The following is a 55,908-nucleotide window of genomic DNA, read 5'->3' as shown; positions in this document are numbered from 1 at the left end:
ATGGTTCACACCTCTGATGCTTTCTCGCTGTGGAGTGGCCTGAATGGCCGCTTTCCTGTCATGTCAGACGCTATTACGGCTCCCTGACATTTTTTGAAGCCGACGTGGGCTATGTGGATAACCACGCCCTCCGATTGCCTGTGGAATGCGTCCTTCAGGAACAATTTTCCTCTCACAGGAGCATATCCCCATCCGAACAGATATTCGAACAATGCATGCGGGCGTGTCACCACCATGGAGCCTGGAAGTCCCTCGGCAAACGTGGCTGGACTTTAGTTGGCCGCAGGCTTGATATCCCTGCCGAGCCTCCGCTCCGGCGGGACATCCTGGACTTCGCACATTGCCAGCCAGACGTCCCGGGGCTGGTAGCCGGCAGCCAGGGCCTCCACGGCGGTCCGCCCTCCCACGCCGGCCAGCACCAGGGAATTGGCCAGGACGCGGGAATAGCCTGCCCCAAATTCATCGTCCATTAAACGCCAGAAGTCACTTGCCCTCACGGATAGAGTCTCTCACGACGCCGGACTCTAGAATGGTTGCCATGAGCAATCCTCTCCAGAGCACGCCCCCCGAGGCCGTGCCAGGTGACACCACAGACGACGCCCTTCAGCAGGTGGAACACCAGCTGAGCCTGCTCTGGCGCCGTGCCCGTTCCATCTCGCATCAGTTATCCCGCCAGGTCCACCCCGACATGGAGCCTGCCGCGTACGGCCTGCTGACGATCATTCGCCGCGAAGGCCCCATCCGCCTGACGGACCTTGCCTCGTGCATCGGAGTGGGCAAGCCTTCAGTGAGCCGCCAGATCGCATTTCTGGAAAGTATTGGCCTGGTCTACAAGGAGGCAGATCCGCAGGACGGACGGGCTCAGTCCATCCGCCTGACGGAAAAAGGCGAGGAGAAGATGCATCAAGTCCAGGACGCGCGCCGCCAGGTGTTCCGTGAGCGACTCGGTGAGTGGCCGCTGGAAGACGTCCAAACCTTGGCCGACTACATGGGCCGGCTCAACGCCGTCTATGGCGAAAGCATCATCAAGGACACCACCCTGAAGGACACCGAGTCCGGGGAGACTGCCAATCCCACGCAGGACTGACAGCAGCACCAATGCGAAAGGTCCCCAGCCAGAGGCTGGGGACCTTTCGTGATAATTCCTGGTCTGACCGTTACCGGGCTCCGGAGAGCATCCCCTGCGGGAAGTCGTCGGTAAGGTCAAGATCGCGACCGTAGCGCTGGGAGAATTCCTGCGGAACGGTGTCCGGAACAGCTACGCCCTCCGCAACGGCCACGCGGTCGCTGACTTCGCGGAGCATGCTGGACAACGGAACGTCCAGGGCGGTGCAGATAGAGGACAGGAGCTCGGAAGAAGCCTCCTTTTGGCCGCGTTCAACCTCACTCAGGTATCCGAGTGAGACGCGGGCGCTGTGCGAGACCTCGCGGAGGGTTCGGCCCTGACGCTGGCGGACATCGCGCAATACATCACCGATTTCGTGGCGTAGTACAACCATCTTGCGCTCCTTCTGTTCGCTCTGTGCCTGCTTAGCCAAGCCCACATCCTTCCAGCGGACAACGCCGTTTACGGATACGGGCTGCTTTACCATCTGTATCGCCTTGCTCCCTCGTTCATCCGGTTCGCTGGCTGGCGGACCGGTATGGTTTTTTACATCCTAGGCGCCCCGGCTGTTCCGAAGCGACACAATGACACAACTATTGGCAATGAGTTTTTGTTCCCGGCTACTTTACGAACGGTAACCAACCCCTTCCAGTGCATCAATCAGATGCGCCAGCGCAGCTTCGCAGGCCTTTTCCCTGATACTTTGCCTGTCCCCCGAAAAGCTGAATTCAAACGAACCAGTGCCAGTACTGGTGGCGACCCCAACGAAGACTGTTCCCACGGCTTTGCCGTCGTGGGCCTCCGGACCGGCCACACCAGTAGTGGATATTCCGACGTCGGCCGTACAGGCGCGCCTGGCACCTTCGGCCATGGCCGCCGCTACTCCGCCATCCACTGAACCAACGGCAGAAATCAGCTCCGTCGAAACACCGAGGATTGAGACCTTCACGGAGTTCTGATAAGCAATCACGCCGCCCTGCAACATTCCGGACGCACCGGGTGTGTTGGCCAGGCTGGCCGCCACCATTCCTGCTGTCAGCGACTCGGCGGTGGCAACGGTAAGGCTCTTTCCCAATGCCAAGGCAACTGCCGCCGTCGCTAGTTCCGAGGCTTTGGCGGCGTCCACGGGGTTGCTCATGCGCGGCGGCCCGCAGCCCGAAGGCGGAGCGCCTGGACGACGTACTCCGCTCCGGTCCATAGCGTGATGGCAAGGGCGGCCATCATGACCCAGAAGGCCACAATGACCAGCCACGGCGCGATGGCCTCAAGCGGCAGGATGTACAGGAAGATGGCCACTGTCTGGATGACGGTCTTGAGCTTTCCGCCGCGGGAAGCCGGCATAACGCCGTATCGGATCACAAAGAACCTCAGTGCCGTGATGCCCCACTCGCGGACCAGGATGAGGATAGTCACCCACCAGGGCAGTTCCCCGAGGATGGACAAGAGCACCAGCGCTGAGCCGATCAGCAGTTTGTCGGCAATGGGGTCCGCAATCTTGCCGAAGTTGGTGATGAGGCCACGGGCACGGGCGATATCGCCGTCGAGCTTGTCCGTGTAGATCGCTACGGCGAAGGCCACGACAGCAGCCCACCGCCAAATACCTTGGTGGTTGTCATCCGCCACCAGGAACCAGACGAAAAACGGAACCAGGACGATGCGGAGCATCGTGAGGATATTGGGAAGGTTCCAGACGTCGGAGCTGGTGGAAGAGGCGTTGTCACCCTCGGCTGTAGTCACCCCTCTAGGCTACCGTCCGGTGAGCGACCAGGCGTCCTCGCCGCCTTCGTCCTCGTCATCGGGACCGTCGGCGCCGTCGAAATACTCAACAGCTTGGGTCCGGTTGTCCAGATCTGCTGCCACGAGGTCCTCGGCATAACCGCCGACGGCGATGTTGGAGTTCGCGTTATCGCTCAGGGCGGCGGTGTGGGCGTCAGGCGCAGCCGGGGATTCCTGTCCCTTCATGGCCGCAAGCACGGCAGCGAGGTCATCCGGCTTGACCAGGACATCCCGGGCCTTGGAGCCTTCGGAGGGACCCACGACACCACGGGACTCAAGGAGGTCCATGAGGCGCCCGGCCTTGGCGAAGCCGACACGAAGCTTGCGCTGCAACATCGAGGTGGAACCGAACTGGGTGGTGACCACCAATTCGGTGGCCTGCAGCAGCACCTCGAGGTCGTCTCCGATGTCGTCGTCGATCTGTTTCTTGGGGGCCTCAGCAGCGACGTCGTCGCGGTACACGGCCTGCAACTGGCCTTTGACGTGTTCCACAACCTTGTGGATTTCGGATTCCGTCACCCAGGCACCCTGCACACGCATGGCCTTGGAAGCACCCATCGGCAGGAAGAGCGCGTCACCCTGGCCAATGAGTTTTTCGGCGCCCGGCTGGTCCAGCACCACGCGGGAGTCTGTGACGGACGAGGTAGCGAACGCCATGCGGGAGGGCACGTTGGCTTTGATGAGGCCCGTGACGACATCCACCGAAGGTCGCTGCGTAGCCAACACCAAGTGAATGCCCGCGGCACGCGCCAGCTGGGTGATCCGGACGATCGAATCTTCGACGTCGCGTGGCGCCACCATCATGAGGTCCGCGAGCTCGTCCACGATGACCAACAGATACGGGTAGGGCTTCATGACACGCTTGGAGTCAACCGGCGGGGTCACCTTGCCTGCCCTGACCGCCTTGTTGAAGTCGTCGATGTGCTTGTAACCGTAGTTGGCGAGATCGTCATACCTGGCGTCCATCTCGCGAACCACCCACTGCAGGGCTTCGGCGGCCTTCTTGGGATTGGTGATGATGGGCGTGATCAGGTGTGGAACGCCCTCATACGCAGTCAGTTCCACACGCTTTGGGTCCACCATGACCATGCGGACTTCGTCAGGCGTTGCGCGCATCAGGATCGAGGTGATCATGGAGTTCACGAAGCTTGATTTACCAGCACCCGTAGCGCCGGCCACCAGGAGGTGGGGCATCTTGGCAAGGTTGGCGACGACATACCCACCTTCGACGTCCTTGCCGACACCCATGACCATGGGGTGATCGGTCCGGCGTGCGTTCTGGCTCCGCAGCACATCGCCCAGGGAGACCGTTTCGCGGTCCGTGTTGGGAATCTCGATGCCGATTGCGGACTTGCCGGGAATCGGGCTCAGAATACGTACATCGCTGGATGCCACCGCGTAGGAGATGTTCTTGGACAGCGCCGTTACGCGCTCCACCTTGGTGCCGGGAGACAGTTCGATTTCATAGCGTGTCACTGTGGGGCCGCGACTGAAGCCGGTTACGGCGGCATCGACGTTGAACTGCGTCAGCGTGTCCGTCAGGGCGGCCACGACGGCGTCATTCGCTTCGGTGCGCTCCTTCGGAATGGAGCCGGGTGTCAGGAAGTCCGAGGCAGGCAGGGTGTACGTGACATCCCCGGCCAGGGACAGTTGCTCTGTGCGCTGCGGAATCGGCGTGGGCGGCGGAGGCGGCGTTGCCGGCCTGGCCGGAACCTGCGCCGTTGTGGGTGCTGTCATCTCCGGAGTGAGGACAGGAATGGCCTCTGTGGGGTTGTCGATGCCGGGAGCAGCGCCCAAGCCCTGGGCAGCCTTGATCTTACCCACCGCTATCTCGGCCTGGGTGGGGCGGCGTACGCCCGGCGGAACGCGCGGGGCAGACGTTTGGGGAGTTTCGTCGTCGTCGACTATTGCATGCTCAAAAGCTTCGTCACCGACGTAGCCTTCCAAACCGGCGTCGGTATCCTCATCCTTGCCGAAGAAGCGCATCCGCTTCTTCTTCTTGGGCTTTGCAACCGCCCCGTTTTCATAGAGGTAGCTGCGATCATGGGCATCCTTGCCGGACTCGGCATCCATGAGGTCCACGCCCATGAGGTGCTCGTAGGCGGAGCGGATCCTGGAGGGGATCGCCCCGAACGGCGTGGCCGTAACGATCAGCACTGACACGAAGGCCAACAGGCTGTAGAGGATCACCGGGACGGCGGCATGAATTGCAGCAAGTGGCGACGCTGCAAGGAAGCCCAGCATTCCGCCCGCCCTGCGCAGCCCATCGAAGCCATCGGCCACGGTGGGCTGGCCGCCGATGATGTGGGCCAAGCCGGAACCGGCAAAAGTCATGATCATGAAGCCGATGCCAACGCGGTTGTTGCCGCGGCCATCCTGCGGTTTGCGGAAGAGGCGGAAAGCACAGATGAAAAGCATGAAAGGCAAAACAAGCGACATCCAGCCGAAAGTGCCATTGACCACGCTGTAGACGGCGTCAGGCAGCCATCCGGTCAGGCCCCACCAAGCGAAGGTGGCAATGCCGATTCCCAGCACGAGGTTGAACAGGGCTGCACCGTCGCGGCGATCGGCGGGATCGAGATCGCTGACGTCGTATCCGATCCGGCGGACTCCTGCGCCAACTACGTGCCCAATGCCCTGCCAGACGCCCGCCAGCATGCGCACGGGCAGCGGCGCATGGGGCTCGACGGCGGCCGGCTGCTTTGTGCGGGAGCTGCTGCCCCGACCGTTCCTGGGCGTGGCTGCGGTGCTTTTGGATGCAGCTGCGCCCCGGCCTGTGCCGCCGGATTTACTACTGGAGCTGCCTCGTGGCGTGGAGGAAGTACGGGTCGCCATGCTTGCCACGCTACCCCAAGGGGGCCCGAAATCCGCGGATTTCAGACCCCCTGGGATGCATGTTGCCGGTGGACTACGCCTCCAGGACCACCGGAATGATCATGGGACGGCGACGAAGCTTCCGGTTCACCCATGTTCCGATGATCCTGCGCACTACCTGCTGCAGCTGGTGGTTGGTGTGGTCTGCGTGGTTGAGCACAGCTTCTTCCAACGCGGCGTTGATCTTGGGAATGATTTCGTCGAAGACGGCGTCATCCTCCGCCACTCCGCGCGCATGGATTTCCGGTCCGGAGACGATCTTGCCGGTGGTCCGGTTAATAACCGTGATGATGGAGATGAAGCCTTCGTCGCCGAGGATACGCCGGTCCTTCAGATCCGCATCGGTGATTTCACCCACGCTGGAACCGTCCACATAAACAAAGCCGACCTCTACCTGGCCAACGATGTTGGCCTTGTGGTCCTTCAGGTCAATAACCGTGCCATTATCGCTAAGGATGATGCCGTCGGAGGGCACCCCGGATTCTTCGGCGATATTTCCATTGGCAATCAAGTGACGCGTTTCACCGTGGACAGGCATCGCATTGAGGGGCTCAAGGATGTTGTAGCAGTACAGCAATTCGCCGGCAGCTGCGTGTCCGGACACGTGAACCTTGGCCGTTCCCTTGTGAATCACATCGGCACCGAGCTTCAGCAAGCCGTTGATGATGCGGAAGACTGCGTTCTCGTTGCCTGGGATGAGGCTGGAGGCCAGGATTACGGTGTCGCCCTGGCCGACAACCACTCGGTGGTCGCCGTTGGCCATGCGAGATAGTGCCGCCATGGGCTCGCCCTGGGAGCCGGTGGACATGAGGACCACCCGGTTATCGGGGAGGTTGTCAATGTTCTTGATGTCCACCAGGATCCCGTTGGGCACGTCAAGGTAGCCCAGTTTGGCCGCGATGGCCATGTTCCGAACCATGGAACGGCCCACGAAGGCAACGTTGCGGCCGTGCTTGGCTGCGGCGTCGAGAACCTGCTGGACGCGATGAACGTGGGAAGAGAAAGAAGCCACGATGATGCGCTTCTTCGCCTGCCCGAACAATCGATCAAGCGTGGGGCCGATTTCCTTCTCGGCGGTAGTGAACCCGGGAACGTCGGCGTTCGTGGAGTCTGCCATGAAGAGGTCCACTCCTTCTTCGCCCAGGCGGGCGAAGTGACGGAGGTCGGTAATGCGGCCGTCCAAGGGCAGTTGGTCCATCTTGAAGTCGCCCGTATGCAGGACAGTGCCGCCCTCGGTGCGGATGAAGACTGCCAAGGCGTCCGGGATCGAGTGGTTCACTGCGATGAATTCGCATTCGAACGGGCCGAACTGCTCCACTTGGCCCTCGGTAACGGTCAGCGTGTAGGGCTTGATCCGATGTTCCTGGAGCTTCGCCTCCACCAAGGCTAGCGTCAACTGGGAGCCGATCAGGGGGATGTCGGCTTTGAGGCGCAGCAGATAGGGAACAGCACCGATGTGGTCTTCGTGGCCGTGCGTGAGCACCACACCGACAACATCCTGCAGCCGGTCCTCGATGTAAGAGAAGTCGGGAAGGATCAAATCAACGCCGGGCTGCGTTTCCTCGGGAAAAAGTACGCCGCAGTCAACGATCAGCAACTTGCCGTCGATTTCGAAGACCGCCATGTTGCGGCCTATCTCCCCCAGTCCACCCAGCGGAACAATCCGCAGTGTGCCTTGCGGCAGTTTCGGCGGAGTAACCAGTCCAGGAAGGGCTGTTTGGGTCATATTGTGCTTCTTTCCGGCGGAACCGTCCTAGACGTTGAAGTCCATTCCGGCTTCCGCCAAATCCCCGCGGATGGTTTGGATCTCGGCCTCGTCCGGCTCCACGAGGGGCAAACGGACAACCGAGTTGGGCAGGACTCCCTGCCACTTGAGAATCTGCTTGGCGGCTACAGCGCCTTGGACCCGCGTCATGGTTGCACGCACCACGGGTTCCAGTTCAAAGTTGATGGCCCGCGCCTTGGCGAGGTCATTGGCATTGACAGCGTCAATGAGTTCGCGGAAACGTCGGGTGGCCACGTGCGTGGTTACGCCCACGAGGCCTACCGCGCCGAGCGCCATCCACTGCAGTGTGAGGCCGTCGTCGCCGGAGTAAAAGACCAAATCAGTCTCGGCCATGACGCGGGTGGCTGCGGCGAAGTCCGCCTTCGCGTCCTTCACGGCCACGATGTTCGGGTGCTTCGCAAGCCCAATCATGGTCTCGGGAGCGATGGCAATGGAAGAGCGTCCGGGGATGTCGTAGAGCATGACCGGCAGGTCCGTAGAGGACGCAATCGTCTCAAAGTGGGCCCGAACGCCGGCCTGGCTGGGCTTGTTGTAGTAAGGAGTGACGATCAGAAGGCCGTCGATGCCAATCTGTGCCGCACGCTGGGACAGGTGCACCGAGTGCGCGGTGTCGTTGGTGCCGGTTCCGGCAATGATGGCAGCTTTGCCCCCCACGGCTTCCTTGACTGCACGGAACATGCCGAGGTTTTCTTCGTCAGTAAGGGTTGAGGTCTCTCCAGTGGTACCGGTGACCACGAGTCCGTCGCAACCGTCCTGGACCAGCTTCTCCGCCAATGCTGCAGCTTGGTCGTAGTCGACCTTGCCATCCTCGGTGAACGGGGTGACCATGGCGGTCAACAGGGTACCAAGTGCGGGAATGTGGGCGCGGGAGTCAGACATAAGAAAAACGTTACCTTGTCACGGCCATGTTCCGGGAATGGGTTCCGCGTGATGGTCGTCATCGGCACTGCTGACTATGCCGGCTTGGGCGTCTTCAGCGTCCCTTCCGGACGCGCCGTCCCCTCCGAGCAATACTGCGCCACCGCTTTTTCCTTCAGCTGTTCCGCCCACGCAACCAGGCGTTGGGAAGCGCGGACGTAGTCGAAGAGTTCCCTTGGTGTGAGGGCTTCAAGGTCTGTTTCAGCCAGGCGACGTGCAAGCTCAGCACCCGGCGGCTGCTCGATCAGGACCGTGCCCTCGCTGCGCCACTGGACGTCCTCTGGCGGCTCGCCTGCCACGAGTTGCCTGAAGAGGAAGTCGACCACACCCGGACTCATCGCCTTCATGGGTCCGTGGAGGCCTTGCCGAGGATTTTGAGGCCGAGGATTTGGAGGCAGAGGACTTGGAGCATCGTTCATGCAGCCATATTATTCGAACATATATTCGAAGACAAGGCCCTTGAGTCGGAGCCGCGCGCAATTCCGCTATGAGACGTCTGTCCCCGGAGATGCTTCCAGCCCGCTTCACAGCGGGGCCATAGTCGCTTGTGAGACGATCGCAGCATGACTTCGCAAGAGACGGCGCCAGCCCGGAAGGTGCCCAGGGGACGCAAAGTCTCCACCCGCCTCACGGGCATTGACGCCGCCCGCGGCCTGGCCCTGCTGGGAATGATGGCCACGCATCTGATGCCGACCTTCGGCCCCTCCCCCCAGTGGGAACCCACCTGGGTGGGACTGGTTTTCTCGGGCAGGTCCGCTGCGCTGTTCGCAGTCCTCGCCGGAATCGGGTTGGCACTAACTACCGGGAAACAAGAGCCGCGCCAAGGCATGGACCTCTGGGCAGCGAGAAGCGGTGTTGCAATGCGCGCCTTGGTGATTGCCGTCGTCGGGCTGACTCTTGGGGGTCTGGACGTCAACATCGCGATCATCCTGGTGCACTATGCCGTCCTGTTCCTGTGCGTCCTGCCGTTTCTGGGATTGCGACTGAAAGCGCTCTTCTTGTGGGCGCTCGGCTGGGTCCTGGTGTCACCCCTGATCGCCTACCTCGTCCGCCCGTGGCTTCTCGACGCCACCCCTCCCCTGCAGTTGGGCCACAATCCAAACAGCGAGGACCTGGAGACGCCGGGACGCCTTGTCGCGGACCTGTTCTTCACTGGCTACTACCCCGTGTTCCAGTGGATCGCTTATTTGCTGATCGGACTGGCGATCGGACGTTTGGCGCTCACGACGGCGAACGTCCAGTTGCTGCTCTTCACCTGCGGATTCGCCGTGGCCGCTTTGGCGAAAATCGCAGGAACCCTGGCCATGGAGGTATGGGGCGGTCGTGCCGCCCTGGAAGCACTTCCCGGAACACGCGGATACCCGCTGGAGAGCATGCTCCAGGTGAACCTGACCGGATTGCAACAGGTAGATTCCTGGTGGTGGCTGGCAAGCGCGGCACCACATGCTGGCACCGCCCTGGACCTGCTTCATACCGGCGGGGTGGCTGCCGCCGTCGTCGGGTTCTTCCTGATGCTCGGCACGCTGGCCGAACGCATCAAGGTCAACTTCCTCATACTCCTCAGCGGTCCGGGTGCCATGACCCTCACGCTGTATTCACTCCACGTGTGGGTGGTCTCCGGTTTCCACAACAAGCCACTTCCAGCGGGGTGGACCGACGAGGGAATGTATTGGACACAGGCGCTGGCCGCCGTAAGCATCGGCGTGTGCTTTGCCCTCTTCCGACGCCGGGGACCTCTGGAGTGGCTGGCACACCAGGCCTCGCGTTTGGGCAGTTACCGCCCGGCTGCCGTGGGCTGAGAACGGAACAGTTTCACGGCGTCGCGCATTGAAGCGCGGGCACGTTTGCGATCTCCAGAGGCATCGTAGGCACAGCTCAACCGGAACCAGGAACGCCAATCCCCCGGCGCTGCCTCGGCCTCCTCACGGTACTTTTCGAACTCGGCGTCCGCGGCAGCACGGACAATGCGGCCACCGGGCGTGCGCGGCAGGGTATCCACAGGCAGTCCGCCCTCGGCTTCCAAAACCTTGGCCATCTGTTCGGTTCTCGCGCCAAACAACAGCTCACGAATGAGCGCCCAAGCGCCAATCATGGGCAAAACGAGGTAAGCAGCGCCGATGCCCTTTGCCACCAGATTGGGATCACCAAGCAACAGGATGGACCGCTGGAGGGAAACCACCAGATACAGCACCAATAGCAAGGTGATGGCACCAACCCAGATTTTGGTGCGGTTCTTCTTCACAGACTCCCAAAGAGTTCCCATGGTCCTAGAGCCCCAGGTCCAGGTAGCCATCCAGGCCCACGGTCAAGCCTGGGTGGTCCGCAACTTTGCGAAGCCCGAGCAGGACACCAGGCATGAACGAGGCACGGTCGAAGGAATCGTGGCGCAAAGTCAGCTGTTCACCAGGCCCGCCGAAGAGCACCTCCTGGTGCGCCACCAGCCCGCGGAGCCGCACGCTGTGGACGCGTACACCCTCCACGTCGCAGCCCCGGGCGCCGTCCAGGGACGTTTCCGTAGCGTCAGGACTTGCTGGCACACCGGCTTCCTGCCTGGCCTGGGCAATCAGCTGTGCCGTACGCACGGCCGTACCTGAAGGAGCGTCTACCTTGTTCGGGTGATGCAGTTCAATGATCTCCACGGACTCGAAGTACTGCGAAGCCTTCGCCGCAAACGCCGAAGCCAGCACAGAACCCAAAGCAAAATTCGGGGCGATCAGAACGCCTGTTTCCGGCTTCTGTTCCAAGAGGGTGCGCAGCGATCCAAGACGCTGCCCATCCCAACCCGTGGTCCCAACCACTGCATGAATGCCATGTTCAACCGCGAAGCGCACGTTGGCCTCGGTAGTGTCAGGAACAGTCAGGTCCACAACGTACTTGGCACCTGTGTCGAGCAGTGTCTGCAGGGAATCGCCGCGACCGAGAGCTGCTACCAGCTTCATATCATCGGCTGCTTCAACAGCCTTCACGGCTTCAATTCCCATGCGCCCGTGGGCGCCCAGCACTGCAACGGCAAGTTGTTCGGTCATGCCTTTAACCCTACCGCCGGGCCGGGGTACGGCAGGAACCGTGACTCCGCGCTTACTCTCCTGGACCGTTCCCGCTCCCCCGGGCCGTTCCCGCCTACTCCCCGGGCCGTTCCCGCTTATTCCCCGGCCCCGACCCATTCCACGGTGCCGTCGCTGAAGAACTGTTCCTTCCAAATGGGCACCTGCGCTTTGACCCGGTCCACGAGTTCCGCACAAACGGCAAACGCCTGGCCCCGGTGGGCGGCCGCAACGGCACACACCAGCGCGGGATCACCGATCTCCAGCATCCCAATCCTGTGCGCGGCCCAAATCCTGACCGGTTGCTCTGCTTCGCCGGAGTGCTCCGCGACCAGCTGCGCGACGACGTCGGGCATGATCCGGTGCGCTGTGGGATGGGCGCTGTAGCTCAGGCGGTCCACGGGCTTACCGGAATCGTGGTTGCGCACCACGCCGCTGAAGCTGACTACTGCCCCGGCGGTGTCAGACTCCACCGCGGCAATTGCCTGGTCAACGGAGATAGGCTCGGCGCTCAGGACCGCGCTAACAACTTCAAAGTCTGTTTCAGTGCCCATGGCTTCCTTCCAATTGATCGCAAAGGTGCCCGATCACCGGATCCAGGACAGTCAATCCATCCATGACGCCCTTCGGGGAGCCGGGCAAGTTAATGATGAATGTCTTTCCCGCTGCTCCTGCGTGCCCACGGCTCAGCATTGCCATGGGCGTCTTTGCAGTGCCCGCCCGCCGAATGCCTTCCATAATGCCCGGAATCTCGCGATCCAGCAGCGGCAACGTCACTTCCGGCGTCTGGTCGTCCGGGCTCAGGCCTGTTCCACCACTGGTGATGACGACAGCGGGCTGCTGCGTCAGGAGCGCCCTCAAAGCCGCGCCAACGGGCTCACCATCCGGCACCACCATGGTGGGGAAGGCATCAAAGCCATGCTCCTTGAGCCAGTCCATGATGACGGGGCCGGTTTCGTCGGCGTAGATTCCCGCTGCCGCACGGGTGGAGGCGATAACGACGCCGGCCTTCCGCGGCCCGTGGGCGTTTGGTTCGCACGCACTCATGCTTGGGCTCCTTCAGGGGCGGATTGCTGGGCGGATTCCGGGGCCGCGCTGCCCCGGTCCCAGTCACCGTGTTTCCAATCCCCACTTTTGCCACCGCTTTTTGCCAGCACCTGGATGTCTGTCAGGACTGCATGCTTATCCACGGCCTTGATCATGTCGTAGACGCTCAGCGCTGCTACGGAAGCAGCGGTGAGCGCTTCCATTTCGACGCCGGTGACACCGCGGGTCTTCACGGTAGCCAGTACTTCGATCGAGTCAACTCCCAACTCAAAATCGATGGTGACTTTGGAAATCGGCAAGGGGTGGCACAGCGGGATCAGTTCCGGTGTCTTCTTAGCGGCCATAATCCCTGCCACGCGCGCCACTGCGAGCGCGTCGCCCTTGGGGAGTTCGCCAGCGCCGAGAAGCGCCAGGACTTCGGCAGTGCTGCGCACCGTGGCCGTGGCAGTTGCCTCACGGGTGGTAACTGCTTTCTCTGAGACATCCACCATCTGGGCAGTACCGTCTTGCCGGAGATGGGTCAGGCCGCCGCTGTTGCCGGACGTGTTCGTGGGAATTTCATTCACAGCATCCATACTTCCACTTCGCTTCCCTCCGCGAGTTCCATGACGTCGCTGGGGATCTGCACCAGGGCGTTCGATCGCGCCAAGGCGTGCATCAGGTGGCTTCCCGCGCCACCTTCCATTCGAACGGAGCCGTCAGGCAGCACTGTTCCGCGGCGCACTTGATGCTTGCCCTCGGGTGAGCGCAGGGGTTCTGCCAAGCGTGCCCGCTGTACTGGCCGCGGTGCCGGGACACCATGGATCAGCGACAAGGCAGGGCGCAGGAACATTTCGTAGGAGACAAGGCAGCTGACAGGGTTGCCGGGAAACCCGAGGAACGGAACACCTTCAAAGCGGCCGATTCCTTGTGGTCCCCCGGGCTGCATCGCCACCGGCAGGAACTCCACGTGCTGGGCGGCCATGGCCTGGCGGACAACCTCGTACGCCCCCTTGCTGACGCCACCGGTGGTCACGATCAGGTCCACCGGGTGCTTGCCGTCTTCGCTTCCGACGTGGTTGCGAAGTACTGCGAGCAATCGTGCGGGATCGTCATCGGAGATTCCGCTTCGTACCACGTCAAGACCCGCTTGGCGCATGGATGCTTCCAAGAGGATTCCGTTGGAGTCGTAGATCTTGCCGGGCGTGAGGTTCCGGCCCGGTTCCAGGACTTCATCGCCCGTGGTGACCAGCAGGACCCGCAATGGCTTGCGGACTTCGACGGCGGTCAGCCCCAGTGCGGCCAACAAGCCGAGCTGCGCTGGTCCTAAACAGGTCCCCGCGGGGAGGGCCAACTCCCCTTCCTGGATGTCGCTGCCGGCGTTTCGAACATAGGTGCCCGGAGCAGTGGCGGGCAAATCAACCTCAACGTCCCTGGCCTCAGGATTCGGGAACGTGCTGGGACGCGCCCGCTCAATGGGAACCACGGCGTCGGCACCCTCGGGAATCATGGCGCCGGTCATGATGGGCACGGCATAGCCTGGCTTCAAGGCCTCCGGAGCCGCCCCCGCTGGAACCGGTGCCGCCACGCGTAGCTTCGCGCCGCCGTCGGGAATGTCGGCAGAGTTGACGGCAAAGCCGTCCATTTGGGAGTTGGCAAATGGCGGCAGGGAAAGTTGCGCCTGGAGGTCGACGGCGAGCGCCTTGCCCAGGGCTTCCAGTAGCGGCAGCTGTTCAGTTGACGTGGTCGCGGCTTGACCGCTCAGTAGTTCCACCACGGCGTCGCGATGGGCAGCAACGGATCTGGGCAAGGACATCCTCCTGTGTGGTCACGCTGTGTGGTCACGCTCGGGGCCGGAGATTATCCGGACGTACCCAGAGTAGGGCCTTAAGTGACCTTCACGTTGATGGTGTGGTACCCGGTGGCGCCGTCGGGAGCTACCGGGGTCCGGTCTTCGGTCTGTGGTTTGCCCGTGGAGTCAGTGGCACGCACCTGGACTTCATAGTTGCCGGGCGTGAGATCAAGTCCCAGCTGCCACTGGTACCAGGTATCCGTGGATATCCCCGGTGCAAGCATCGTCTGGCGCCAAGGACCACGGTTGACGCGGAGCTCCACATGGTCAACACCGCGGTGCTGGGCCCAAGCGACACCACCAAACTGCACTTTGCCTGCTTTGACCGTGCGGCCACTGCGCGGTACGTCGATCCGGGACTGCGTCTTGATGGGGCCGTGATCACTCCAGCCGCGGGGAGTCCAGTAAGCGGTATCGTCCGCGAATCGGGTGACCTTGAGTTCGGTGAGCCATTTGGTTGCTGAGACGAAGCCGTAGAGTCCGGGCACGATCATCCGCACTGGGAATCCATGTTCCAGGGGCAGCGGCTCGCCATTCATGCCAACGGCCAGGAGGGCATCGCGGTCATCCGTGAGCGCTTCCAGCGGCGTACTTGCTGTAAAGCCATCGTTGCTTGTGGACAGCACCATGTCCGCTCCTGGTTTGGGACCCGCCATGGCCAGGAGCTCCCGCACAGGCCAGCCGAGCCACAGGGCATTGCCGATGAGATCGCCGCCCACTTCATTGGACACGCACGCGATAGTGATATGGCGTTCCGTCATGGGCTTGGTGAGGAGCGTCGCGAAGTCGAGTTCAATCTCTCGATCCACCATTCCGGTTACTTTCAATTTCCACTGTGGAGGGTCGATGGCCGGAACGGTCAATGCAGTGTCGATACGGTAAAAGTCAGGGTTCGGTGTCACCAAGGGGCTGATCCCTTCCAGCGGCAGTGAAGCCCCGTTAGGGATCGCCTGCTGGGTTGTCGCTGGCGCTGGCAGCGTCAAGGAGCCCCTGAAACCGGAAGCCACGGCTGTCGCGCGCGTGAGGACACTGGTGACAACGCCGCCAACAGCTGCCGCAATCGATGTGACCGCCAGTGCGTTCAGGAAGCTCCGCCTTGCCAGAGGGGCAGGCTCCGGCGAGGGTGCGGCAGTGGCTGTTGACCCTTCAGCAGATGGCACCACGCCGGATGACGCTTCACGCGGCGGCACCCAGGTGCCCAGCCGGCGAATCAGCATGCGGAGCAGCAGCATGGTGACGACGGCGGCCACGATGGGCGCGATGGCGGCTTGCGGTGTTGTTTGGGCACGGGTCAGGACTGCGCTTAGGCCCGCCGCACCTGCCAAGGCCGCCAGAACAAGTCCGAGTCCGGTTCGACGGCGCTCCAGAATCCCGGCCAGGGCAGCCAGAACAACGGCCACGATCAGGATGGAAGCGACCAGCACGACCTTGTCCGCCGTCCCGAAGAGCTGCACGGCGAGGTCCTTCACCCCTGGAGGTACGGAATCGATGACGGCACCGCCCAGGGCTGTCACCGGCGAAACGAGGGGGCTGAGGAAGCCGGCGCTCAACTCGCCTGCAGCAATGCCTGCTGCCCCGGCAGCCACCCCGGCAACCGCTGCCCAGAATCCAGGCTTTCTCATGCTGCGCCTCCTTGGCGATCCACGGCAGATCCTGCCGCAAGGGAGCCCTCCGGAAGGGAGCCGGCCGGAAGCGACAGCGCAAACCGACAACCGCCGTCGACGTTTTCCACGTTCACAGCTCCCCCGTGCGCTTTCACGATGCCAGCCACCATGCTCAATCCGATTCCTGCTCCGCTGTAGCTTCCCTGCGCTCCCGACGGGCTCCCCCGAGAAGGGTCCTTTTGCCAGCCGGTTTCGAACAGGTGGGGAAGGTCCTCCTCCGGGATGCCCCCGCAGTGGTCTTCCACGGCGACCACAGCGTTTCCGTTGTCACGCCCAACGCTGATGTGTACCTCGGTGTCCGGCCTGCTGTAAATAATCGCGTTGAGCAGCACGTTCCGGACAGCCCGGGCCATGCTCGGCCCGTCGGCTACGGCCATGCATTCGCGGTCTCCGCCGCCGGTGAGCGTAATGCCGCGTTGGGCGGCCAGCGGCGCCAGATCGGACAACGCATCGCTGACAAGGTCATAGAGGTCCAGCGATTCGGCGCGCAAGCGAAGGCTTCCGGCCTGGATCTTGGACAACTCCAGGAGGTCGTTGACCATGGCGGTCATTTGTTCGGTCTGCCCGATGATCTTCCGGTAATACTCCGGGACGTCGGCGGCCATGCCGTCCTCGAGGGCTTCGGTCATGGCGCGCATGCTGGCAAGTGGGGTGCGGAGGTCGTGCGAAATCCACGAGACGAGTTCGCGCCGCGCGGTTTCGATGGCGGCTTCCCTTGCCCGCGATTCCGCCAGGTTTCGGCTGCTGGCCTCCAGTTCCTGGGCCAGTTCAGCGAGTTCTGAGGTCATGGCAGGCTCGGCCCGCTTTCCATCCATACTGTTGTGGTCCAGGGTTTCGCCCCGGCCGAGTCTCCTGGCCACGGCTACAAGGCGCGCCGCATTCCGGGATACCCCGGCTCCCAATACGAGCGATAGCGCCACTGCAACTGCTGAAGCCATGGCCAGGATGTACCACATGACCTCAAGATCCCGGGCAGAAATGAACATGGCGTTGAAAGCACTGACCATGCCTGCCACAAGGACAGCCACTGTAGCCACCACAACCAGGCAAATCTGGGCCAGCACCGAGGCACGCCGGAGGACGCGTAACAGCACCAGCGTGATGGCACCGATAACCACTGCCCACAGGAGCACCCAGGCAAGGATGGTGGCAAGCTCAGTACCCTCCATGGCCATCCTCCTTGGCGTCGAATCTGTAGCCAACGCCCCAAACCGTCTTGAGGAGCTCAGGTTTGGTGGGGTTGTCCTCGATCTTCTCGCGGAGGCGCCGTACATGGACGGTCACGGTGGAAAGATCGCCAAAGTCCCAGCCCCAGACTGCCTTGATGAGTTCTTCCCGGCTGAAAACCTGGTTGGGCCTGCGCAGCATGAAGGCCAGGAGATCGAATTCACGCACTGTCAACGTTAGCGGCGTTCCACGGTGAGTGACGGTCCGGGATGCGGGATCCAGTTCAAAGCCTGCCAGTTCGACAGGTGGTTCGGGAGAGAATTCCTTGACGCTGCGGCGAAGCACAGACTTAACGCGAAGGACCAGCTCCCGCGGCGAGAACGGCTTGGTGACATAATCGTCCGCGCCCATCTCCAACCCCAGGATGCGGTCATCTTCGGTTCCCAGCGCCGTCACCATAATGACCGGCACGCTCATGCTTTGGCGGAGCCGGCGACACACTTCCACACCGTCCAGTCCTGGCAACATACGGTCCAGGATGACCAGATCCGGCTGGCGCGTCGCGGCGAGCCTAAGTGCCGTGAACCCGTCCCCGGCCATGTCCACTTGGAATCCGGCCTGCAGGAGATAGTCGCGGACAACATCGGCAATGGTCTGCTCGTCTTCGACGAGGAGGATGCGGCGATTGCCAGGCTCTGCCGCTGATGGTGCCGATTGCATGCTCACGCTTTCAGCATAGGTACGCCGGCGCTGCCCGGCACCGGATACGTGCCACTTCCGGGCGAATGTCCGTATTCCGTAAGAACTGCCTACCGCACGGACATGTCCCGGGGCACCTGAACGAAGCGTCCGATGAGTGAAACGGAATGTAGCCGGTATCACTCTTCACGCCATGGTGGCGTAGCCTGAATTTATGAGTGTTCAGCTAGGCATGCCTGTGCCTCCTTCGGGCAGCGCTGCAGGGGGCCCGGTTCCGCCGCCGCGTCCGGCTGGGACGCCCACGGGCTTGTGGGACCGCTACGGCCGCCGGGCGACCGATATGCGCCTGTCCCTGACGGACAAGTGCAACCTCCGCTGTACGTACTGCATGCCTGCGGAAGGGTTGGAATGGCTCTCCAAGCAGGCGGTGATGACCAAAGACGAAATCATTCGGATTGTGCGTGTAGGCGTTAACGCCCTGGGCGTGCGGGAACTGCGCCTCACTGGCGGTGAGCCGTTGGTCCGGGCGGACCTGGTGGACGTCATAGCAGGCATCCGGCACGAGCACCCCGAACTTCCCATTTCGATGACCACCAACGGCGTGGGCCTGGACAAGAAGGCCGCTGCCCTCAAGGCCGCGGGTCTCACCCGGATCAACGTCTCCCTTGATTCGCTTCACGAAGAAACCTTCACCAAGCTCACGCGCCGGCCTTTCCTGGACCGTGTCCTCGCCGGCGTGGACGCCGCCTGGGCTGCCGGTCTTGGTCCGGTCAAGTTGAATGCCGTGCTGATGAGGGGCATCAACGATGCCGAATCTCCGGACCTCCTCGCTTGGGCCCTGGGCCGTGGCTACGAACTTCGCTTCATAGAGCAGATGCCGCTGGACGCGGACCACGGTTGGACGCGGCGCAACATGATCACAGCGGCTGAAATCCGGGAACTGCTGTCCAAGGATTTTGTCCTCAGCCGAGATCCGCGGGAACGCGACGGCGCCCCCGCCGAACGTTTTGAAGTACGACGCCGGGACCAGGCATCCGGTGAAGCCACAGGGGCTGTCCTCGGTACAGTCGGAATCATCGCCTCGGTCACTGAGCCGTTCTGTTCGGACTGCCGGCGCACCCGCATCACTGCCGAAGGCAAGATCATGAGCTGCCTGTTCTCCCGTGAGGAGTTCGACCTCCTCGGACTGCTTCGCCAGGGCGCAACGGACGACGAGCTTGCCCAACGTTGGCAGGACGCCATGTGGGTCAAACCCAAAGCCCACGGCATGGACCACACCGGCCTCGGCGCACCGGACTTCGTGCAGCCGGACCGTAGTATGAGCGCAATCGGAGGCTGAACCCTTGCTTGTACGTTACTTCGCTGCCGCACGCGCCGCTGCAGGTGTAGAAGAGGAGATCCACCCGCTCCCGGAAGGATCCAGCCTCGAGGCGTTGCTGGAAGCTGCCCTCGCCGTCGAACGTCCTCTGCCTCCGGATGGGACACCAACGCTTGCGCGCATCGTGGCCCGTAGCAGCTTCCTCAGGAACGAAATTGCGGTTCGAGACCCTTCTGCTCCCCTGGGTGCCGAGGACGTTATCGACGTCCTTCCTCCGTTCGCAGGCGGCTAAACGGCGGAGTCAATAAACGTGGATTCACCGGCTGCGGCGCTTCCGAGTGCCAATGCCAGGACGCCGGCACGGCTGTGCGTTCCGGTTTTCGCGAAGATGCTCTTGAAATGATCCTGTGCGGTCAGGGGCGAGATCCGCATCCGGCCTGCGAGGACCTCGTTCTCCATGCCTGCCGCCAACAGGGCCAAGGCCTGCCTTTCCCGTGCCGTCAATCCGTAGGCCCGAACGAACACGCCAAGCCGGGCTGCGGGCAGGCACTCCTGGATGGTGACGGCGATGGCCGGACCATTTGGCGAGTGAGTGGGACTGTCCATCCGGGCGGCCCGCAAGGAGGCCCACTGCCCTCCACCGACATGGATTCTGGCTGCAGACGCACGATTGTCTATATGTGCTTCCTTGGCCAACAGCTGCGCCACCACGTTGTATACCTCTGCCGGGATTCCTGCGTGGGGCCGGGGCGCCCGTTGCAGAAGGGATAACCAGTTGCTGGCGCTGCTTGTCTGCCCGAGGACCTGCATGTCTTCGTCCATGACAAGAACCGCTTGGGCGGGAATGGACCCTTTCGACCCAACAGGAGATGCGGCGAATTGCCGGGCGCGGCTGCGGCGCAGTCCGCGGGTCATTGCTGGCGCGAGCGAAACAAGGAAGTCGAGCTCCTCCTCGCTGAACGCAGGATCTGTGTCCTCCCTCCAGAGATCAAGCCATGACCAGATACCGTGCTGGTCCGCCAATGCCAGTGACGCTATGTCTCCCACTCCGTAGCTGCGGAGGATGGTGTCCCAGAGCGGGTGTCGGGCGGGATCTCCATTTGTGGCCGCAAAGAGTGAGGCAGCCGGCCGTTCGGCTTCGGACAGGACTGTCCAGCGGTTTATTCGGCTGGCATATCTGGCTTTGATGACCAGCGGCACTTCGTTGGGGCACGGCACCGCCGCCATGGGCGCAACACCGGTTGCCGACTCGGGATCAGTAAGCGGCCAGACGAAAGCGCTGAAGCCCACCGCGTGCCGGAGCTCCACCACGGCAGCCTCGCGAAGGGCGTGGTCATCCCCAGCGGCGAGAAACAAGTCCTCAATCCGTTCCCGTGTCCGGTGGGTTGCCCATGTGCTGGCCATGCAGCCAGTATGCGCCGCTGCCGGCGCTTCCGGACCCCCATGAATCTGGGATATCGGCGCCTGTCATCGGCACCTAAGCTGGCAGCACCAACGTGAACCACACAGGAGGGAATGCCATGTACACCCTGTACATCGAACACGGAATCAAGGACTTTACCCAGTGGAAAGCCGCCTTCGACCGTGACCCCCTGGACCGCGCCGCCTCAGGAGTAAAGCAGTTCCGGGTGGGGACGCCCATGGAGGATCCCCGCTACGTGCTGGTTGAAATGGATTTCGAGCGTGCAGAGCAGGCAACGGACATGGTTGAGCGACTGCACGCATCTGTCTGGAGCTCCCCAGCCAACGCCCCGGCCCTCCAAGGCGCACCAAAGACGCGGATAGCCGAAACGGTGTACACGGGAACCTATTGACGCCAGTTCCTGCCTGGCCGGAGTCCTCGGCACATTCCTCGTGCCGCCGTCAGGTTTTCCGGAACACGCTCTTGAGCAAGGGACTGAACTCGGCTGTGCCCTCGAGCCGCAGTTCCGCGGTGTGCACCAGGACGCCATCTTCAACACGAAAGGTGTGCCGGGCTACCCCCTCCGGCGTTCGCCGTTCCACCGTCAGCGTCCCGTCATGCCATGTGCCGCGCACCGGGGCAGTTGGCGGCCGGCCCATACTGTCCACGTAATACCAGAGCGTGTCCCCATGGGCGGGATCCACGGTGAACATCCCGTGCCCTTCAAAGTGCGTTCCATCCGGTTCACGGTGCCGGTAGCTCTGCACGACGGCGTAGCCCCCAGCGGCTTCTGTGAAAACGGCTTCGGCCTCCGCAGTGCGCGCCGCACCCCATGGAGACTGTGCTATTTCCGTGATGCCCCGCCAATGTCCGATGAAGTCTTTCAGCAGTCCTGCGGCGTGTCCTTTGGGGGGCAGATCCATCACGACTCCAATGTGAGCAGGGCAGCATGATCGTATGATCATGCTGCCCTGTTTACCGTGCGTGAGTCCAGAGATGGTAGACAAGCTGAACGCGCTGTCTCCTAGAGACCGAAGGTTTCGCTTTCTTCAAACGGCCCGACGACGGTGATCGTACGGGGAGCTGCGGCAAGTTCCTGGGCGAGTTCCTGGACTTCGTCCACAGTGACCGCCTTGATCCGTGCCAATGTCTCGTCAATATCCTGGAACTCCCCGGAAACGAGTTCTGCCCGGCCCAGCCGGGACATGCGCGAGCCCGTGTCCTCGAGGGCGAGGACGATGCCGCCGCTGAGTTGTCCCACAGCCTTCCGGAGTTCCTCCTCAGTGATGCCCTCCTTGGCGAGCTTGTCCAACTCAACGCCAAGAAGATCGAGCACTTGGCGCACTTTTGACGGCGTGCAGCCCGCATACATGCCGAAATAGCCGGCATCGGCGTAGGCGGCGGTGAAGGAATACGTGGAGTAGACGAGACCGCGCTTCTCGCGGATCTCCTGGAAAAGCCTGGAAGACATTCCCCCGCCCAGCACCGCATTGAGCACACTCATGACGAATCGGCGATCATCCGTTGCCACGATAGTGGGGCAACCCATGATGATATTGGCCTGCTCCACGGGACGCTTGACCACGTGAAGGCCGGACGTGCCCGTGATCACGGCGCGGTTGGTGGCCCGACGATCTACCGGAGCTGCTTCCGGATCCAACTGCCAGCCTGCAGCTTCCAACGCCTTCTGCACGAGATCGCAGACGACGTCATGGTCCAAACCGCCAGCCGCGGTGATGACCAGTTCTTCCGGACGGTAGTAGCGCTGATAGTGCTCCCAGACCGAGTCCCTGGCTACCGCCTTGATGGCGTCCGGTGTACCACCAATAGGACGCGCGAGCGGGTGGCTGCCGAGTACGGCTGCAACGAATTTTTCGTGGGCTACGTCTGTTGGGTCATCGCTGTCCATCGCGATTTCTTCAAGGATGACATCCCGCTCCTGTTCCAACTCCGCCGGATCCAGGACAGCCCCGGTGATCATGTCCGCGATGACGTCGATGGCCATGGGAAGATCCGAGTCCAACACCCGGGCAAAGTAGCACGTGCTTTCCTTGGCAGTGGCAGCGTTGGACTCGCCACCCACCTCATCAAAGGCTGAAGCGATTTCCAGCGCGGTGCGCCGCTTGGTGCCCTTGAACAGGAGGTGTTCCAGGAAGTGCGTGGAACCATGCTGGCCATCGGCTTCATCGCGGGATCCGACTGCCACCCAGAATCCGATGGTGGCCGAACGCTGCCCGGGCATTGCCTCGGTGAGCACGCGAACGCCTCCGGGAAGGACCGAACGCCGTACGACGGAACCGCCCTCTGCACCATGGATCAGGTCGCCGCCGGGAAGGGTCTGCTCCAACGGCAAGGGTACGACAGTCATTAAGACCTTTCAGGTTTTCGAGTTAAGGCCGGAAGGGCCGGTGGTGCTTTTTCAAGCCCACCGGCCCCGCCGGATACTGCTTTACAGACTACTCTGCGGAAACTTCAGCTTCTTCCGGAGCTTCCTCGGAGGCTGCGCCTTCTTCCTCGGCAACAACCGGGGAGAGGGAAAGCTTTCCGCGGTCGTCGATCTTGGTGATCTCAACCTGGACCTTCTGGCCCACCGAGACGACGTCATCGACGTTGTCCACGCGCTTGCCGTTGGCCAGCTTGCGGAGCTCGGAAATGTGCAGCAGGCCGTCCTTGCCCGGGGTAAGGGAAACGAAAGCGCCGAAGGTGGTGGTCTTGACGACCGTGCCCAAGTAGCGCTCACCAATTTCCGGTACCTGCGGGTTGGCGATGGCGTTGATGGCGGAACGTGCTGCATCAGCAGACGGACCGTTGGTGGCGCCAATATAGACCGTGCCGTCATCTTCAATGGAGATGTCCGCGCCCGTGTCTTCCTGGATCTGGTTGATCATCTTGCCCTTGGGGCCGATGACCTCGCCGATCTTGTCTACGGGGATCTTGACAGCGATGACGCGGGGGGCGAACTCGGAGAGCTCGTCCGGCGTGTCGATCGCTGCGTTGATGACCTCAAGGATATGGAGGCGGGCTTCGCGGGCCTGCTTCAGTGCTGCTGCCAGCACGGAAGCGGGGATGCCGTCGAGCTTGGTGTCCAGCTGGATGGCCGTGACGAACTCGGACGTACCGGCAACCTTGAAGTCCATGTCGCCGAATGCGTCTTCGGCGCCGAGGATGTCGGTCAGAGCTGCGTAGCGGGTCTGGCCATCAACCTGGTCGGAAACCAGGCCCATGGCGATACCGGCAACGGCTGCCTTCAGCGGGACACCAGCGTTGAGCATGGAGAGCGTCGAAGCACACACCGAACCCATGGACGTCGAACCGTTGGAACCGAGGGCCTCGGATACCTGGCGGATGGCGTACGGGAATTCCTCGCGGGAAGGCAGAACCGGCACGAGAGCGCGCTCTGCGAGGGCGCCGTGACCGATTTCGCGGCGCTTCGGGGAACCGACGCGACCGGTTTCACCGGTGGAGTACGGCGGGAAGTTGTAGTTGTGCATGTAGCGCTTGCGCGTTACCGGCGACAACGAGTCGATCTGCTGTTCCATCTTGAGCATGTTCAGCGTGGTGACGCCCATGATCTGGGTCTCGCCACGTTCGAAGATGGCAGAGCCGTGAACGCGGGGCAGAACCTCTACCTCGGCGGTCAGCTGGCGGATGTCCGTCAGGCCACGGCCGTCGATGCGGACCTGGTCCTTGAGGATGCGCTGGCGGACAACGTGCTTGGTGACCGAGCGGAAAGCTGCGGACAGCTCCTTTTCACGGCCTTCGAAGTTACCGGCGAGTGCACCGAGGACTTCGTCCTTGAGCTCGTCGGAAGCGTTGTCGCGCTCCTGCTTGTCGGCGATCTGGAAGACTGCGGCCAGCTTGTCGGCAGCAGCGGCTTCCACAGCTGCGTAGACGTCATCCTGGTAGTCCAGGAAGACCGGGAACTCGACGGTCGGCTTCGCTGCACGGGCAGCAAGATCGGCCTGGGCTTCGCAAAGAGCCTTGATGAACGGCTTTGCGGCTTCGAGGCCCTCGGAAACAACTTCTTCGGTGGGAGCAGTTGCGCCCTGTTCCTTGATGAGGTTCCAGGAGTTGTCGGTTGCTTCGGCTTCAACCATCATGATGGCGACGTCGTCACCTGCAATGCGGCCGGCAACAACCATGTTGAACACGGCGTTCTCAAGCTGCGAGTGCTTGGGGAAAGCAACCCACTGCGAACCCTGTTCGTCGGCGATGAGGGCAACGCGGACGCCACCGATCGGGCCGGAGAACGGGAGGCCGGAGAGCTGGGTGGACATGGAGGAGGCGTTGATTGCCACGACGTCGTAGAGCTCGTCCGGGTTGATCGCCAGGACGGTAACGACGATCTGGACCTCGTTGCGAAGGCCCTTGACGAAGGCCGGGCGCAGCGGGCGGTCCATCAGGCGGCAAGCCAGGATGGCTTCCGTGGACGGGCGGCCTTCACGGCGGAAGAACGAACCCGGGATACGGCCGGCAGCGTACATACGCTCCTCGACGTCAACCGTCAACGGGAAGAAGTCGAAGCCTTCGCGCGGCTGCTTGCCTGCGGTGGTTGCCGAGAGGAGTGCGGTGTCTTCGTCGATGTAGACCATCGAAGCGCCGGCAGCCTGCTTGGCAAGGCGGCCGGTTTCAAAGCGGATGACACGCTTGCCAAAACGGCCGTTGTCAATAATCGCTTCGGAGAACTGGATTTCGGGACCCTCCATTGAGAGTCACCTCCGTTTCTGATTTAGCGGAAGTCCGCCGCATCAACCCAGGCCTCTTCTTTATTCCTGGCCTGTACGACACCCGGTCATCGATCGAGATCCACGGGCTTCATCGTCACCGATGACCCTCCCGGGAATCACTACCGAGGACCGCGAATGCGCGATGCGGTTGATTTCCTGTTTTTAGTTGTTTTTGAAGAAGGCGGCCCGTTCCGCGAGGGACCGGGCCGCCCCCAAAGGCAGACTAGCGGCGCAGGCCGAGGCGCTCGATGAGCGAACGGTAGCGGGCGATGTCAGTGTTCTTCAGGTAGGTAAGCATGCGCTTGCGACGACCAACCATGGCCAGCAGACCGCGCTGGGTGTGGAAGTCGTGCTTGTGCTCCTTCATGTGCTCAGTCAGATCCTTGATCCGCTGGGTCAGGACTGCAACCTGGACCTCGGGCGAACCGGTGTCGCCTTCAGAGGTTGCGTATTCCTTGATGATGGACTGCTTTACAGCGGCGTCAAGTGCCACGTGAACTCCTAGAGTTGTGCCGTGCCTCCCGGTGCAGCGCCTCGCTGACGGGTTGCTTCCGGTGCGTCTCCGCACACAAAAACAGGTCCAGCCGCCACGGACTGCAGCCGGATCCAGTAACAGTTTACCGGCAGGTCAGCATTGTTGTCGAAATACCGCTAGCGCTGGGTCAGCAGCTCGTGTGCCTGCGCTACATCCAGGCACATCTGCTCCACCAGCGCCTCGGGCCCGCGATACGCCACCATGCCGCGGAGGCGCTGGGTAAATTCGACCGCGACAGTCTGTCCGTAGAGGTCGAAGTCCTCCACGTTCTCCTCCGGACGATCAATAACGTGGGCCTCCACTTGACGGCTCACACCGTCAAACGTGGGGTTGGAACCGACGGAAATCGCAGCGGGCCACCGCGTTCCGGACTGGTCTATCAACCAGCCTGCATAGATACCGTCCGCCGGTACGTACCCCGTGGAATCATGCGCAAGGTTCGCAGTGGGGAAACCGAGGTTCCTCCCGCGCGCTGCTCCATGAACCACCTCGCCGCGCATGCGGTGGGGGCGTCCCAGAACGGCGGCAGCGGTAACGACGTCGCCTTCGGACAAGGCTTCCCGCACCCAGGTGGAGGAGCAGCGGCGGTCGGCGTCGCCGTCGTCGTGGACCGGGAAGCCTCCTGCGCCATACTCATTGACCACCTGGACGCCAAAGCCCAACTGCTCGCCGAGTTCCTGCATGGTGACGACGTCGCCGACATTCCCTGCACCGAAGCGGAGGTCGTGGCCGACCACGACGTGCGCAGCATGAAGGCCCTCAAGGAGGACTTGGCGGACAAACTCGATGGGCGTCATGGAGGCGAGGTCCAGCGTGTACTTCATGACCAGAACGGCATCCACGCCTGTTTCGCCGAGGGCGTCCAGTTTGTCCTGGAGGCCCATGATCAGCTCCGGCGCAGACTCCGGGCGGTGGACCTGGGCGGGGTGGGGATCAAAGGTAACGGCCACTGAAGGGATGTGGTGCCGTTTGGCGGTGTTTGTCAGTTGTGCGAGAACATGCTGGTGGCCACGATGGACGCCGTCAAAGTTCCCGATGGTAACGACTGTTGGTCCGAAGTCCTCGGGGACTTCGGTGGGATCGTTCCAGATGTGGACCATCAACCTCGCCTTTTACTGCAGATATTCGTTCCGCCCGGCAACCTCCCGGCGCCGGAACATTCTAAGGTTACCCGTTGTGGCTGTTCGCCTTGGACGGCCGCCTCTTGTTCAACCACAGGAGTCCAAGGATGGGCAGCACGAGCGGGACGAAACCATAACCGCGTCCAAACAGCGACCACACAGTGTCATGCGGGAAGGCCACCGGATCGAACAGGCTTATGGCCCCAACTACCAGCACTCCGACGAGTTCCACGAGTACCGCGGCCAACGACACTTTGAACCATGTGCGGCCCGGTTTTGCCAGCGAGATGGTCGCTACGACGTAGACGACGGCGGCGAACGCCGAGAGGATATGCGCCAGCGGAGCTTCGGCAAACTTGGTGGCAATCTGGTAGCCGGCACGGGCCGTGGCCGAGAGTGCGAAGACGGCATACACCGCGATCAGCAAGCGCCCAGGGCCGGTGTTCCGTGTGTCTTTTTGGGGTGTCCGGCCGGCATTTGCCTCAGTCTCGGTTCCAGTCATTTTGCGTTTTTCCTTCAAGGTCAGTACCAGATCTGGTTCATGCGGGCGGCCATGACGAGCGCAGTGACGCCGACCGCCGCCAGGACGAAGTTGCTCCAACGGGTGCGTTCAAGGATGGCCCAGTACACAGCTCCCAGCGGAATCATCAGCGCCGTGATCAGGTATCCCCAGAACTCCCAGGCTTCGCCGGCCATCTGTTCACCCGTGGCAACGCGGACAATCGAGCCAACCAAGTAGACCAGCAGGGCCAGCTCCACAGCCAACACGGAAAAGATTGTGACGTCGTTGGGGGCTTTCTTCATCAAACCTGCCACGACGCACGCGATCGTGGATACCAAACCAACAATAAGGATGGAGTAGAAATAGCCGTCCATGCCTACTTTTCCTCGCTGGCTCTGGCGGTGCCGGTTCCGGTTCCGGTGCCGGTTCCGGGGGCAAAGACCAACACAGGCTTCGCGAAGCTCCCCGTATCGGCCAACAGGGCCACCAGCTCTCCCGACGGCGCGAACGCTGCGGCAGGATTCTCAGCGGTGGCAGCAGCCGGCGTTCCGGCGCCAGGGCCTGCGGCGATGCGTCTGCCAAAGGAGATCTCGGTGGTTTCCTGATCGCTCAATTCCCGGTTGGGCATCAGGGAACGCGCAGCAAGGGACATGTCCAGCACTTCGAGTTGGCCGGCGAGTTCTTCCAGCGTCCGCGCCTGGTCGATCGTGTAAGGGCCCACCTGGGTTCGCCGCAAGGCAGTGAGATGTCCGCCGACGCCCAAGGCGATGCCGAGGTCCCGCGCCAGAGCCCGGATGTACGTGCCGGAGGAACATTCCACGGTGACATCGACGTCGACTACCCGGCCGCCGTCGATCCTGGTGATGGAGTGGATGTCGAAGCGGTGGATGGTGACGGGCCGGGCCGCAAGCTTGACCTCTTCGCCGGAGCGGACACGGGCATAGGAGCGTTCACCGTTGACCTTGATCGCGCTGACGCTGCTGGGTACCTGCTGGATGGGGCCCGTGAGGGCGGCGACGCCTTGAGCAATCGCTTCGTCGCTGACCTCCACTGCGCTGCGCGCCTGGCTAACTTCGCCTTCGGCGTCATCGGTGATGGTGGTTTCGCCGAGCCTGATAGTGGCCGTATACGTCTTGGACGTTCCCACAATGTAGGTCAGGAGACGTGTGGCCTTGTTGATCCCAAGGACCAGCACGCCTGTAGCCATGGGATCAAGCGTTCCAGCATGCCCCACTTTCCGGGTACCGGCCAGCCGCCGCATCCGGCCAACCACATCATGGCTGGTCCATCCCTGCGGTTTGTCAACGATTACCAGTCCAGAAAGCACGCTTACCAGTATATGGGTGGCTAGGATAGCTCCCATGCCTGAGCTTGCCGCACACGTCCGCGATGTCCCCGTGAACCAGATCCGAGAAATCACTGAGGCCGCCTGGACCACCCCCGGGGCGATCGTGCTCAGCATCGGCGAGCCGGGCTTTGCGCTCCCACGGCACGTCCTCGACGCCGGAATAGCGTGCCTTGAACGGGACGAAACCAACTACACCCCAAACGCAGGAATTCCCGCGCTCCGCGAAGCCTTCGCCAAGAGATTCCGTGAGCATCATCACGTGGATATCGGTGCCGAACGCGTCTACGTAGTGGACGGAGCCCAACAAGGCCTGCACTTCGCCATGAGCCTGCTTCTCTCCCCCGGCGATGAAATCCTCCTGCCCAACCCCGGCTACCCCACGTTCGCCATGACCAGTCGGCTCCTCCACGCGGTGCCCGTTCCGTATCCTCTGTATCCGCACAACGACTTCCAGCCGGACATCGAGGACATCGAAGCCCTCATCACTCCGCAGACCCGGGTCCTCATGCTGAACTCGCCCTCCAACCCCCTGGGCGCCGTCATCAGCGAGGACGCGACCCGGCAGCTCGTGGAACTCGCCGTCCGGCACGATCTCTGGATCATCTCTGATGAGTGCTATGAAGCCTTCACCTTTGACGTCCCGCATGTCAGCCCTGTCCGCTTCGATAGCGACATCCCCGGTGAGGCACGCGTCTTCACATCACTGACACTGTCAAAGACCTACGGGCTCACCGGCCTGCGAATCGGAGCCTTGATCTGCCCGCCGGGCATGGAAAAGAGGATGAACAATGTCATGGAAGCAATCGTTTCCTGCGTTGCTTCGCCATCGCAGTATGCGGCCTTGGCCGCGTTGACCGGCCCCCAGGACTACGTGACGGACGCGCGCAACCACTATAGGAGCAATCGTGATGCCGCCTCCGCCATCCTGGAAGGCAAGGGCATCCCCTTCCTCGGCGCACAGGGAGCTTTCTACCTGTGGGCCAATGTCTCCCATGTCAGTGGCGGCGATGTCCGGGCCTGGGTCCACGCGTTTCTGGCGGATTCGGGTGTTTCCTTCGCGCCGGGCACCGCTTTTGGGTCGATCGGCGAGGGTTGGATCCGGATTGCCCTGTGCGGCGATCAGCAGGAACTGCTCGACGGCGTCAGCCGGCTACCTGCCCGGCCGTAAGAGCCGCTAGTAGTCCGTGCGCTCCGCGTTGTTGCGCCAGGCCTCAAAGGGCGTCTCGGAGGCGGCTACCGGCGCGTGTTCTACGGGAAGCAGCTCAGGCCGGGTACCGGCGAAGTACTCGTAGAACACTGCATCATCGAATCCGGCCCTGGCGGCGCCGTGCCGGTCGGCAGCGAAATACACGCGGCCAATCCTGGCCCAGAGTGTGGCCGAGAGGCACAAGGGGCATGGCTCGCAACTGGCATAGAGCACCGAGCCGCTGAGATCGAAGTTGCCCATGTCCGCTGCGGCACGGCGAATGGCCACCACTTCGGCATGCGCCGTGGGATCGTTGTCGCGCGTTACCCGATTCACGCCCTCATGGACGCTGCCATCCGGGGTGACGACGACAGCGCCAAACGGCCCACCGCCGTCGAAAACGTTCTGGACAGCAAGCCGTATGGCCCGGTTCAGGAATTCATCACGCTTCAGGAATTCGTCATGCTGCTGTGCATTGTGCGCGGACATGCTTTCGATACTAGCGACTTTGAATACACGTAATGCCCCCGGGAACGCGTCCCAAGGGCATTACGTGTACAAAACTCAAAACGATTTTTAGCGGTTGGCGTCTTCGTCGAGTTCGTCATCGTCCGCGAGGTCGATGTCTTCTTCGTCGAAGTCGTCTTCGTCGATTTCTTCGGAGCCCTCGGAAGCCTCGCCCTTGTAGGGGTCAGCCTCGCCTGCGTGCTTGGCGCCGGCAGCCAAAGCGGCTACCTCGGCGTCGCGACGCTTTGCTTCACGGAGCAACTCCTCAAGGTTCGAAGCGTTGACCGGAATCTGGTCAGCAACGAACTCAAGGGTGGGAGTCAGCCGGACTGTGATATTGCGGCCGACTTCCTGTCGCAGCACACCCTTGGCCTTCTCCAATGCCCTGGCGGCATCCGCGTGGGCAATCTCGTCACCAAAGACGGTGTAGTAAATGGTGGCGTGCTGAAGGTCGTTGGTGACGCGGGCGTCCGTGATCGTGATGGACTCGACGCGTGGGTCCTTGACCCTGCGGCCGAGGGCCTCTGCGACGACGACCTTTATCCGCTGCGCCAACTTGGCAGCGCGTGCCGGATCGGCCATGACTTCCTCCTGGAAAGTAGAAACGGGTACGGAACGGGTCCGCCGGGGCTACCCGACGGACCCGCTCCAAGCGGAACCTAGACGCGCGGCTTTTCGCGCATCTCGAAGGTCTCGATGATGTCGCCTTCGGAGATGTCGTTGAACGAGCCAAGACCGATACCACACTCGAAGTCGGTACGGACTTCGGTTGCGTCATCCTTGAAGCGCTTGAGCGTCTCAACGGTGAGGTTGTCACCGATGACCTTGCCGTCGCGGCTAACGCGTGCCTTGGTGTTACGGCGGATGATGCCCGTGCGGACGATCGAACCGGCGATGTTTCCGAACTTGGAGGACCGGAAGACTTCGCGGACTTCGGCAGTACCGAGCTGGACTTCTTCGTACTCCGGCTTGAGCATGCCCTTGAGGGCCATCTCAATGTCATCGATTGCTGCGTAGATGACGGAGTAGAAGCGCATGTCCACGCCTTCACGGTCAGCCAGTTCAGCGACGCGCTCAGCCGGCTTGACGTTGAAGCCGATGATGATGGCGTTGTCCACCGTTGCCAGGTTGACGTCGTTCTGCGTGATGGCACCCACACCGCGGTGGATGACACGGAGCTGAACGTCGTCGTCTCCGACATCGATCTTGAGCAAGGCGTCTTCGAGGGCTTCCACGGCACCGGAGACGTCACCCTTGAGGATGAGGTTGAGGGTGTCGATCTTGCCTTCAGCAACGGCCTGGTCGAAGTCTTCCAGGCTGATGCGCTTGCGACGCTTGGCCAGTGCGGCGTTGCGGTCGGCAGCTTCGCGCTTCTCGGCGATCTGGCGGGCCGTACGCTCGTCCGGCGTCACCAGGAAGGTGTCACCTGCACGCGGCACGTTGGACAGGCCGAGGACCTGCACCGGACGCGACGGCAGTGCGACATCCAGTGCCTCGCCGTTCTCGTCGAACATGGCACGGACGCGGCCGTGGGCCGTACCGGCCACGATCGTGTCGCCCACGGCCAAGGTGCCGGATTGCACCAGGACGGTGGCCACGGAACCGCGACCCTTGTCCAGGTTCGCTTCGATGGCAATGCCTCGAGCGTCCTTGTCCGGGTTGGCACGCAGGTCCAGTGCGGCATCGGCCGTCAACAGGACGGCATCGATCAGTTCGTCGATGTTGAGGTTCTGGCGGGCAGAAACCTCAACGAACATGGTGTCGCCACCGTATTCTTCGGGAACCAGGCCGTACTCGGTGAGCTGACCCTTGACCTTGTCAGGGTTGGCGCCTTCCTTGTCGATCTTGTTCACTGCGACGACGATCGGCACGTTGGCTGCCTGGGCGTGGTTGAGTGCTTCCACCGTCTGCGGCATAACGCCGTCGTCGGCTGCAACAACCAGGATCGCGATGTCGGTGACCTTGGCACCACGTGCACGCATGGCCGTGAAGGCCTCGTGACCGGGGGTGTCAATGAACGTGATGTCGCGGGCCGTGCCCTCGTGGATGTGGCTGATCTGGTAAGCACCGATGTGCTGGGTGATTCCACCGTGCTCGCCGGCCACAACGTTGGAGTTGCGGATGGCATCAAGCAGGCGGGTCTTACCGTGGTCAACGTGACCCATGACGGTGACAACCGGCGGGCGTGCCTCGAGGACATCGTCACCCTCGGCGTCAAGCTCGTCCTGGATGTTGATGTCGAACTGGTCCAGCAGCTCGCGCTCTTCGTCTTCCGGCGAAACAACCTGGAGCTTGTAGCCAAGTTCGGCACCAAGCAATCCAAAGGTGTCTTCGTCGAGGGACTGCGTAGCCGTTGCCATCTCACCGAGGTGGAACAAAACGGTCACGAGCGACGCGGGGTTCGCATCGATCTTCTCGGCAAAGTCCGTGATGGAGGAACCACGGCGCAGACGGATGATGGTCTCGCCATCGCCGCGGGGTACGGACACGCCGCCCAGCGACGGAGCACTCATCTGCTCCAGTTCCTGGCGCTTTGCACGCTTCGACTTGCGCTGCTTGCCACGACCGGCACCGCCCTTGCCGAAGGCACCCTGGGTACCACCGCGACCGCGGCCACCCTTGCCAAAGCCACCGCCGGCGGGAGCGCCGCCACCGGTACCTGCACCTGGTGCGCCACCGGGACGACCCGGTCCGCCGCCACCCGGACGGCCTGCGCCACCGGGACGACCTGCGCCACCGGGAGCCGGACGCTCAGTGCGGTTGGGCATCATGCCCGGAGTAGGACGGTTTCCACCACCGGGACCGCCGGCCGGACGCGGAGCACCACCGGGACGGGGTGCACCGGGACGCGGAGCACCCGGACGGGGACCACCGCTGCCTGCTGCGGGACGGGGACCACCGGCACCTGCTGCGGGGCGGGGACCACCGGGGCGTTCGCCATCGTTGCGGCCACCTGCACGGGGCATGCCCTGTGAGGTTGCAAACGGGTTGTTGCCCGGACGCGGCGGACGTTCGCCATCGCCACCACGGCCGCGGGGCATGCCCTGGGACGTAGCGAAGGGGTTGTTGCCCGGACGGGGACCGCCGGGACGCGGAGCCTGGCCGCCCTGGCGGGACGGAGCCGGAGTCTCTGCCTTGGGAGCAGGACGGGCACCGGGCTTCGCCGAAAACGGCGTCGTGGATGCGGCCGGAGCCGAGGGCGCTGCCGGGGCAGGCGCCGCAGGAGCAGATGCAGCGGGGGCGGCAGGTGCAGCCGCGGCGGGTGCTGCCGGAGCCGGAGCCTTTGGTGCAGCCGGACCCGGAGCCGGAGCGGCCGGACGGGATGTTGCGGGAGCAGCCGGAGCCTTGGGGGCGGCTGCAGGTGCGGGGGCAGCTGCCTTTGCAGCGCCTGCACCGGGGTAAGCGTCGCGAAGCTTCTTCACGACGGGGGCCTCAATGGTGGAAGAGGCGGAGCGAACGAATTCGCCCAATTCCTGCAGTTTTGTTACTGCATCTTTGGAAGTAATACCGAGCTCTTTGGCGAGCTCATGTACGCGGACCTTGGCCACATTTCTCCTGTCTCGGTCCGCACCGAGCCAGGCACGAACCGTCTACTTCTTACTGCGGGCCCCTGCCGCCAGCGCGACTAAAAGGCCCATTGCAGAGCGCAACAAAGTTGTCATCGTTACGCACTCATCGCTGGGAACTCATCGGGTTTCCATCAGTTTTCTGACCCGCTTTCAGGTTTGGACGGTTTTCCTGTGGCAGCCTGAGCCTCCACAAGTGGCGCGCCTGACATGAAGTAGCTTTCGACGGCGCTTGTTTCAGTAGCGCCCGCAAGGGCCCTTCCGAAAGCACGCCGCTTGATTGCCAATGCCAAGCACTTTTCGCTGGGATGCAGCCACGCACCCCTGCCGGCCATCCGGCGTCGAACATCCACAAGGACAGTGGACGAACCACGGCCTTGGGCGACCAGCCGGACAAGCTCGGACCGAGAGCCTTGCTTCCGGCATCCGATGCAGGTACGAACAGGGCCATGGCCGCGTTCAAGCAGTTCAGCCACGACGTGTCCTTACCTGCCTCTGCAAACTTGCGCTGACGGCCGACCCTGCACATGCAGATAAGGCACGTCAAAGCGCGCGGATACCGGACGTAAGCCCGGTTCCATCTATTCTAGCCCCCCGGCCCCGGACAGCCGAAACCGGCCACACCGCCAGCGCGGCGCGGCTCCCGGCGGCCAGGCCGCCGGAACGATCGTTAGTCGGTCTAGGCCGGGGCGGCGTCTGACACGATATCGATCCGCCATCCGGTCAGCTTCGCAGCGAGGCGTGCATTCTGGCCTTCCTTGCCGATCGCCAAGGAGAGCTGGTAGTCGGGCACAACTACACGGGCCGAGCGAGTTGCCTCGTCCGTGATAGTGACCGAATTCACCCGGGACGGTGACAAGGAGTTGGCGATGAAGGTCGCCGGGTCCTCGCTGAAGTCCACGATGTCGATCTTTTCGTCGTTCAGCTCGGTCATGACTGCACGGACGCGGGAGCCCATTTCGCCGATGCAAGCGCCCTTGGCGTTGACACCGGGGATGTTCGCTTTGACGGCGATCTTGGTGCGGTGGCCGGCTTCCCGGGCAAGTGCCACGATCTCGACGGAACGGTCCGCGATTTCCGGAACTTCCATTTCGAACAACTTACGGACCAGGCCCGGGTGCGAACGGGAAAGCGTAATGGACGGGCCCTTCGCCCCACGGTGGACATCCACCACGAAGGCACGAAGCCTGCTGCCGTGAATGTACTTCTCACCAGGAACCTGCTCGGGTGGCGGCAACAGGGCCTCCACGGATCCAAGGTTTACCTGGATCATGTGCGGGTTGTTGCCCTGCTGGATCATGCCGGCAACGAGTTCGCCTTCGCGACCCTTGAATTCGCCTAATACGTTATCGTCCTCAACGTCGCGAAGACGCTGCAGGATGATCTGGCGTGCCGTGCTTGCAGCGATACGGCCGAAACCGGCCGGGGTGTCCTCGAACTCCCCGATGGCCTCGCCGTCATCGTCGATTTCCGTTGCCCAGATAGTCACGTGGCCGCTCTTGCGGTCCAGCTCGGCGCGGGCCTTCTCGAAGGCACCGGGCGTCTTGTGATAGGCCACCAGGAGCGCTTGCTCGATGGTGGGAATCAGGAGGTCCAGCGGGATTTCACGCTCACGCTCCAGGAGTCTCAGTGCGCTCATGTCAATATCCATTAGGCCTCCTCGGAAGGTCCATTGTGTTCGTCTGCCAGCCCGGCCTCGTGGAGGTGGCTGAATTCAATCTCGACTTTTCCGTGGCGGATCCTGTCGAAAGGAATAGTGATGGGGTCCCCCTGTTTGGGCTTCATGCCCTTTTTGACCTCGTGCTCCGGAATGAGGGTCACACCGGCGTCATCTACTGACGCAATCCGGCCAAGGACGTTCTCACCCTGGATGACGTTGACCCTGACCATGCGGCCGCGGGCCCTGTGCCAGTGGCGCGGTTCCGTCAGCGGACGGCCTACTCCTGGCGAAGAAACTTCGAGGTCGTAGGGACGGCCGTCGTCGTGGGGATCGTTGTCCAGAATATCGGACAACCCACGCGAGACATCTGCGATGGCGTCAAGGCTGACGCCTCCGGTCTCCTCCTGCGGAAGATCCACGACGACGTGGACCGTGCGGTGTGAACCGGCAACGTGGATGGAAACATCCTCGAGGTAGAGCCTGTTGGCAAGGACTGCCGGTTCGAGCAGCGCCTTTAGCCTGCGCTCTTCCGGGTTGTGGATGGTGGCCGTTGAATTCGACTCAGTACGGTCTGTTGAAGTCGTGGCTTCCGAGTCACTCACGTTGCCCGCCGCCTCCCGATAGATGTTGTTGTGACTACTAGCCTAACGATTTTCGGCAGCACATGGTGCACGGAGTTTCCCGTCCACATGACACCATGGTGTGTTGTGGACGAGCAGACAAGTGAAAAACGACAATCACCAGCGTGGGGTCGGCTCCTTCTCATTTCCGTGGTTGCGCTGCTCGTTGCGGGCACGGGAATCGTACTTCTACCGCGGGATTCCGGGACTCCCCCCGCGGTTTCATTCTCCGAGTCTGCCCTCGCCGACGCTTTCGCCGATACTCAGGGGCTGCGGGAATCGGCTGCTGGATTGATGGCAGCTGGAGGATCCGGTTCCCAAACGCCCGCCCTGGACGATGCTGTGACATTGCTGACAACACAGTCCCGGGCCCTCCTTCCACCTTCTGCTGCAGCTGCTGCCATCTCCGCAGCCTCGACGGCAAGCGATAAAGATGACCCTTCTGAGGATGATGCGGCCAACCAAGCGACGCCCGCTGCAGTCGTGGCTGGTCTGACCGCCAGCGGGCGGCAACGACTGGACGACGCCCGCGAGGCCGACGGCGGGATCGCCCGGTTGCTCGCCGCCGTCGGATCCGCCCAACTTCTCCAGGGCGAAAAGCTGGCTGCGGTGTGGCAGCTGCCGGTACCGTCGCCGACGTCAAGTGGTAGCGCGCCTGCCACTACACCGGCTGTGCACCAGTGCCCTTCAATCAGCCCCACCCCGGATGCTACCGCTGCCACCACCGATGCGGCTTTGGCCGCCACTGTCCGTTCAGAACAGGAAGCCGTCTACATCTATCAGGTGGCACTGAAGCGATTGGACGCTGGCGCAACTGCCCAAGCCGCCAAGGATCTTGCGGTGCACGAGCGTCTGCTTCAACAAGCGGAGGCCTTGACCCGCCGTAACTGTGGCGACGTCCCTACCCGGGAGGCCGGATACAGGCTGCCTGCACAGTTCGCTGAAGACCCGGCCGCGGGCTTGGGAGCCCTGGAATCGGACTCCCTGCAGGGATTTGGCGATCTCATCGCGCTTTCGACAGGAGAGACCCGGGGCTGGGCCACCAGCGGCCTGCTGGCGGCCGTGCGCAGGAGCTGGCATTGGGGTGCCGCGCTGGCCGCTTTGCCGGGGTTGGACTTCGACGCCGATGACTTGCCTCCCCTGCCGACGCCCGCCCCCAGTTAATCCACGCCCCGGTTAATCCACTCCCCCGTTAGTACCAACCGCAGTTAGTGCAAACGGCGGATGGGATAGGCGAGCCTAGCCATGCTGGCCAAGGCGGCCCGGCGGTGCTTGGCTTGAACCATGGCTTCCGCAGAAACTGCTACCACGCACGAGAACGAACCGCATCGTGATGACCTTGCCCATAGGCTGAACTGGCTGCGCGCCGGAGTTTTGGGGGCGAATGACGGCATCGTCTCCGTCGCCGCGATCGTCGTCGGCGTGGCCGGTGCCACGACCAACACCGGCAGCATCCTTGCTGCTGGTACGGCTGGCCTCGTGGGTGGCGCCATTTCCATGGCGTTGGGCGAGTATGTATCCGTCAGTAGCCAGAGCGACACGCAGAAGTCGCTCATCGAGAAGGAACGCCGGGAACTCGCCGAGCAGCCGGAGGAAGAACTCGAGGAGCTTGCCGCGATCTACCAGGCGAAGGGGCTCACACCGCGTACCGCCCGGACAGTGGCCGAAGAACTCACGAAGCACGATGCCCTTGCGGCGCACTTGTCCGCCGAGCTCAATATCCACGAAGACGACATCGTGAGTCCGTGGAACGCCGCCTTTGCCTCGGCAGTGGCATTTACCCTGGGCGCCGTGCTTCCCATGCTGGCCATCCTGCTCCCTCCCCCCGAAATGCGGGTTCCACTGACGTTCGCTGCCGTCCTGCTGGCTCTCGCGATCACGGGAGCCCTGGGGGCCTGGATTGGTGGGGCACCCAGGTTCCGGGCAGCAGCCCGGGTGGTGCTGGGCGGAGCCTTGGCGCTTGCAGCCACGTTCTCGATCGGAAGCCTCTTGGGCGCCAGCGGCGTTTTCTGAGGGTAGTACCGCCGGGCAGAGCTAGGCTGATGGCGTGACCCTTCACGCCATGATTCCGATTCCGGGCGACCTCCACGCCCGATACAACCGCGATTCTGCGGGGCGGGACTGGCTGGCGAGCCTTCCGGGGCTTATCCGTGAGGCTTTGGACCGTTGGCAGTTGTCCGTGGACCTCGCACCCGGTGAAGAGCCGTGGAACGGACACGGAGCCTTGGTTGTGCCCGTTCTCCAGCACAGCAGGCAGGCTGCGCTGAAGATCGCCTATCCGCATGAGGAAGCTCTCGTGGAGCGCCATGCCTTGGCCCTGTGGGGTGGCCACGGAGCTGTCCGGCTCCTGGCTGCCGACACCGCCAGTTGCTCTATGCTGCTGGAACGCCTCGACGCGTCCTGTTGGCTACAGGATGTCCCCATGGATGAGGCCCGGCAGGTCTGGGGTGAGATCATGCGCGAGCTTTCCATTACCCCTGATGATCGTCCCGAGTGGCGGGGATTCGATCACATCGCTGCCACGGCCGAGCGCTGGAGCGACGAAATGCCTTCTGAGTGGGAGCGGCAGGACCGACCCTTCCCGCGGTGGTTATTGGAGGCTGCACTGGAAGTGTGCCAGACCCGCGGTGCTGTGGGCCGCCGATCCGGCAGGGACGTCCTGGTGCACACCGATCTGCATTTCATGAACATCCTCGGCACCTTGGGCGGGGACCGCCGCGAATACGTGGCCATCGATCCGCAGCCGCAGATCGGTGAGGCCGAATTTGCGGTGGCGCCCGTTCTGTGGAACCGGATCAAGGATCTCTCACGTCGCGATCCTGCAGCTGCCCTGCGGGAGCGATGCCGGGATTTCAGCCTCGCCGCTGGGCTTGATCCGGAGGTCGCGCGACAGTGGAGCATTGCCCGCGAAGTGGACAACGCCCTGTGGTACGCGGGAAAACGAGGTCACGAAGGCGATCTGGCCCGTTCCTTGTGGGTGGCCAGCACGCTGGCGGGCAGGACACTCGAAGGACTTCCAGCAGCACATGACTTGCCCAGGCCCGGGGACGCAGTCAGCTGACGTTATCGTTCCACACGTCCATGCCGAGCTTGATGATCAGCGCCGCCACGACGATCAGGAACACGATCCGTACAAACCCGCTCCCCCTGGCTACGGCTGTCCGGGCACCCAGATATCCGCCCGCCATATTCGCGAACCCCAGCACCAGGCCCACTCCCCACAACAGGGAACCGTGAGGGAGGAAGAAAATCAGGGCACCGGCATTGGTGGCCATGTTGACAATCTTGGCCTTCGCGCTGGCTTCAAGGAAGGCGTAACCCATGGCAGAGACTAAGGCGATCACCAGGAATGATCCCGTACCGGGACCGATCAGGCCATCGTAAAAACCGATCACGGCACCGATCAGGCAAGCCACCACATAGTGCTTGTGCCCATCGTGCCGCAGAGCCGTCAGCTCGCCCGCGCTGGGGCGAAGTGCCGTGAAAATCGCGACGGCGATCAGCGCCACCACAATGATGGGCTTGAAAACGCTGGCCGGCAGCGATGCAGCAAGGATGGCACCGCCAAAGCTCCCCGCCAGCGCAATCACCGCCATGGGTATTGCCGTCTTGAGGTCCGGTCCCACCCGCCTGTAATAGGTGGTGGCACTGGTGGTAGTGCCGAAGATGGAACCCATCTTGTTCGTGGCCAGTGCCTGGACTGGAGTGATGCCAGGTACCAGCAGAAGTGCGGGGAGCTGGATCAGCCCCCCGCCTCCTACTACCGCGTCAACCCAGCCGGCTGCGAATCCAGCCACCACAATCAGGATGATGGTGGTGAGCTGGATAGTCTCGAAGCCGGAAATCACCGGTTACGGACAGCGTTGACCACGTAATCCACGGCCTTCTCCACCGAGATGTTCTCGGCTTCACCACTGCGACGGTCCTTGATCTCCACTACACCGTCCACAAGTCCACGGCCGACGGCCAGGATAGTGGGCACGCCGACGAGTTCGGCATCGCCAAACTTGACGCCGGGAGAAACCTTGGGCCGGTCATCAAAGATGACGTCGAGGCCTGCAGCCTCGAGTTCCGCCGATAGCTTCTCTGCGGCTTCGAAAATTTCGTCACCGCGGCCCACAGCCACAACGTGTACATCGGCCGGAGCCACCGAGCGTGGCCACACCAGGCCGCGGTCGTCATGGTTGGCTTCGGCAAGGGCTGCGACAGCACGGGTGACACCAACACCATAGGAGCCCATGGTGACGACAACCTGCTTGCCGTTCTGGTCCATCACCTTCAGGTCCAGCGCCTCGGCGTACTTGCGTCCGAGCTGGAAAATGTGGCCCATTTCGATGCCACGGGCAGTCTCAAGCGGTCCGGAGCCGTCCGGTGCCGGATCCCCTGCCCGGACGTCGGTGCATTCGATGACGCCGTCCCAGGTGAAGTCGCGGCCCGCTACCAGTCCGAAGACATGCTTGCCATCAACGTTGGCGCCCGTCACCCAGGTTGTGCCGGACACGACGCGGGGATCCACGAGGAACAGCAGTGTGGAGGACCCTTCCAGGCCCAGCACTTGTTCGTCCAGGGACAAACCAGGGCCGATGTAGCCCTTGACCAACCACGGCAGCTTCTTGAGGTCTTCCTCGTTGGCTGCTTCCAGCCCGATCTCGCCCGCGATGGGAAGGAACGATCCAATGTTCGCCTCCACCCGCTTGAGATCCACCGCACGGTCACCCGGAACGCCGAGGACGACGATCTGGCGTTCACCAGTGGGGAGAGTCACGGCGAGGACGACGTTCTTCAGCGTGTCAGCGGCAGTCCAGGCGCCGCCGTCGGCCTCGCTGCGGGGTGCGAGCTGGTTGGCTGCGTCAACCAGTGTCTCGATGGTCGGTGTGTTCGGTGTGTCCAGAACCTGGGCAGCCGGCGCGTCCGTGAAATCAATATCCTCAGGGACAACCGTGGTGACTGCCTCGACGTTGGCGTAGTAGCCGCCGGCCGAGCGCACAAAGGTGTCCTCGCCGATCTCGGTGGGGAAGAGGAATTCTTCGCTCTTGGAGCCACCCATGGCACCTGCGGTGGCAGCAACCGGGATGACTTCCAGGCCCAGACGTTCGAAGATCTTCAGGTATGCGGCGCGGTGGGCGGCGTAGCTTGCGTCCAAGCCGGCGTCGTCAACGTCGAAGGAGTAAGAATCCTTCATGATGAATTCGCGCCCACGGAGGAGACCCGCGCGGGGGCGCGCTTCATCGCGGTACTTGTTCTGGATCTGGTACAGGCTCAACGGCAGGTCCTTGTACGAGGAGTACAGGTCCTTGACCAGGAGCGTGAACATTTCTTCATGCGTCGGAGCCAAGAGGTAGTCGGCACCCTTGCGGTCCTGAAGCCGGAACAGGCCCTCCCCGTACTCGGTCCAGCGGTTGGTGGCCTCGTAAGGTTCGCGCGGCAGCAGTGCCGGGAAGTGGACTTCCTGCGCGCCAATGGCGGACATTTCCTGCCGGATGATCTCCTCCACCTTGCGCAGGACGCTCAGTCCCAGCGGCAGCCACGTGTAAATGCCAGGTGCGGCACGGCGGATGTAACCGGCCCGGACCAGGAGCTTGTGGCTGGCGACCTCGGCGTCGACGGGATCTTCACGCAGGGTGCGCAGGAACAACTGGGAAAGGCGAAGGACCACGGGTACGTATCCGTTTCTATGGCAGATGTGGCAAAAACAACTGTCTACTAATCTACCGGCTGCCAGCGGCCAGCTCCGCACAGAATGGCTCAGCCCCAGAACAGAATGGCTCAGCCCCCAGAACAGTCATCACAGAGAAGAGCCACGCCGTCGCATGGAAGCCCCTGGCCAAAGATCGGCTGGTCATCCTGCGATGGCGTGGCTCAGCGGCCGGCCGGCCGCAGACTCTGTCCGGGGACTAGTCCCCCGTTCCCTCCAGCGGAACGGGATCGCCTGCGACTGGGAAGCATTGGTGACTGCCGAGCTCACGGATGGTGCGGCTGCCAAAGGCAGCCTTCAAGGTCTTTGTCATAATTCCCCCTGTAACCACCCGTGCCCCATCGACACGGCTTGGGAAAAACCTATGTGATAGCGGACACATTTTCAAGGATTTTGATGGCAAAGTGCCCTTGACCGCCCCCGTTGACCGGACTTAGCGTTAATTCATCGCTTGGTGAATTAGTCGATGGGGCCGGAGGCCGCCATGTCACACGCAGCAATAGAAGCAACGGGTCTGCACATCTCCCGCGGCCGAAAAAGAATCCTGCGGGGCCTTGACTTCGCCGTGGACAGCGGGCTGATTACGGGGCTGCTCGGTCCATCAGGAAGCGGCAAGACAACACTCATGCGGGGCATCGTGGGGGTACAACGCATCACCCGTGGATCCATCAGCGTCCTGGGCCGCCCAGCCGGCAGCGCACCGTTAAGGCACGACGTCGGGTACGTCACCCAAGGTGCCAGCGTCTACGCGGACCTCAGCGTCGAAGCCAACGTCAAGTACTTCGGCGCTATGCACAGGGCAACAGCGACAGACGTCGCGGAGTCAATTGCCGCCGTCGGACTCGAATCGTTTGCCAAGCAGAAAGCAGGGAACCTCTCGGGCGGGGAGTTCAGCCGCGTGTCCTTGGCATGCGCGCTGGTGGCGCACCCCAAGCTGCTGGTCCTGGACGAACCGACAGTGGGCTTGGATCCGGTACTGCGTGCGGAGTTATGGGAGCGGTTCGTTGACATGGCCGCTGGCGGAACGACGCTCCTGGTTTCCAGTCATGTGATGGAAGAAGCGTCGCATTGTTCCTCGTTGCTGCTTCTGCGGGACGGCCTGCTGCTGGCGCAGCTCACACCCGCCGAGCTCGCAAGCCGGGGACGCAGCAATGACCTTGAGCGCGCGTTCCTGAACATGATCAAAGACGCCGAACGTGGCCCGGACAGCGGTCAGCCGGCAAAGGAAAGCCAGGTGGCATCATGAATCTTCGGATGACCTTTGCAACCACCGCCCGGGTCCTGGGTCAATTGCGGCACGATCACCGCAGCGTGGCGCTCATTATGGTGGTTCCGGCGCTGCTGCTCACAGCCGTCTATTATCTTTTCGAGAACGAAACACTGCCCCCGGGCGTTCCGCGCACCTTCGACCGCGTTGGCCTGATGATGCTGGCGATCTTCCCGTTCGTCGTGATGTTCCTGGTCACGTCCATCACCATGCTGCGGGAACGAACCTCCGGGACCCTGGAGCGGCTCCTCACCACACCCATCCATAAAGCGGACCTCTTGTTCGGCTACGCCATTGCCTTCTCCATCATGGCCGCGCTGCAATCCCTCGTGGCTACAGCTGTTGCGTACTGGATCTTCGATCTGGACATCAAGGGCAGTCCCGGGTTCGTCGTGCTGATCGCGGTCATCAACGCTGTCCTTGGAGTGGCCCTGGGGCTGCTGTGTTCGGCCTTTGCACGCACCGAGTTCCAGGCTGTGCAGTTCATGCCGGTAGTGGTGGTGCCCCAAATCCTGCTCTGCGGACTCTTCGTGGCCCGGGAGCAGATGAACGACGTCCTCGAGGCCATCTCCGGAGTCCTTCCCCTGACCTTTTCTGTTGACGCCCTTCAGGAGATCGCAGGGAACGTCGAAGCCACAGAAGCCATGTGGCAGGACACGATGGTGATGGGCGGGATCGTGGTGGGCGTCCTTGTCCTTGCCTCATTGACCCTGAGGCGGCAAACCTCATGAGCCTGGAACCCCTGCGCCGCGGCCGCCGAAGCGGGAGCGACCATTCGCGCGAAGCCATTCTGGTGGCGGCCCGGAAGTTGTTCGCGGAGCAAGGGTTCGACGGCACCAGTCTTCGGCAAGTGGCACGGGAAGCTTCAGTGGATCCGGCCATGGTGCACCACTTCTTCAAAGGAAAAGACGAATTGTTCGCCTCCAGCGTGGAGTTGCCTGCCGATCCCGAAGAGGTTCTGGCAGGCGTTGAAAACCTGGAACCGGAGGCGAGGGCTGAAGCACTTGTCCGTGCGGTAGTCCGGTTGTGGGAAAGCCCGGCGCAACCCGGCCTGGTGGCATTCGTTCGGGGAACCATCGGATCGAAGGCCAAAACAGCACTGCTGCGGGAGACGGTGAGCCGGACCATCCTGTCCCGGGTCATGGCGGGCGTGCAAGGCCCTGCTGAGGAGGTCCGCCTGCGTGGCAACCTGGTGGCGACACAAGTGGTGGGACTGATGCTGCTCCGCTACGTGATCCGTCTCGAACCACTCGCGAGTGCTGATCAGGAGGAGGTAGTTAGCCTGGTGGCACCGACCATCCAGCGGTATCTCACGGGGAACCTGGACTCCCCGGGCTAGAAGAGGACTGTTGCGAACGTCCCGACTTGCTCGAAGCCGACTCTTTCGTAGGTGGCCCGGGCCTTGGCGTTGTAGTCATTGACGTACAGGCTCGTTACGGGCGCAAAGGTACGTGAGAGATTTACGACGGCGGCCATGTAGCCAGCGCTTTGGTGGTGCCCACGCATCTCCGGATTCATCCATACGCCTTGGACCTGCGTGACGTCCTGGGTAACTGCACCCAACTCTGCTTTGAAAACAACGGTCCCGGCAGCGTCGATGTGGACCAACGAATGCCCTTGGCGGATAAGCCCGGCAACGCGCCTGCTGTAGAAGTCCTGGCCGCCCAGGAACGGGGAGTAGCCAACTTCTTCTTCGAACATGGCGGCGCAGGCGGGCAGGATGCGTTCGAAGTCCGCCATGGTGCCGAAGGTCAGCAAAGGATTCGCTTCGATGGCCGGCCCACCGGAAATAGTCAAAAGGGGCTGCCTGGAGCGGACCTCGTGCGCGAAGTGGCCCAACTGCTCAAAGCGGGAGTAGAGGGCCAGCACCGTTTCTGCTGGCCCAAAGATGGAGGCGTATCGCCTGCCGGATTGGTGGGCCGCCGTAGCTACATATCCGGTAAGCCCGGGATCGAGTTGCACCGGTACCAGGTTGGCTCCCGCCCAACAAGCCCCAAGGAGGGTGTCGTCGTCGAACACGCCAAAGACGCTGGCGCCGCCGCTGGTGGGCGCTGCCGTTCCTACGCTGTCCAGGTGCGCCAGGATGAAGACGTTGGCAACGGGATCTTCGCTCGCAAGCGCGCGAAGGGCCAAGGTGTCGGCACTGCCGAGCACCCTGACCCCCAGGCCTGTCTCGTTACGAGACGCTAACCACGGGGCTACCCTTGACAGCATCTTCGCCATCGGCCTCCCCCATCTCTTCAGCGATACGCATGGCCTCTTCGATCAGTGTCTCAACAATTTCGCTTTCAGGCACTGTCTTGATGACTTCGCCCTTCACGAAAATCTGGCCTTTGCCGTTTCCGGACGCTACACCGAGGTCCGCTTCGCGGGCTTCACCCGGGCCGTTGACTACACAGCCCATGACGGCCACGCGGAGGGGGATTTCCATCCCCTCAAGGCCAGCGGTTACCTGCTCAGCCAACGTGTACACGTCCACCTGGGCGCGACCACAGGACGGGCAGGACACAATCTCAAGCTTGCGCGGGCGCAGGTTCAATGACTGCAGGATCTGGTTGCCTACCTTGATTTCCTCCACGGGCGGCGCCGAGAGGGAAACGCGGATGGTGTCGCCGATTCCGCGGGACAGCAGTGCCCCGAAAGCAGTCGCGGACTTGATGGTTCCCTGGAACGCCGGACCGGCTTCAGTTACGCCAAGGTGCAGGGGCCAGTCGCCCTTTTCGGCGAGCATCTCGTAGGCAGCAACCATGATGACGGGGTCGTTGTGCTTCACGGAGATCTTGAAGTCGTGGAAACCGTGCTCTTCGAAGAGCGAGGCCTCCCAGACAGCGGACTCCACCAGAGCTTCAGGGGTGGCCTTGCCGTACTTCTTCATGATGCCCGGCTCCAGGGAACCAGCGTTGACGCCAATGCGGATGGACGTCCCATGGTCCTTCGCGGCCGCGGCAATTTCCTTGACCTGGTCATCGAACTTCCGGATATTGCCGGGGTTCACACGGACCGCTGCGCATCCTGCTTCAATGGCCGCGAAAACGTACTTCGGCTGGAAGTGGATATCGGCGATCACGGGGATCTGGGATTTCCGGGCGATGATCGGCAACGCCTCGGCGTCGTCGGCTGACGGGCAGGCAACGCGGACGATGTCGCAGCCGGAGGCAGTCAGTTCAGCGATCTGTTGAAGCGTTGCGTTGATGTCCGTAGTGGGCGTCGTGGTCATGGACTGCACGCTGATGGGTGAATCAGAGCCAACGCCAACGGATCCAACCTTGATCTGCCGCGTCTTACGGCGCGGGGCAAGGACGGGGGGTGGGGCTGCTGGCATTCCCAGGCTGACCGAGGTCACGTGGACTCCTTGGGTTTGGGGTGGATCGTTGTGGTGGAGGACGCCGGAGCTAGGATGCGTGGGCAGCCAGGACGCCGATAATGGGGTCCCATTCCGTGGTGCGGATCCCGGCTATGACTCCGGCTTCGGCGAACGGATCCTGCTTCAGGAGGTCATTGAGTTCCGCTTCATCTGCTGATTTGAAGATGAGCAGCGCGCCGGCACCGTCGCCGTAGGGGCCGCTGGCAAGCAGCGTGCCACCCTCTGCGAGGTCGCCCAGCCAGGCACGGTGCGCCGGGCGGGCTTCGTCGCGGAGGGCGCCAGACTCGGCGACGTATACATACTCAACAGCGAAAACAGTCATGAAGCTAGCCTATCCCGCCGCGTGGCGATGATCGGCCATCCATTCCAGTTCAGCAAGCGACCCTGTCCGCCAGGCATGCGAATCTCAGCCAAAGATATTCACCGGCTTGACGATGTCCGCGTAGATCAGCAGCGCGCCCATGGCCATCAGCAGCGTTGCCACCACATACGTGGCGGGAAGGAGCTTTGCGATATCAAAAGCACCGGGATCCGGCTTTCCCCTCAGCCTGGCCACTTGGCGCCGGGCCCCCTCATACAGCGCACCTGCCACGTGGCCGCCGTCGAGAGGCAGCAGGGGTACAAGGTTGAAGATGGCCAGCGCGAAGTTCAGGCCGGCAAGCAAACCTACCAAGGTTCCGATGCGTGCTTGGAGCGGTACCTCTTCCATCGCAGCAACTTCGCCGGCCACCCGGCCTACGCCAACCACACTGATGGGGCCGTTCGGATCGCGGGGTTCCTCGCTGAAGGCGGCCTTCGCCACACCAACCACACGGGCAGGCAGGTTAAGGATTACTCCGGAAATCTGCTTGATATTCTCCCCCGCCATGGGAAGAACCCCCGACGCCGGCTGGGGAACCAAGGCGCTCTGCGCGCCGATTCCCAGGAAGCCAACCTCCTGGTACTTCAGCACGCCGTTGGCGTCCTGCTCCTGGCGTCCATCGGCACCCACAACCGGCCGCGAGGACAAGACTGGAGTAACGGTGGTGGAAACTTCCGAGCCGTTGCGTTCTACGGTGATGGGTACTTCCCTGCCCGCCGAGGCCCGGATCCAGCCGGTGAGTTCATCCCAGCTGGTGACGGCTTTGCCGTCGAAAGTCTTGACGGTGTCGTTCGGCTGCAGCCCGGCGGCCGCCGCGGGTGTTGGCTTGCAGTCCGCCGAATCAGGATCCACCGTTTTCCCCGCAGCCACCTGGCACTTTGAGACGTCCGCGATGGTTGTGGTGGCCGTGGCAACGCCAAAACCCATGAGCAGGATGGCAAGGAGAACCAAACCGATCAGCATGTTCATGGCCGGGCCGCCGAGCATGATGATGATCTTCTTCCAGACCGGCAGCTTGTAAAAGACCCTGCCTTCATCCCCGGGGCCTACTTCTTCGTGCGCGACGGAACGGGCCTCGCTGGCAAGCGTCTGGAACATGCCCGTGCTGGACGGACGTACCCCGCCATCTTCTTTGTTGGGCGGGTACATACCGATCATGGCCACGTAGCCACCCAACGGAAGGGCCTTGAAGCCGTACTCCGTTTCGCCCTTCTTCCTGGACCACAAGGTTGGCCCGAAGCCAATCATGTACTTGGTCACGCGCACCTTAAAGAGCTTCGCGGGGACCAGATGGCCAACCTCGTGCAAAGCGATGGATACCGCGACGCCAAGGGCGACGAAGACGACTCCGAGGATGAACAGAAGGACGGGACTCATGCTGACGGGACTGCTTCCATAGGGGTTTCTCTGCTGGGTTTCTGAGCTATACGGCGCTGTTGGCTAAACGATCATGCGTACGCGTGCGTGCCCAACTCTCAGCATCCAGCACGGACTCCACCGTAAGCTCCGAAGAACCTGAATGTTCGCTGAGGACGGACTCCACCGTGTCCACGATATCCGTGAAACGGATGCGACCCGCGTGGAAAGCCTCCACGGCTTCCTCGTTGGCCGCGTTGAAGACGGCAGGGTAGGTGCTGCCCTGCTTCGCGGCCTCCTTGGCGAGTTCCACTGCCGGAAACGCAACCGAGTCCAGTGGTTCGAACGTCCAACTTGTGGCTTGGGTCCAGTCGCATGGCTGTGCAGCGTGTGGAACCCGCCCGGGCCAGCCCAACCCCAAGGCGATGGGAAGCCGCATGTCAGGCGGCGACGCCTGGGCGATGATGGACCCGTCCACGAACTGGACCATGGAATGGACCACCGACTGTGGATGGACCACGACGTCGATCCTGTCCAGGGGTACGTCGAACAGCAGATGTGCCTCGATCACTTCAAGGCCCTTGTTAACGAGGCTCGCCGAGTTGGTGGTGACCATGAGGCCCATATCCCATGTGGGGTGCGCCAAAGCCTGGGCGGGTGTGACATCGTGAAGCTGCTCACGGCTACGCCCGCGGAAAGGTCCGCCGGACGCCGTGAGAATCAGCTTCTCCACCTCTTGTTCAGTACCCGAACGCAGGCACTGGGCGATGGCCGAATGTTCGGAATCGACAGGCACAATCTGATCGGGGCCGGCAGCTGCTTTCACCAGGGCACCACCGACAATCAGCGACTCTTTATTGGCGAGCGCCAAGGTGGCACCGGATGCCAGCGCGGCCAGGGTGGGTGCCAGGCCAATGGAGCCGGTGATGCCGTTGAGAACGACGTCGCATTCGACTTCCGCGATGCGGGTGGACGCGTCCGGTCCGACGAAGATTTCCGGGGAAAAGTTGCGCAAGCCGCTTCGGCCTGCCGCTGCGTCCATCAGGTTCTGCAGTGCTGCCGGATCGCCGTGGGCAATGCCTACTGCCTGCGCGCGCGTGTGGACAGCCTGGTGGGCGAGCAGTTCGAGGTTTCCTCCGCCGGCGCTCAGTGCCACCACTTCGAAAAGGTGCGGGGCGCCGTCGACGACGTCAATCGCCTGTGTGCCGATAGAACCGGTGGACCCGAGGATGACGATCTTGCGCGGCTGCATTGCTTAAGTATCCCAGCAGCCACAGAAGGGTGCGAACGTAGCAGCCGGGTAAGTGGAAAACCCTGCTTGACCACTTCTTCCCCGCGCGTAACGTGGAATTGTGGAGTGGCTGGCCTGGTTTGCCGCGCAGGACTGGTTTGACGCGCGGGACTACGAATTCGCGCGGCAGGTATTGCAACGCGGTACTGCCGCCGTTTATCTGGTTGCCTTCCTCTCCACCATGAACCAGTTTCCAGCGCTCCTTGGCGAGCGCGGATTGCTTCCCGTCCCGTCATTCCTTGAGATGGCGCGCCGACTTGCCCGGCCCACGCTCTTCCAGTGGCGCTACTCGGACGCCCTGCTGCGTGCAGTCTGTTCTGTGGGAATTGCTGTATCCGCCTTGCTGGTGTTGGGCTTGCCGCAGCTGGGACCACCGTGGCTGCCGATGCTGGCGTTCCTCACCCTCTGGTTCCTGTACATGTCGATCGTGAATGTGGGCCAGACGTTCTATGGTTTTGGCTGGGAGACCCTGCTGCTGGAGGCCGGTTTCACCGTAGCTTTCCTTGGCTCGGACCAGGTCCCGCCACCCACCACCATCCTGATCCTGATTGCGTGGCTGGTGTTCCGGCTCGAGTTCGGCGCGGGAATGATCAAAATCAGGGGTGGTCGTGAGTGGCGCGATCTTACGGCGATGTTCTATCACCACGAGACCCAGCCGATGCCTGGACCGTTGAGCCGGCAGGCCCATCTCCTCCCCCGTCCCTTGCACAAGGTGGAAGTGGTGGGAAACCACTTCGCCCAGTTGGTGGTTCCGTTCTTCCTGTTCGCGCCGCAGCCGCTGGCCAGTATTGCGGCTGGAATCATCATCGTGACGCAGCTTTGGTTGGTGGGCAGCGGCAATTTTGCCTGGCTGAACTGGATGGCAATCGTTCTCGCCTTCGCTGCGGTGAGTGATCCGGTGGCGCACGCGGTTCTTCCCGTCATTCCGCTCGAGTGGCACCCCGGCGCCGAAACTCCTGTGTGGTGGTTCGGCGTCGTACTTGCCGTCACGCTACTGCTGCTGGTCCTCAGCTACCGGCCGCTCCTGAACCTCTTCTCGCGCCAGCAACTCATGAATGCGAGCTTCAACCGCTGGCGCCTGGTCAATGCCTATGGTGCGTTCGGGACGGTCACGAAACAGCGGATCGAGATCGTCGTCGAAGGCACGATGGCTGAAGAGCCCGATGCAGCTGACGACCAATGGCTGGAGTATGGCTTCAAAGGCAAACCCGGCGACCTCCGCCGTCTGCCACGGCAATGGGCGCCGTATCACCTCAGGCTGGATTGGCTCATGTGGTTCCTGCCGCTGCGGACCGTCCACGAGGGGTGGTTCTACGCCTTCCTGGAGAAGCTGTTGGAGGCAGACAAGCCCACCCTCGGGCTGCTGCGCCATGACCCGTTCGACGGCGAACGCCCGCGTTGGGTGCGGTCACGCAGCTATCTTTACCGTTTCGCCAGCCGTGCGGAGTTCCGCGAGACGGGTGAGCGTTGGGTGCGGGTACTGCTGTATGACGCCATTCCCCCGGTTTCGCTTACACCTCGACGGCGGCGGCTTCTTTAGCGTTATCCAACTTTGCCGCGGGCGGGTTTGGCCTTGGACGCAGGTTTGGCCTTGGACGCGGGCGGTGGGGCCGTGGACTCACGGACCACCAAGTGTGTAGCCAGCTCCACCCTGCGGGAGTCGATGTCCTCGCCGCGTACCTGGCGCAGGATGAACCGGAGGGCCGAACGGCCCATCTCCTGTAGTGGTTGTGACACGGACGTCAGGGGTGGAACGGATTCTTCCGCCTGATGGGTGCCGTCGAAACCGACCAGGCTCATGTCCTCCGGAATCCGGATGTCCTGCCTTCGCGCTTCTGCCAGGACACCCAAGGCGATGCTGTCGCTTCCAGCGAATATTGCCGTGGGCGGATCTTCAAGTTCCAGCAGCGCCTTCATGCCTCTCACACCATTCTCGGGCCGAAAGGGGCCCGCGGAGACGTAGTCGTCGTCTACAGTGATGCCCTCCGCCATGAGTGCGGCCATATAGCCGTGGAGCCGCGCCTGGCTGCATTCTGCCGTGGCAGGACCGCCTATGTAGGCAATCTTGCGGTGTCCCAACTCGAGCAGGTGAGTAGCTGCGGCCTTGCCGCCGGCCCAGTTGCTGGCACCCACGCTGAAGACCTCTGCCGGCGGCGGGTTGAGAGGGTCCACCACCACGATGGGGATCCGGCGGCGTTGGAAGGCTTCCAACTGTGCCGAGCCAAAGGCGGAAGTGACCACGATCATTCCGCTGCGTCCTTCGTCGATGATGCGTTGGGCCCGCTCCTCCGGTCCCAAAGGTGACGCTGTTTGCCTGCTGGTGACCGAGAGGATGACCTCCATGTCCGAGACTGCCGCGTGCTCCATGACGCCGTTGAGGACTTCCACGGAGTAGGCCGAGTTCAGGGAGTCGAAAACCACCTCAACTGACTGCCGGGCGGGAAGGCTTTTACGTTGGAGCGGCGATTTGTATCCGGTTCGCTGCAAGGCCGCCAGCACGCGCGCCCGGGTTTCCTCGGCCACATCCTCCCTGCCGTTCACCACCTTGGAAACCGTAGGCGCTGAGACACCCACCTCTTTGGCCACGGCAGCCAGTGTGAGCTTGAGCGGACGTAGCTCGCGTTCCATAATCCCCCTGCTTTCGAAATATTTCGGCTTGTTTTGAGTATGCGGGATGCCGAGGGAAAGCTCAAGAAGGCGGCTACAGCAGCTCAAGCAGCGATAAAGTAGACCTTGACGTGTGATGGAATGCACTTTAGTTTAGACCGTGACCTAAACCGCATTCGCGAAATATTTCGGTATTTTTCGGGAGATGGTCACTCCTTTGGGAGATGGGCACCGCAATGTGCCCAACGAGGCGACTACACATGGAGAAGCAATGAAGCAGTTCCAATCATCACGGCGTTCTTTTCTGGCTCTAGCGGCTGTTACGCCATTCGCAGTCATGGCAACCAGTGCCTGCGGTACGTCCGGACCGGGCAGCGCCAGCGGAGGAGGCGCCAGCATGTGGTTCCTCTCCGGCGAGCCGAACCAGACCACCATCCAGAAAGCCGTCGATGCTTTTGGTTCGTCGAACCCCGATAACAAGATCGCTGTGACGTACTTCCAGAACGATGCTTACAAGACGAAGATCAAAACCGCGATCGGCGCTGGCCAGGCCCCCACCATTGTCTATGGATGGGGTGGCGGGACGTTGAAGACCTACGCCGAGGCCAACCAGGTGGAGGACCTAACCAGCTGGTTCGAGGCCAACCTGGATCTGAAAAACAAGTTCTTCCCCGCTTCCTTCGGTGCAGCCACCGTCAACGGCAAGATCTACGCACTCCCCAACCAATACGTGGCCCCAGTTGTCCTGTTCTACAACAAGGAGCTCTTTGAGAAGGCGGGGGTGCAGCCACCCAAGACCTGGGACGACGTCATGTCGCTGGTAAAGACCTTCAACGACATGGGTGTAGCCCCGTTCTCCTTGGGCGGTCAATCCCGCTGGACCTCCATGATGTGGCTGGAGTACCTGCTGGACCGCATCGGAGGGGCCGAGGTGTTCACTGCGATCTTCGAAGGCAAGCCCAATGCTTGGATGGATCCTGCCGTGATTGAAACGGGTACCAAGATCCAGGAACTGGTGTCCGCCGATGGCTTCATCAAGGGCTTCTCCTCCATCACGGCAGATTCGAAGGCGGATCAGGCGCTGTTGTTCACGGGCAAAGCAGCAATGTTGCTTCAAGGTTCCTGGACATACGGACCCATGAAGAAGGAAGGCCAGAACTTCGTCCAGGACGGAAAACTGGGCTTCGTCACCTTCCCGACGATCCCGGGAGGCAAGGGAAATCCGAAGAATGGCGTAGGCAACCCCGCCCAGTACATGTCGATTTCGGCAAAGGCCACCGACAAGGAAAAGGAAACGGCGAAGAAGTTCTTCAAGGAGGGCATCATGACGGACACAGTCATCGACGCCTACATCAACTCCGGCTCGGTCCCGATCGTCAATGGCATAGAAGGCAAGCTCGCCACGTCCCCGGACAAGGACTTCCTGAACTTCGTGTACGACCTGGCCAAAAATGCCCCGAACTTCCAGCAGTCATGGGATCAAGCCCTGAGCCCGACTGCGGCGGAGGCCCTGCTTAACAACATCGACCAACTCTTCCTCAAGTCGATCACGCCACAGCAGTTCGCCGAGAACATGAATGCCACCCTGGGCAAATGAGTTCAACAACGACTCACAGGGCTGCCGCTGCACCGCGGAAAATCGAGCAGACCGGGCAGCAAAAATCTGCACTGGCGTGGCTGACCGCGCCGGCTTTGATCTTCTTCGTGGTGTTCGCGCTTGCGCCGCTGGTAGGTGTCCTGGTTCTGAGCTTCGCCAACTGGGACGGCATCGGCGCCATCGGAGCAGCCGGCCTGGAGAACTGGTCCTCAGTTCTCAGCGACCCCGGACTGTACAACGCCTTGGGCCTGACATTCCTGATCATGATTGTCTCCTGGCTGGTTCAGACGCCTATCAGCCTTCTGCTGGGAGTCTTCACGGCCGGCACACAGCGTTACAGGGCTGCCTTGGCGGTGTTGTACTTCTTGCCGCTTCTGCTCTCCTCCGCGGCAGTTGCCATCGCGTACAAAGCACTGTTGGACCCTAACTTTGGGCTGGCCATGGGATTGGGTTTGCCTTTCCTGGCCCAGGACTGGCTGGGCGTCCCGCAGTTGGCATTGGGCTTGGTCATCTTTGTGATCGCCTGGCAGTTCGTGCCCTTCCACACACTCATCTACCAAGGTGGTGTCCGGCAAATCCCCAAGTCCCTGTACGAGGCAGCACAGATCGATGGTGCGGGAATCATTAAGCAGTTCTTCCACATCACGCTTCCCCAGCTGAAATACACCATCATCACCTCATCCACCCTGATGGTCGTAGGATCGCTGACGTACTTCGACCTCATCTTCGTCCTGACTGGTGGCGGGCCGGGTAACTCCACCCGCATCCTGGCGCTGGACATGTACTTGCGCGGCTTCCGGGCCAACCTGATGGGCCCGGCAAGTGTCATTGCAGTCATCCTCGTCGTCATCGGCCTTGTCCTTGCCTTGTTCCTCCAGCGCCTTGGAGGCAAGGACAAGCAGGGCAGCCAATTGGAAGGTTTGTAAGGTGAGCACTGTCCTTCGCAGCGATTCGAAAACCGCTCCAGCCACTCCCCCGGGCCATTCCACCAAGGCCAAACAGAGCCTCGGTTCACGGGTCAGGCGGCTGAACATTCCCGGAGGCCTTGGCGGTTGGATATGGCTGGCCATCATCATTGTGCCGATCTACTACATCGTCATCACCAGCCTGAAGACGTCCGAAGGGTACTTTGGGCAGAATCCGTTGGCCCTCCCGGCGGCTCCTACGTTGGAGAACTACCAACTGGTTCTCGAGGCCAACTTCACCACGTATTTCATGAACAGCGTGATCGTCACACTTGGCTCGGTGATCCCCACGGTTCTGATCTCCTTCATGGCAGCCTTCGCAATAGTTCGTGGTCGCGGCCGATACCTGAAGTTCGTCAACGGCATGTTCCTCATGGGCTTGGCGATTCCGCTCCAGGCAACCATCATCCCGATCTACCTGATGATCATCCGGCTGAACCTGTATGACAGCCTCCTTGCCATCATGCTTCCCTCCGTTGCATTCGCCATTCCTTTGACGGTGCTGATCCTGTCCAACTTCATCCGCGATGTGCCGAACGAATTGTTCGAGTCAATGCGCCTGGATGGCTGCAGCGATTGGCAAACGATGTGGAGGCTGGCGCTGCCGTTGACCCGCCCGGCGATAGTAACCGTGGCAATTTACAACGGCTTGCATGTCTGGAACGGATTCCTGCTGCCGCTGGTACTCACCCAAAGCCCTGGACTCCGTGTCCTCCCCTTGGGACTGTGGACTTTCCAAGGCGAGTTCAGCGTCAACATCCCCGCTGTGCTTGCCTCCGTCGTCCTGAGCACCCTGCCAATCCTGGTGATTTACGTCCTCGGACGCCGCCAGCTGGTCAGTGGCCTTACCGCAGGCTTCAGCAAGTAGAAAGGACCTTCACATGTCAGAACCCAAACGCCTCCGCGTGGGCATGGTGGGCTATGCCTTCATGGGCGCTGCCCACTCGCACGCTTGGCGTACTGCGCCGCGATTCTTCGACCTCCCCCTGGTACCTGAACTGA

The 55,908-nt window shown here is 62.3% G+C and carries 58 protein-coding genes (2 of these 58 running past the window's edge); 17 read left to right on the top strand and 41 right to left on the bottom strand.

The genetic code is table 11. The annotated features are described in order from the left end of the window. A protein-coding gene (gene recA, locus AB4Z15_RS09420) for a recombinase RecA (protein WP_223936581.1) crosses the window boundary here: on the bottom strand, window positions 1–2 show a 2-nt sliver of it. The gene continues 1,039 nt to the left of window position 1, outside the view; a 2-nt sliver of its 1,041-nt coding sequence is all that appears in the window; its start codon straddles the left edge of the window (only 2 of its three bases are visible, at window positions 1–2); the stop codon falls past the left edge of the window. 270 nt (window positions 3–272) lie between these two features. Further along, window positions 273–497 (bottom strand): DUF3046 domain-containing protein, encoded by a 225-nt coding sequence (locus AB4Z15_RS09415; RefSeq protein WP_442005795.1) that lies wholly within the window; start codon window positions 495–497, stop codon window positions 273–275. A gap of 32 nt (window positions 498–529) precedes the next feature. On the opposite strand from AB4Z15_RS09415, the gene AB4Z15_RS09410 reads away from it, so the two are divergent. Beyond that, entirely contained in the window at window positions 530–1,087 is a 558-nt protein-coding gene (locus AB4Z15_RS09410; protein ID WP_442017056.1) for a MarR family winged helix-turn-helix transcriptional regulator, read from the top strand. 70 nt (window positions 1,088–1,157) lie between these two features. Here the strand turns inward: AB4Z15_RS09410 and AB4Z15_RS09405 are convergent, their stop codons facing one another. The 7 genes from AB4Z15_RS09405 to AB4Z15_RS09375 form a co-directional block, all read right to left on the bottom strand. Continuing rightward, window positions 1,158–1,592: a helix-turn-helix domain-containing protein gene (locus AB4Z15_RS09405; RefSeq protein WP_216925260.1), complete on the bottom strand. Its 435-nt coding sequence runs from the start codon at window positions 1,590–1,592 to the stop codon at window positions 1,158–1,160. Window positions 1,593–1,730: 138 nt separating this feature from the next. Beyond that, a complete protein-coding gene (locus tag AB4Z15_RS09400; RefSeq protein WP_442017055.1) occupies window positions 1,731–2,243 on the bottom strand; it encodes a CinA family protein in 513 nt (170 codons plus the stop codon). Then, on the bottom strand, window positions 2,240–2,842 hold the full coding sequence (pgsA, locus tag AB4Z15_RS09395) for a CDP-diacylglycerol--glycerol-3-phosphate 3-phosphatidyltransferase (RefSeq protein WP_442017054.1): 603 nt from the start codon (window positions 2,840–2,842) through the stop codon (window positions 2,240–2,242). Before pgsA ends, AB4Z15_RS09400 begins: the two co-directional genes overlap by 4 nt. Before the next feature lie 9 nt (window positions 2,843–2,851). Continuing rightward, window positions 2,852–5,716, bottom strand: a complete 2,865-nt coding sequence (locus tag AB4Z15_RS09390; protein WP_442017053.1) for a DNA translocase FtsK — start codon at window positions 5,714–5,716, stop codon at window positions 2,852–2,854. Between the two features lie 73 nt (window positions 5,717–5,789). Then, entirely contained in the window at window positions 5,790–7,481 is a 1,692-nt protein-coding gene (locus AB4Z15_RS09385; protein WP_442017052.1) for a ribonuclease J, read from the bottom strand. Window positions 7,482–7,508: 27 nt separating this feature from the next. After that, window positions 7,509–8,420 carry a 4-hydroxy-tetrahydrodipicolinate synthase gene (dapA, locus tag AB4Z15_RS09380; protein WP_223936573.1) on the bottom strand — a complete coding sequence of 304 codons (912 nt, stop codon included), beginning with the start codon at window positions 8,418–8,420 and terminating at the stop codon, window positions 7,509–7,511. Window positions 8,421–8,494: 74 nt separating this feature from the next. Then, entirely contained in the window at window positions 8,495–8,806 is a 312-nt protein-coding gene (locus AB4Z15_RS09375; RefSeq protein ID WP_442017051.1) for a hypothetical protein, read from the bottom strand. A 216-nt stretch (window positions 8,807–9,022) separates the two neighbouring features. Here AB4Z15_RS09375 and AB4Z15_RS09370 point away from each other — a divergent pair, with 216 nt between their 5' ends. Next, window positions 9,023–10,258, top strand: coding sequence for a heparan-alpha-glucosaminide N-acetyltransferase domain-containing protein (locus AB4Z15_RS09370; protein ID WP_442017050.1), 1,236 nt, complete (start codon window positions 9,023–9,025; stop codon window positions 10,256–10,258). Here the strand turns inward: AB4Z15_RS09370 and AB4Z15_RS09365 are convergent. The 9 genes from AB4Z15_RS09365 to AB4Z15_RS09325 form a co-directional block, all read right to left on the bottom strand. After that, a complete protein-coding gene (locus tag AB4Z15_RS09365) occupies window positions 10,234–10,722 on the bottom strand; it encodes a hypothetical protein (protein ID WP_442005787.1) in 489 nt (162 codons plus the stop codon). The genes AB4Z15_RS09370 and AB4Z15_RS09365 overlap by 25 nt on opposite strands. Window positions 10,723–10,726: 4 nt before the next feature. Beyond that, window positions 10,727–11,485, bottom strand: coding sequence for a 4-hydroxy-tetrahydrodipicolinate reductase (gene dapB / locus AB4Z15_RS09360; RefSeq protein ID WP_442005786.1), 759 nt, complete (start codon window positions 11,483–11,485; stop codon window positions 10,727–10,729). A gap of 116 nt (window positions 11,486–11,601) precedes the next feature. Further along, window positions 11,602–12,057 carry a molybdenum cofactor biosynthesis protein MoaE gene (locus AB4Z15_RS09355; protein WP_442017049.1) on the bottom strand — a complete coding sequence of 152 codons (456 nt, stop codon included), beginning with the start codon at window positions 12,055–12,057 and terminating at the stop codon, window positions 11,602–11,604. After that, the gene (locus AB4Z15_RS09350) at window positions 12,047–12,550 is read right to left on the bottom strand and encodes a MogA/MoaB family molybdenum cofactor biosynthesis protein (protein ID WP_442005784.1); all 504 of its coding nucleotides are present in this window, start codon (window positions 12,548–12,550) and stop codon (window positions 12,047–12,049) included. Before AB4Z15_RS09350 ends, AB4Z15_RS09355 begins: the two co-directional genes overlap by 11 nt. Then, complete coding sequence (gene moaC, locus AB4Z15_RS09345; RefSeq protein ID WP_442017048.1) at window positions 12,547–13,125, bottom strand: cyclic pyranopterin monophosphate synthase MoaC; 579 nt, start codon at window positions 13,123–13,125, stop codon at window positions 12,547–12,549. The genes AB4Z15_RS09350 and moaC overlap by 4 nt, the downstream gene beginning before the upstream one ends. Next, a complete protein-coding gene (locus tag AB4Z15_RS09340; protein WP_442017047.1) occupies window positions 13,113–14,345 on the bottom strand; it encodes a molybdopterin molybdotransferase MoeA in 1,233 nt (410 codons plus the stop codon). The genes moaC and AB4Z15_RS09340 overlap by 13 nt, the downstream gene beginning before the upstream one ends. Window positions 14,346–14,416: 71 nt before the next feature. Further along, complete coding sequence (locus AB4Z15_RS09335; protein ID WP_442005781.1) at window positions 14,417–16,003, bottom strand: molybdopterin-dependent oxidoreductase; 1,587 nt, start codon at window positions 16,001–16,003, stop codon at window positions 14,417–14,419. Next, window positions 16,000–17,214 carry a sensor histidine kinase gene (locus AB4Z15_RS09330; protein WP_442005780.1) on the bottom strand — a complete coding sequence of 405 codons (1,215 nt, stop codon included), beginning with the start codon at window positions 17,212–17,214 and terminating at the stop codon, window positions 16,000–16,002. Before AB4Z15_RS09330 ends, AB4Z15_RS09335 begins: the two co-directional genes overlap by 4 nt. Continuing rightward, window positions 17,201–17,932, bottom strand: coding sequence for a response regulator transcription factor (locus AB4Z15_RS09325; RefSeq protein ID WP_442005839.1), 732 nt, complete (start codon window positions 17,930–17,932; stop codon window positions 17,201–17,203). The genes AB4Z15_RS09330 and AB4Z15_RS09325 overlap by 14 nt, the downstream gene beginning before the upstream one ends. Before the next feature lie 193 nt (window positions 17,933–18,125). Between AB4Z15_RS09325 and moaA the strand changes: the two genes are divergently transcribed. Together moaA and AB4Z15_RS09315 are read left to right on the top strand one after the other, a co-directional pair. Then, on the top strand, window positions 18,126–19,250 hold the full coding sequence (moaA, locus tag AB4Z15_RS09320) for a GTP 3',8-cyclase MoaA (RefSeq protein ID WP_442017046.1): 1,125 nt from the start codon (window positions 18,126–18,128) through the stop codon (window positions 19,248–19,250). A 4-nt stretch (window positions 19,251–19,254) separates the two neighbouring features. Further along, window positions 19,255–19,521, top strand: coding sequence for a MoaD/ThiS family protein (locus AB4Z15_RS09315; RefSeq protein ID WP_442017045.1), 267 nt, complete (start codon window positions 19,255–19,257; stop codon window positions 19,519–19,521). On the opposite strand, the gene AB4Z15_RS09310 is transcribed toward AB4Z15_RS09315, so the two are convergent. Further along, window positions 19,518–20,633, bottom strand: coding sequence for a helix-turn-helix transcriptional regulator (locus tag AB4Z15_RS09310; RefSeq protein WP_442017044.1), 1,116 nt, complete (start codon window positions 20,631–20,633; stop codon window positions 19,518–19,520). The two genes, AB4Z15_RS09315 and AB4Z15_RS09310, sit on opposite strands and share 4 nt — an antisense overlap. Before the next feature lie 116 nt (window positions 20,634–20,749). On the opposite strand from AB4Z15_RS09310, the gene AB4Z15_RS09305 reads away from it, so the two are divergent. Continuing rightward, window positions 20,750–21,043, top strand: coding sequence for a hypothetical protein (locus AB4Z15_RS09305; protein ID WP_442017043.1), 294 nt, complete (start codon window positions 20,750–20,752; stop codon window positions 21,041–21,043). 49 nt (window positions 21,044–21,092) lie between these two features. Here the strand turns inward: AB4Z15_RS09305 and AB4Z15_RS09300 are convergent, their stop codons facing one another. From AB4Z15_RS09300 to truB, 8 genes are all read right to left on the bottom strand, one after another. Further along, complete coding sequence (locus AB4Z15_RS09300; protein WP_442017042.1) at window positions 21,093–21,554, bottom strand: DUF1579 family protein; 462 nt, start codon at window positions 21,552–21,554, stop codon at window positions 21,093–21,095. A gap of 101 nt (window positions 21,555–21,655) precedes the next feature. Beyond that, entirely contained in the window at window positions 21,656–22,999 is a 1,344-nt protein-coding gene (locus tag AB4Z15_RS09295; protein WP_442005774.1) for a M16 family metallopeptidase, read from the bottom strand. An 88-nt stretch (window positions 23,000–23,087) separates the two neighbouring features. Continuing rightward, window positions 23,088–25,337 (bottom strand): polyribonucleotide nucleotidyltransferase, encoded by a 2,250-nt coding sequence (locus AB4Z15_RS09290; RefSeq protein ID WP_431119461.1) that lies wholly within the window; start codon window positions 25,335–25,337, stop codon window positions 23,088–23,090. Window positions 25,338–25,581: 244 nt separating this feature from the next. Continuing rightward, window positions 25,582–25,851 carry a 30S ribosomal protein S15 gene (rpsO, locus tag AB4Z15_RS09285; RefSeq protein WP_442005772.1) on the bottom strand — a complete coding sequence of 90 codons (270 nt, stop codon included), beginning with the start codon at window positions 25,849–25,851 and terminating at the stop codon, window positions 25,582–25,584. Window positions 25,852–26,009: 158 nt separating this feature from the next. Beyond that, complete coding sequence (locus tag AB4Z15_RS09280) at window positions 26,010–26,993, bottom strand: bifunctional riboflavin kinase/FAD synthetase (protein ID WP_442017041.1); 984 nt, start codon at window positions 26,991–26,993, stop codon at window positions 26,010–26,012. A 67-nt stretch (window positions 26,994–27,060) separates the two neighbouring features. Beyond that, window positions 27,061–27,516 carry a hypothetical protein gene (locus AB4Z15_RS09275; protein WP_442005770.1) on the bottom strand — a complete coding sequence of 152 codons (456 nt, stop codon included), beginning with the start codon at window positions 27,514–27,516 and terminating at the stop codon, window positions 27,061–27,063. Between the two features lie 20 nt (window positions 27,517–27,536). After that, window positions 27,537–27,890, bottom strand: a complete 354-nt coding sequence (locus tag AB4Z15_RS09270; protein ID WP_442005769.1) for a hypothetical protein — start codon at window positions 27,888–27,890, stop codon at window positions 27,537–27,539. Between the two features lie 2 nt (window positions 27,891–27,892). After that, window positions 27,893–28,843 carry a tRNA pseudouridine(55) synthase TruB gene (truB, locus tag AB4Z15_RS09265; RefSeq protein ID WP_442017040.1) on the bottom strand — a complete coding sequence of 317 codons (951 nt, stop codon included), beginning with the start codon at window positions 28,841–28,843 and terminating at the stop codon, window positions 27,893–27,895. Window positions 28,844–28,877: 34 nt separating this feature from the next. Here truB and AB4Z15_RS09260 point away from each other — a divergent pair, with 34 nt between their 5' ends. Beyond that, on the top strand, window positions 28,878–30,032 hold the full coding sequence (locus tag AB4Z15_RS09260) for a pyridoxal phosphate-dependent aminotransferase (RefSeq protein ID WP_442017039.1): 1,155 nt from the start codon (window positions 28,878–28,880) through the stop codon (window positions 30,030–30,032). Window positions 30,033–30,038: 6 nt separating this feature from the next. Here AB4Z15_RS09260 and AB4Z15_RS09255 read toward each other — a convergent pair whose 3' ends face one another. From AB4Z15_RS09255 to rimP, 6 genes are all read right to left on the bottom strand, one after another. Continuing rightward, entirely contained in the window at window positions 30,039–30,539 is a 501-nt protein-coding gene (locus AB4Z15_RS09255; protein WP_442017038.1) for a nucleoside deaminase, read from the bottom strand. Window positions 30,540–30,626: 87 nt separating this feature from the next. Further along, complete coding sequence (gene rbfA / locus AB4Z15_RS09250) at window positions 30,627–31,139, bottom strand: 30S ribosome-binding factor RbfA (RefSeq protein WP_442005765.1); 513 nt, start codon at window positions 31,137–31,139, stop codon at window positions 30,627–30,629. A 77-nt stretch (window positions 31,140–31,216) separates the two neighbouring features. Next, a complete protein-coding gene (gene infB, locus AB4Z15_RS09245) occupies window positions 31,217–34,105 on the bottom strand; it encodes a translation initiation factor IF-2 (protein WP_442005764.1) in 2,889 nt (962 codons plus the stop codon). Window positions 34,106–34,257: 152 nt separating this feature from the next. Next, window positions 34,258–34,599: a YlxR family protein gene (locus AB4Z15_RS09240; protein WP_442005763.1), complete on the bottom strand. Its 342-nt coding sequence runs from the start codon at window positions 34,597–34,599 to the stop codon at window positions 34,258–34,260. Between the two features lie 203 nt (window positions 34,600–34,802). Further along, window positions 34,803–35,774, bottom strand: coding sequence for a transcription termination factor NusA (nusA, locus tag AB4Z15_RS09235; protein ID WP_442017037.1), 972 nt, complete (start codon window positions 35,772–35,774; stop codon window positions 34,803–34,805). Next, on the bottom strand, window positions 35,774–36,385 hold the full coding sequence (gene rimP, locus AB4Z15_RS09230; protein ID WP_224092279.1) for a ribosome maturation factor RimP: 612 nt from the start codon (window positions 36,383–36,385) through the stop codon (window positions 35,774–35,776). Before rimP ends, nusA begins: the two co-directional genes overlap by 1 nt. Window positions 36,386–36,490: 105 nt before the next feature. On the opposite strand from rimP, the gene AB4Z15_RS09225 reads away from it, so the two are divergent. The 3 genes from AB4Z15_RS09225 (at window position 36,491) to AB4Z15_RS09215 (ending at window position 39,464) form a co-directional block, all read left to right on the top strand. After that, a complete protein-coding gene (locus tag AB4Z15_RS09225; RefSeq protein ID WP_442017036.1) occupies window positions 36,491–37,567 on the top strand; it encodes a DUF4439 domain-containing protein in 1,077 nt (358 codons plus the stop codon). 120 nt (window positions 37,568–37,687) lie between these two features. After that, the gene (locus AB4Z15_RS09220; RefSeq protein WP_442005760.1) at window positions 37,688–38,416 is read left to right on the top strand and encodes a VIT1/CCC1 transporter family protein; all 729 of its coding nucleotides are present in this window, start codon (window positions 37,688–37,690) and stop codon (window positions 38,414–38,416) included. Window positions 38,417–38,465: 49 nt separating this feature from the next. Continuing rightward, window positions 38,466–39,464 (top strand): aminoglycoside phosphotransferase family protein, encoded by a 999-nt coding sequence (locus tag AB4Z15_RS09215; RefSeq protein WP_442017070.1) that lies wholly within the window; start codon window positions 38,466–38,468, stop codon window positions 39,462–39,464. Here AB4Z15_RS09215 and AB4Z15_RS09210 read toward each other — a convergent pair. Both AB4Z15_RS09210 and AB4Z15_RS09205 read right to left on the bottom strand, forming a co-directional pair. Next, window positions 39,457–40,251 (bottom strand): sulfite exporter TauE/SafE family protein, encoded by a 795-nt coding sequence (locus AB4Z15_RS09210; RefSeq protein WP_442017035.1) that lies wholly within the window; start codon window positions 40,249–40,251, stop codon window positions 39,457–39,459. The genes AB4Z15_RS09215 and AB4Z15_RS09210 overlap by 8 nt on opposite strands. Further along, complete coding sequence (locus tag AB4Z15_RS09205) at window positions 40,248–42,059, bottom strand: proline--tRNA ligase (RefSeq protein ID WP_442017034.1); 1,812 nt, start codon at window positions 42,057–42,059, stop codon at window positions 40,248–40,250. Before AB4Z15_RS09205 ends, AB4Z15_RS09210 begins: the two co-directional genes overlap by 4 nt. Before the next feature lie 523 nt (window positions 42,060–42,582). On the opposite strand from AB4Z15_RS09205, the gene AB4Z15_RS09200 reads away from it, so the two are divergent. From AB4Z15_RS09200 to AB4Z15_RS09190, 3 genes are read left to right on the top strand one after another with little or no spacing between them, the layout of a single operon-like run. Beyond that, window positions 42,583–43,344: an ABC transporter ATP-binding protein gene (locus AB4Z15_RS09200; RefSeq protein WP_442017033.1), complete on the top strand. Its 762-nt coding sequence runs from the start codon at window positions 42,583–42,585 to the stop codon at window positions 43,342–43,344. An 8-nt stretch (window positions 43,345–43,352) separates the two neighbouring features. Continuing rightward, a complete protein-coding gene (locus tag AB4Z15_RS09195; RefSeq protein ID WP_442017032.1) occupies window positions 43,353–44,096 on the top strand; it encodes an ABC transporter permease in 744 nt (247 codons plus the stop codon). Next, entirely contained in the window at window positions 44,093–44,704 is a 612-nt protein-coding gene (locus AB4Z15_RS09190) for a TetR/AcrR family transcriptional regulator (protein ID WP_442017031.1), read from the top strand. Before AB4Z15_RS09195 ends, AB4Z15_RS09190 begins: the two co-directional genes overlap by 4 nt. On the opposite strand, the gene AB4Z15_RS09185 is transcribed toward AB4Z15_RS09190, so the two are convergent. The 5 genes from AB4Z15_RS09185 to dxr form a co-directional block, all read right to left on the bottom strand. After that, on the bottom strand, window positions 44,701–45,579 hold the full coding sequence (locus tag AB4Z15_RS09185; protein ID WP_442017069.1) for a GNAT family N-acetyltransferase: 879 nt from the start codon (window positions 45,577–45,579) through the stop codon (window positions 44,701–44,703). The two genes, AB4Z15_RS09190 and AB4Z15_RS09185, sit on opposite strands and share 4 nt — an antisense overlap. Continuing rightward, entirely contained in the window at window positions 45,542–46,708 is a 1,167-nt protein-coding gene (ispG, locus tag AB4Z15_RS09180) for a flavodoxin-dependent (E)-4-hydroxy-3-methylbut-2-enyl-diphosphate synthase (protein ID WP_216925300.1), read from the bottom strand. The genes AB4Z15_RS09185 and ispG overlap by 38 nt, the downstream gene beginning before the upstream one ends. Window positions 46,709–46,757: 49 nt before the next feature. Beyond that, window positions 46,758–47,051 carry a YciI family protein gene (locus AB4Z15_RS09175; protein WP_442017030.1) on the bottom strand — a complete coding sequence of 98 codons (294 nt, stop codon included), beginning with the start codon at window positions 47,049–47,051 and terminating at the stop codon, window positions 46,758–46,760. A gap of 84 nt (window positions 47,052–47,135) precedes the next feature. Continuing rightward, window positions 47,136–48,467 carry a M50 family metallopeptidase gene (locus AB4Z15_RS09170; RefSeq protein ID WP_442017029.1) on the bottom strand — a complete coding sequence of 444 codons (1,332 nt, stop codon included), beginning with the start codon at window positions 48,465–48,467 and terminating at the stop codon, window positions 47,136–47,138. 46 nt (window positions 48,468–48,513) lie between these two features. Next, the gene (gene dxr / locus AB4Z15_RS09165; RefSeq protein ID WP_442017028.1) at window positions 48,514–49,698 is read right to left on the bottom strand and encodes a 1-deoxy-D-xylulose-5-phosphate reductoisomerase; all 1,185 of its coding nucleotides are present in this window, start codon (window positions 49,696–49,698) and stop codon (window positions 48,514–48,516) included. A gap of 100 nt (window positions 49,699–49,798) precedes the next feature. On the opposite strand from dxr, the gene AB4Z15_RS09160 reads away from it, so the two are divergent. Further along, entirely contained in the window at window positions 49,799–51,277 is a 1,479-nt protein-coding gene (locus AB4Z15_RS09160; protein WP_442017027.1) for a lipase maturation factor family protein, read from the top strand. A 2-nt stretch (window positions 51,278–51,279) separates the two neighbouring features. On the opposite strand, the gene AB4Z15_RS09155 is transcribed toward AB4Z15_RS09160, so the two are convergent. After that, window positions 51,280–52,365 carry a LacI family DNA-binding transcriptional regulator gene (locus AB4Z15_RS09155; RefSeq protein ID WP_442017026.1) on the bottom strand — a complete coding sequence of 362 codons (1,086 nt, stop codon included), beginning with the start codon at window positions 52,363–52,365 and terminating at the stop codon, window positions 51,280–51,282. Window positions 52,366–52,615: 250 nt separating this feature from the next. On the opposite strand from AB4Z15_RS09155, the gene AB4Z15_RS09150 reads away from it, so the two are divergent. The 4 genes in view from AB4Z15_RS09150 to AB4Z15_RS09135 are tightly spaced (at most 13 nt apart) and all read left to right on the top strand, a layout consistent with a single transcriptional unit that may run on beyond the window. Further along, window positions 52,616–53,941 (top strand): extracellular solute-binding protein, encoded by a 1,326-nt coding sequence (locus AB4Z15_RS09150; RefSeq protein WP_442017025.1) that lies wholly within the window; start codon window positions 52,616–52,618, stop codon window positions 53,939–53,941. Next, window positions 53,938–54,867 (top strand): carbohydrate ABC transporter permease, encoded by a 930-nt coding sequence (locus tag AB4Z15_RS09145; protein WP_442017024.1) that lies wholly within the window; start codon window positions 53,938–53,940, stop codon window positions 54,865–54,867. Before AB4Z15_RS09150 ends, AB4Z15_RS09145 begins: the two co-directional genes overlap by 4 nt. A gap of 1 nt (window position 54,868) precedes the next feature. Further along, the gene (locus AB4Z15_RS09140; RefSeq protein WP_442017023.1) at window positions 54,869–55,774 is read left to right on the top strand and encodes a carbohydrate ABC transporter permease; all 906 of its coding nucleotides are present in this window, start codon (window positions 54,869–54,871) and stop codon (window positions 55,772–55,774) included. Window positions 55,775–55,787: 13 nt separating this feature from the next. Then, window positions 55,788–55,908 carry the beginning of a Gfo/Idh/MocA family protein gene (locus AB4Z15_RS09135; RefSeq protein WP_442017022.1) on the top strand. It continues 1,073 nt past the right edge of the window, so the window shows 121 of its 1,194 coding nt (coding positions 1–121); the start codon lies at window positions 55,788–55,790; its stop codon lies beyond the right edge, outside the window.

This window comes from Paenarthrobacter sp. 2TAF44, assembly GCF_052114885.1.
In the GTDB taxonomy this organism is placed as follows: domain Bacteria; phylum Actinomycetota; class Actinomycetes; order Actinomycetales; family Micrococcaceae; genus Arthrobacter.
The sequence above is the reverse complement of the archived record's forward strand: the minus strand, read 5'-3'. Positions and strand labels throughout refer to the sequence as shown.

Coding starts and splice junctions, on each gene's coding strand:
- AB4Z15_RS09300 (WP_442017042.1), bottom strand. CDS start 21,554: ATGGATCTGCCCCCCAAAGGACACGCCGCAGGACTGCTGAAAGACTTC.
- AB4Z15_RS09370 (WP_442017050.1), top strand. CDS start 9,023: ATGACTTCGCAAGAGACGGCGCCAGCCCGGAAGGTGCCCAGGGGACGC.
- AB4Z15_RS09170 (WP_442017029.1), bottom strand. CDS start 48,467: ATGAGTCCCGTCCTTCTGTTCATCCTCGGAGTCGTCTTCGTCGCCCTT.
- AB4Z15_RS09335 (WP_442005781.1), bottom strand. CDS start 16,003: ATGAGAAAGCCTGGATTCTGGGCAGCGGTTGCCGGGGTGGCTGCCGGG.
- AB4Z15_RS09175 (WP_442017030.1), bottom strand. CDS start 47,051: ATGACTGTTTTCGCTGTTGAGTATGTATACGTCGCCGAGTCTGGCGCC.
- AB4Z15_RS09355 (WP_442017049.1), bottom strand. CDS start 12,057: ATGGGCACTGAAACAGACTTTGAAGTTGTTAGCGCGGTCCTGAGCGCC.
- rbfA (WP_442005765.1), bottom strand. CDS start 31,139: ATGGCCGATCCGGCACGCGCTGCCAAGTTGGCGCAGCGGATAAAGGTC.
- AB4Z15_RS09385 (WP_442017052.1), bottom strand. CDS start 7,481: ATGACCCAAACAGCCCTTCCTGGACTGGTTACTCCGCCGAAACTGCCG.
- AB4Z15_RS09215 (WP_442017070.1), top strand. CDS start 38,466: ATGATTCCGATTCCGGGCGACCTCCACGCCCGATACAACCGCGATTCT.
- AB4Z15_RS09375 (WP_442017051.1), bottom strand. CDS start 8,806: ATGAAGGCGATGAGTCCGGGTGTGGTCGACTTCCTCTTCAGGCAACTC.
- AB4Z15_RS09150 (WP_442017025.1), top strand. CDS start 52,616: ATGAAGCAGTTCCAATCATCACGGCGTTCTTTTCTGGCTCTAGCGGCT.
- AB4Z15_RS09145 (WP_442017024.1), top strand. CDS start 53,938: ATGAGTTCAACAACGACTCACAGGGCTGCCGCTGCACCGCGGAAAATC.
- AB4Z15_RS09260 (WP_442017039.1), top strand. CDS start 28,878: ATGCCTGAGCTTGCCGCACACGTCCGCGATGTCCCCGTGAACCAGATC.
- AB4Z15_RS09290 (WP_431119461.1), bottom strand. CDS start 25,337: ATGGAGGGTCCCGAAATCCAGTTCTCCGAAGCGATTATTGACAACGGC.
- AB4Z15_RS09185 (WP_442017069.1), bottom strand. CDS start 45,579: ATGCTGTCAAGGGTAGCCCCGTGGTTAGCGTCTCGTAACGAGACAGGC.
- AB4Z15_RS09400 (WP_442017055.1), bottom strand. CDS start 2,243: ATGAGCAACCCCGTGGACGCCGCCAAAGCCTCGGAACTAGCGACGGCG.
- AB4Z15_RS09270 (WP_442005769.1), bottom strand. CDS start 27,890: ATGGACGGCTATTTCTACTCCATCCTTATTGTTGGTTTGGTATCCACG.
- dapA (WP_223936573.1), bottom strand. CDS start 8,420: ATGTCTGACTCCCGCGCCCACATTCCCGCACTTGGTACCCTGTTGACC.
- AB4Z15_RS09325 (WP_442005839.1), bottom strand. CDS start 17,932: ATGCAATCGGCACCATCAGCGGCAGAGCCTGGCAATCGCCGCATCCTC.
- AB4Z15_RS09275 (WP_442005770.1), bottom strand. CDS start 27,516: ATGACTGGAACCGAGACTGAGGCAAATGCCGGCCGGACACCCCAAAAA.
- moaC (WP_442017048.1), bottom strand. CDS start 13,125: ATGGATGCTGTGAATGAAATTCCCACGAACACGTCCGGCAACAGCGGC.
- AB4Z15_RS09330 (WP_442005780.1), bottom strand. CDS start 17,214: ATGGAGGGTACTGAGCTTGCCACCATCCTTGCCTGGGTGCTCCTGTGG.
- AB4Z15_RS09390 (WP_442017053.1), bottom strand. CDS start 5,716: ATGGCGACCCGTACTTCCTCCACGCCACGAGGCAGCTCCAGTAGTAAA.
- AB4Z15_RS09255 (WP_442017038.1), bottom strand. CDS start 30,539: ATGTCCGCGCACAATGCACAGCAGCATGACGAATTCCTGAAGCGTGAT.
- AB4Z15_RS09220 (WP_442005760.1), top strand. CDS start 37,688: ATGGCTTCCGCAGAAACTGCTACCACGCACGAGAACGAACCGCATCGT.
- AB4Z15_RS09340 (WP_442017047.1), bottom strand. CDS start 14,345: ATGTCCTTGCCCAGATCCGTTGCTGCCCATCGCGACGCCGTGGTGGAA.
- AB4Z15_RS09200 (WP_442017033.1), top strand. CDS start 42,583: ATGTCACACGCAGCAATAGAAGCAACGGGTCTGCACATCTCCCGCGGC.
- moaA (WP_442017046.1), top strand. CDS start 18,126: ATGAGTGTTCAGCTAGGCATGCCTGTGCCTCCTTCGGGCAGCGCTGCA.
- AB4Z15_RS09410 (WP_442017056.1), top strand. CDS start 530: ATGGTTGCCATGAGCAATCCTCTCCAGAGCACGCCCCCCGAGGCCGTG.
- AB4Z15_RS09305 (WP_442017043.1), top strand. CDS start 20,750: ATGTACACCCTGTACATCGAACACGGAATCAAGGACTTTACCCAGTGG.
- AB4Z15_RS09280 (WP_442017041.1), bottom strand. CDS start 26,993: ATGGTCCACATCTGGAACGATCCCACCGAAGTCCCCGAGGACTTCGGA.
- AB4Z15_RS09310 (WP_442017044.1), bottom strand. CDS start 20,633: ATGGCCAGCACATGGGCAACCCACCGGACACGGGAACGGATTGAGGAC.
- AB4Z15_RS09190 (WP_442017031.1), top strand. CDS start 44,093: ATGAGCCTGGAACCCCTGCGCCGCGGCCGCCGAAGCGGGAGCGACCAT.
- nusA (WP_442017037.1), bottom strand. CDS start 35,774: ATGGATATTGACATGAGCGCACTGAGACTCCTGGAGCGTGAGCGTGAA.
- AB4Z15_RS09155 (WP_442017026.1), bottom strand. CDS start 52,365: ATGGAACGCGAGCTACGTCCGCTCAAGCTCACACTGGCTGCCGTGGCC.
- AB4Z15_RS09195 (WP_442017032.1), top strand. CDS start 43,353: ATGACCTTTGCAACCACCGCCCGGGTCCTGGGTCAATTGCGGCACGAT.
- AB4Z15_RS09350 (WP_442005784.1), bottom strand. CDS start 12,550: ATGAGTGCGTGCGAACCAAACGCCCACGGGCCGCGGAAGGCCGGCGTC.
- dapB (WP_442005786.1), bottom strand. CDS start 11,485: ATGACCGAACAACTTGCCGTTGCAGTGCTGGGCGCCCACGGGCGCATG.
- AB4Z15_RS09365 (WP_442005787.1), bottom strand. CDS start 10,722: ATGGGAACTCTTTGGGAGTCTGTGAAGAAGAACCGCACCAAAATCTGG.
- dxr (WP_442017028.1), bottom strand. CDS start 49,698: ATGCAGCCGCGCAAGATCGTCATCCTCGGGTCCACCGGTTCTATCGGC.
- AB4Z15_RS09295 (WP_442005774.1), bottom strand. CDS start 22,999: ATGACTGTCGTACCCTTGCCGTTGGAGCAGACCCTTCCCGGCGGCGAC.
- AB4Z15_RS09405 (WP_216925260.1), bottom strand. CDS start 1,592: ATGGTAAAGCAGCCCGTATCCGTAAACGGCGTTGTCCGCTGGAAGGAT.